The organism is Enterobacter cloacae complex sp. SHL021, from assembly GCF_049237765.1.
GTDB classification, from domain to species: domain Bacteria; phylum Pseudomonadota; class Gammaproteobacteria; order Enterobacterales; family Enterobacteriaceae; genus Enterobacter; species Enterobacter cloacae.
In genome coordinates this window covers 1-57,671 of record NZ_JBMKJG010000003.1, presented here as the reverse complement: position 1 = coordinate 57,671, position 57,671 = coordinate 1, and the positions used below count along the sequence as shown (strand labels likewise).

Annotated in this window: 48 protein-coding genes and 1 pseudogene (1 of these 49 running past the window's edge); 19 read left to right on the top strand and 30 right to left on the bottom strand. The window is 53.1% G+C overall.

Annotation, left to right across the window (positions count from 1 at the left end; all coding sequences use genetic code 11):
- The 4 genes from tssK to ACOTZF_RS03855 all read right to left on the bottom strand — a co-directional run.
- Positions 1-800, bottom strand: the 5' portion of a protein-coding gene (tssK, locus tag ACOTZF_RS03870; protein ID WP_129251786.1) for a type VI secretion system baseplate subunit TssK. Its footprint begins 541 nt before the window's first position; the window shows 800 of its 1,341 coding nt (coding positions 1-800); it begins with the start codon at positions 798-800; the stop codon falls past the left edge of the window.
- A 17-nt stretch (positions 801-817) separates the two neighbouring features.
- Positions 818-2,353, bottom strand: coding sequence for a type VI secretion system contractile sheath large subunit (tssC, locus tag ACOTZF_RS03865; protein ID WP_045294366.1), 1,536 nt, complete (start codon positions 2,351-2,353; stop codon positions 818-820).
- 41 nt (positions 2,354-2,394) lie between these two features.
- Positions 2,395-2,886, bottom strand: coding sequence for a type VI secretion system contractile sheath small subunit (gene tssB, locus ACOTZF_RS03860; RefSeq protein WP_038986160.1), 492 nt, complete (start codon positions 2,884-2,886; stop codon positions 2,395-2,397).
- A 584-nt stretch (positions 2,887-3,470) separates the two neighbouring features.
- Positions 3,471-5,087 (bottom strand): peptide ABC transporter substrate-binding protein, encoded by a 1,617-nt coding sequence (locus ACOTZF_RS03855; protein WP_029883682.1) that lies wholly within the window; start codon positions 5,085-5,087, stop codon positions 3,471-3,473.
- A gap of 182 nt (positions 5,088-5,269) precedes the next feature.
- Between ACOTZF_RS03855 and mpaA the strand changes: the two genes are divergently transcribed.
- Positions 5,270-5,983 carry a murein tripeptide amidase MpaA gene (mpaA, locus tag ACOTZF_RS03850; protein ID WP_013096425.1) on the top strand — a complete coding sequence of 238 codons (714 nt, stop codon included), beginning with the start codon at positions 5,270-5,272 and terminating at the stop codon, positions 5,981-5,983.
- On the opposite strand, the gene ycjG is transcribed toward mpaA, so the two are convergent.
- Positions 5,974-6,939, bottom strand: coding sequence for an L-Ala-D/L-Glu epimerase (ycjG, locus tag ACOTZF_RS03845; protein WP_038986163.1), 966 nt, complete (start codon positions 6,937-6,939; stop codon positions 5,974-5,976). The genes mpaA and ycjG overlap by 10 nt on opposite strands.
- A 107-nt stretch (positions 6,940-7,046) precedes the next feature.
- Between ycjG and tpx the strand changes: the two genes are divergently transcribed.
- Together tpx and ACOTZF_RS03835 are read left to right on the top strand one after the other, a co-directional pair.
- On the top strand, positions 7,047-7,553 hold the full coding sequence (gene tpx, locus ACOTZF_RS03840) for a thiol peroxidase (RefSeq protein WP_013096423.1): 507 nt from the start codon (positions 7,047-7,049) through the stop codon (positions 7,551-7,553).
- Between the two features lie 319 nt (positions 7,554-7,872).
- The gene (locus ACOTZF_RS03835; RefSeq protein WP_129251788.1) at positions 7,873-9,081 is read left to right on the top strand and encodes an aldose 1-epimerase family protein; all 1,209 of its coding nucleotides are present in this window, start codon (positions 7,873-7,875) and stop codon (positions 9,079-9,081) included.
- A gap of 36 nt (positions 9,082-9,117) precedes the next feature.
- Here ACOTZF_RS03835 and tyrR read toward each other — a convergent pair whose 3' ends face one another.
- The 3 genes from tyrR to ACOTZF_RS03820 all read right to left on the bottom strand — a co-directional run bounded on the left by tyrR (position 9,118) and on the right by ACOTZF_RS03820 (position 13,219).
- Positions 9,118-10,659, bottom strand: a complete 1,542-nt coding sequence (gene tyrR / locus ACOTZF_RS03830) for a transcriptional regulator TyrR (protein WP_013096421.1) — start codon at positions 10,657-10,659, stop codon at positions 9,118-9,120.
- 113 nt (positions 10,660-10,772) lie between these two features.
- Complete coding sequence (locus ACOTZF_RS03825; protein WP_020689208.1) at positions 10,773-11,825, bottom strand: YcjF family protein; 1,053 nt, start codon at positions 11,823-11,825, stop codon at positions 10,773-10,775.
- The gene (locus ACOTZF_RS03820; protein ID WP_013096419.1) at positions 11,822-13,219 is read right to left on the bottom strand and encodes a YcjX family protein; all 1,398 of its coding nucleotides are present in this window, start codon (positions 13,217-13,219) and stop codon (positions 11,822-11,824) included. The genes ACOTZF_RS03825 and ACOTZF_RS03820 overlap by 4 nt, the downstream gene beginning before the upstream one ends.
- 151 nt (positions 13,220-13,370) lie before the next feature.
- On the opposite strand from ACOTZF_RS03820, the gene ACOTZF_RS03815 reads away from it, so the two are divergent.
- On the top strand, positions 13,371-14,381 hold the full coding sequence (locus ACOTZF_RS03815; protein WP_114518853.1) for a LacI family DNA-binding transcriptional regulator: 1,011 nt from the start codon (positions 13,371-13,373) through the stop codon (positions 14,379-14,381).
- A 33-nt stretch (positions 14,382-14,414) separates the two neighbouring features.
- On the opposite strand, the gene ACOTZF_RS03810 is transcribed toward ACOTZF_RS03815, so the two are convergent.
- The 15 genes from ACOTZF_RS03810 to pspA all read right to left on the bottom strand — a co-directional run bounded on the left by ACOTZF_RS03810 (position 14,415) and on the right by pspA (position 28,856).
- Positions 14,415-15,329 (bottom strand): OmpG family monomeric porin, encoded by a 915-nt coding sequence (locus ACOTZF_RS03810; RefSeq protein WP_129251790.1) that lies wholly within the window; start codon positions 15,327-15,329, stop codon positions 14,415-14,417.
- Between the two features lie 66 nt (positions 15,330-15,395).
- Positions 15,396-16,478, bottom strand: a complete 1,083-nt coding sequence (locus tag ACOTZF_RS03805; protein ID WP_029883673.1) for an ABC transporter ATP-binding protein — start codon at positions 16,476-16,478, stop codon at positions 15,396-15,398.
- A gap of 2 nt (positions 16,479-16,480) precedes the next feature.
- Positions 16,481-17,158, bottom strand: a complete 678-nt coding sequence (gene pgmB, locus ACOTZF_RS03800; protein ID WP_129318186.1) for a beta-phosphoglucomutase — start codon at positions 17,156-17,158, stop codon at positions 16,481-16,483.
- Entirely contained in the window at positions 17,148-19,427 is a 2,280-nt protein-coding gene (locus ACOTZF_RS03795) for a glycoside hydrolase family 65 protein (RefSeq protein ID WP_129318187.1), read from the bottom strand. The genes pgmB and ACOTZF_RS03795 overlap by 11 nt, the downstream gene beginning before the upstream one ends.
- On the bottom strand, positions 19,421-20,479 hold the full coding sequence (locus ACOTZF_RS03790) for a Gfo/Idh/MocA family protein (RefSeq protein ID WP_129318188.1): 1,059 nt from the start codon (positions 20,477-20,479) through the stop codon (positions 19,421-19,423). The genes ACOTZF_RS03795 and ACOTZF_RS03790 overlap by 7 nt, the downstream gene beginning before the upstream one ends.
- An 11-nt stretch (positions 20,480-20,490) precedes the next feature.
- The gene (locus tag ACOTZF_RS03785; RefSeq protein ID WP_129318190.1) at positions 20,491-21,279 is read right to left on the bottom strand and encodes a sugar phosphate isomerase/epimerase family protein; all 789 of its coding nucleotides are present in this window, start codon (positions 21,277-21,279) and stop codon (positions 20,491-20,493) included.
- A gap of 18 nt (positions 21,280-21,297) precedes the next feature.
- Positions 21,298-22,350 carry a zinc-dependent alcohol dehydrogenase gene (locus ACOTZF_RS03780; protein WP_129251797.1) on the bottom strand — a complete coding sequence of 351 codons (1,053 nt, stop codon included), beginning with the start codon at positions 22,348-22,350 and terminating at the stop codon, positions 21,298-21,300.
- A 28-nt stretch (positions 22,351-22,378) separates the two neighbouring features.
- Entirely contained in the window at positions 22,379-23,221 is an 843-nt protein-coding gene (locus tag ACOTZF_RS03775) for a carbohydrate ABC transporter permease (RefSeq protein WP_129318189.1), read from the bottom strand.
- A complete protein-coding gene (locus tag ACOTZF_RS03770; protein WP_013096409.1) occupies positions 23,208-24,089 on the bottom strand; it encodes a carbohydrate ABC transporter permease in 882 nt (293 codons plus the stop codon). The genes ACOTZF_RS03775 and ACOTZF_RS03770 overlap by 14 nt, the downstream gene beginning before the upstream one ends.
- 23 nt (positions 24,090-24,112) lie before the next feature.
- Complete coding sequence (locus ACOTZF_RS03765; protein WP_013096408.1) at positions 24,113-25,405, bottom strand: ABC transporter substrate-binding protein; 1,293 nt, start codon at positions 25,403-25,405, stop codon at positions 24,113-24,115.
- A 15-nt stretch (positions 25,406-25,420) separates the two neighbouring features.
- On the bottom strand, positions 25,421-27,106 hold the full coding sequence (locus ACOTZF_RS03760; protein WP_129251801.1) for a sugar phosphorylase: 1,686 nt from the start codon (positions 27,104-27,106) through the stop codon (positions 25,421-25,423).
- Between the two features lie 209 nt (positions 27,107-27,315).
- Positions 27,316-27,537, bottom strand: a complete 222-nt coding sequence (pspD, locus tag ACOTZF_RS03755) for a phage shock protein PspD (protein WP_129251803.1) — start codon at positions 27,535-27,537, stop codon at positions 27,316-27,318.
- A 12-nt stretch (positions 27,538-27,549) separates the two neighbouring features.
- A complete protein-coding gene (pspC, locus tag ACOTZF_RS03750; RefSeq protein ID WP_013096405.1) occupies positions 27,550-27,909 on the bottom strand; it encodes an envelope stress response membrane protein PspC in 360 nt (119 codons plus the stop codon).
- The gene (pspB, locus tag ACOTZF_RS03745; RefSeq protein ID WP_013096404.1) at positions 27,909-28,133 is read right to left on the bottom strand and encodes an envelope stress response membrane protein PspB; all 225 of its coding nucleotides are present in this window, start codon (positions 28,131-28,133) and stop codon (positions 27,909-27,911) included. Before pspB ends, pspC begins: the two co-directional genes overlap by 1 nt.
- Positions 28,134-28,187: 54 nt before the next feature.
- A complete protein-coding gene (gene pspA, locus ACOTZF_RS03740) occupies positions 28,188-28,856 on the bottom strand; it encodes a phage shock protein PspA (RefSeq protein ID WP_013096403.1) in 669 nt (222 codons plus the stop codon).
- Between the two features lie 166 nt (positions 28,857-29,022).
- Here pspA and pspF point away from each other — a divergent pair, with 166 nt between their 5' ends.
- Positions 29,023-30,000 carry a phage shock protein operon transcriptional activator gene (pspF, locus tag ACOTZF_RS03735; RefSeq protein WP_023622386.1) on the top strand — a complete coding sequence of 326 codons (978 nt, stop codon included), beginning with the start codon at positions 29,023-29,025 and terminating at the stop codon, positions 29,998-30,000.
- A gap of 56 nt (positions 30,001-30,056) precedes the next feature.
- Here pspF and ACOTZF_RS03730 read toward each other — a convergent pair whose 3' ends face one another.
- The 4 genes from ACOTZF_RS03730 to ACOTZF_RS03715 are packed head-to-tail and all read right to left on the bottom strand — an operon-like array spanning position 30,057 to position 36,209.
- Complete coding sequence (locus ACOTZF_RS03730; protein ID WP_023622385.1) at positions 30,057-31,790, bottom strand: lipase; 1,734 nt, start codon at positions 31,788-31,790, stop codon at positions 30,057-30,059.
- A gap of 27 nt (positions 31,791-31,817) precedes the next feature.
- A complete protein-coding gene (locus ACOTZF_RS03725) occupies positions 31,818-33,176 on the bottom strand; it encodes a TolC family outer membrane protein (protein WP_129251807.1) in 1,359 nt (452 codons plus the stop codon).
- Between the two features lie 2 nt (positions 33,177-33,178).
- Positions 33,179-34,492: an HlyD family type I secretion periplasmic adaptor subunit gene (locus ACOTZF_RS03720; protein ID WP_058660365.1), complete on the bottom strand. Its 1,314-nt coding sequence runs from the start codon at positions 34,490-34,492 to the stop codon at positions 33,179-33,181.
- Complete coding sequence (locus ACOTZF_RS03715) at positions 34,485-36,209, bottom strand: type I secretion system permease/ATPase (protein WP_277815306.1); 1,725 nt, start codon at positions 36,207-36,209, stop codon at positions 34,485-34,487. The genes ACOTZF_RS03720 and ACOTZF_RS03715 overlap by 8 nt, the downstream gene beginning before the upstream one ends.
- Before the next feature lie 471 nt (positions 36,210-36,680).
- Between ACOTZF_RS03715 and ACOTZF_RS03710 the strand changes: the two are divergent.
- The 7 genes and pseudogenes from ACOTZF_RS03710 to ACOTZF_RS03680 form a co-directional block, all read left to right on the top strand.
- Positions 36,681-36,845, top strand: a pseudogene (locus ACOTZF_RS03710) (site-specific integrase); the annotation flags it as partial.
- A gap of 66 nt (positions 36,846-36,911) precedes the next feature.
- Positions 36,912-38,552, top strand: a complete 1,641-nt coding sequence (sapA, locus tag ACOTZF_RS03705) for an ABC transporter substrate-binding protein SapA (RefSeq protein WP_038419595.1) — start codon at positions 36,912-36,914, stop codon at positions 38,550-38,552.
- The gene (sapB, locus tag ACOTZF_RS03700) at positions 38,549-39,514 is read left to right on the top strand and encodes a putrescine export ABC transporter permease SapB (protein WP_013096396.1); all 966 of its coding nucleotides are present in this window, start codon (positions 38,549-38,551) and stop codon (positions 39,512-39,514) included. Before sapA ends, sapB begins: the two co-directional genes overlap by 4 nt.
- Positions 39,501-40,391, top strand: coding sequence for a putrescine export ABC transporter permease SapC (gene sapC / locus ACOTZF_RS03695; RefSeq protein ID WP_013096395.1), 891 nt, complete (start codon positions 39,501-39,503; stop codon positions 40,389-40,391). The genes sapB and sapC overlap by 14 nt, the downstream gene beginning before the upstream one ends.
- Positions 40,391-41,383 carry a peptide ABC transporter ATP-binding protein SapD gene (gene sapD, locus ACOTZF_RS03690; protein ID WP_013096394.1) on the top strand — a complete coding sequence of 331 codons (993 nt, stop codon included), beginning with the start codon at positions 40,391-40,393 and terminating at the stop codon, positions 41,381-41,383. The genes sapC and sapD overlap by 1 nt, the downstream gene beginning before the upstream one ends.
- A gap of 1 nt (position 41,384) precedes the next feature.
- Positions 41,385-42,191, top strand: a complete 807-nt coding sequence (sapF, locus tag ACOTZF_RS03685) for a putrescine export ABC transporter ATP-binding protein SapF (protein ID WP_013096393.1) — start codon at positions 41,385-41,387, stop codon at positions 42,189-42,191.
- 197 nt (positions 42,192-42,388) lie between these two features.
- Positions 42,389-43,303 (top strand): ATP-grasp fold amidoligase family protein, encoded by a 915-nt coding sequence (locus ACOTZF_RS03680; RefSeq protein ID WP_129251812.1) that lies wholly within the window; start codon positions 42,389-42,391, stop codon positions 43,301-43,303.
- A 12-nt stretch (positions 43,304-43,315) separates the two neighbouring features.
- On the opposite strand, the gene ACOTZF_RS03675 is transcribed toward ACOTZF_RS03680, so the two are convergent.
- Together ACOTZF_RS03675 and ACOTZF_RS03670 are read right to left on the bottom strand one after the other, a co-directional pair.
- A complete protein-coding gene (locus ACOTZF_RS03675) occupies positions 43,316-44,383 on the bottom strand; it encodes an ATP-binding protein (RefSeq protein ID WP_129251814.1) in 1,068 nt (355 codons plus the stop codon).
- Positions 44,380-45,084: a response regulator gene (locus ACOTZF_RS03670; protein ID WP_020690953.1), complete on the bottom strand. Its 705-nt coding sequence runs from the start codon at positions 45,082-45,084 to the stop codon at positions 44,380-44,382. The genes ACOTZF_RS03675 and ACOTZF_RS03670 overlap by 4 nt, the downstream gene beginning before the upstream one ends.
- Positions 45,085-45,399: 315 nt before the next feature.
- Between ACOTZF_RS03670 and ACOTZF_RS03665 the strand changes: the two genes are divergently transcribed.
- From ACOTZF_RS03665 to pdeR, 7 genes are all read left to right on the top strand, one after another.
- Positions 45,400-45,786, top strand: a complete 387-nt coding sequence (locus ACOTZF_RS03665; RefSeq protein WP_044158342.1) for a hypothetical protein — start codon at positions 45,400-45,402, stop codon at positions 45,784-45,786.
- Between the two features lie 128 nt (positions 45,787-45,914).
- On the top strand, positions 45,915-46,817 hold the full coding sequence (locus ACOTZF_RS03660) for an ABC transporter six-transmembrane domain-containing protein (protein WP_062934607.1): 903 nt from the start codon (positions 45,915-45,917) through the stop codon (positions 46,815-46,817).
- Between the two features lie 35 nt (positions 46,818-46,852).
- Entirely contained in the window at positions 46,853-49,948 is a 3,096-nt protein-coding gene (locus ACOTZF_RS03655; RefSeq protein WP_129317578.1) for a multidrug efflux RND transporter permease subunit, read from the top strand.
- A 271-nt stretch (positions 49,949-50,219) separates the two neighbouring features.
- Positions 50,220-51,008, top strand: a complete 789-nt coding sequence (gene fabI / locus ACOTZF_RS03650; protein ID WP_013096384.1) for an enoyl-ACP reductase FabI — start codon at positions 50,220-50,222, stop codon at positions 51,006-51,008.
- 154 nt (positions 51,009-51,162) lie between these two features.
- Entirely contained in the window at positions 51,163-52,149 is a 987-nt protein-coding gene (locus ACOTZF_RS03645) for a CMD domain-containing protein (RefSeq protein WP_129251819.1), read from the top strand.
- Between the two features lie 88 nt (positions 52,150-52,237).
- A complete protein-coding gene (locus ACOTZF_RS03640; RefSeq protein WP_047023072.1) occupies positions 52,238-54,172 on the top strand; it encodes an exoribonuclease II in 1,935 nt (644 codons plus the stop codon).
- Between the two features lie 325 nt (positions 54,173-54,497).
- The gene (gene pdeR / locus ACOTZF_RS03635; protein ID WP_013096381.1) at positions 54,498-56,489 is read left to right on the top strand and encodes a cyclic di-GMP phosphodiesterase; all 1,992 of its coding nucleotides are present in this window, start codon (positions 54,498-54,500) and stop codon (positions 56,487-56,489) included.
- Here pdeR and ACOTZF_RS03630 read toward each other — a convergent pair.
- Positions 56,486-57,355 carry a crotonase/enoyl-CoA hydratase family protein gene (locus tag ACOTZF_RS03630; protein ID WP_045903104.1) on the bottom strand — a complete coding sequence of 290 codons (870 nt, stop codon included), beginning with the start codon at positions 57,353-57,355 and terminating at the stop codon, positions 56,486-56,488. The two genes, pdeR and ACOTZF_RS03630, sit on opposite strands and share 4 nt — an antisense overlap.
- Positions 57,356-57,671: the final 316 nt, after the last annotated feature.

The window sequence follows — 57,671 nt, the reverse complement described above, 5'->3', positions numbered from 1 at the left end:
AGTTCCGGATACAGACGCTCCGGCGGGCTTTGCGGGTGGCGCTGAAACTGTCCGAGCACGGGTTCTGCGCTGTTAAGGGCATTGAGCAGCCAAAACAGGGACACATCCGCCACGGCAAAATCGGCCATCCGCTCATTACTTTCCCGGCGCATGGCCATCAGCCGACTCAGGCGTACACGTAGCTGGCTCATCAGCTGTTCCAGCTGGGTCATCAGCCAGCGGCTGCCCTGCAGAGCCAGCAGTGGCGGAAGAAACGTCTCATCCAGTAACCATGCCCCCTGCGAATCCTGCAGCAGGCGGGCAACCGGGCAGGTCAGATAATCGCTGTTGTCCTGACAGGCAAACCGCAGCGTCAGCTCAGGTTTCATGACCGCAATCTGGCGGGTGTCGTCCCCAAAAGCGTTGCGGATATCCCGCCAGCGCTGGCGATAGCGAACAGGGCGTTCGGCCACCGCATCGGGTGTAAGACAGTTGCCGCCATTCGCCCGCAGCAGCGGGAGGGCCAGCACCACCACCGCATCCTGTGATCCACTCTCAAGCGCCAGCACCGGTGGCAGATCGTCAGCATTATCAGTGTCGATAAGCGTCCCGTCAGGGAAACGAATGTGCAGATGACGAGCCTGCAGGCGGCCCAGTTTCAGTGCATCCGGTTCGAAAGTGGCATCAATCACTCCCCAGGGATGGGAGAGACCTAACCGGGCGATGCATTCCGCAGACCAGGCCGCATACGCGGCCTGTTGCTGGAAGTGCTGGGGAGAGACCATCTGGCCCCTGCCCCATAACGGTTGTTCCGTTTTCATTGGCTTCCTGCCTTAACTTACGCTTTCGCCTTCGGCATCTGGCTCACCAGCGACAGGTTCACGTCCATGCCTTCCACCTGGAAGTGCGGCACCGCGAACAGCTTCACGCGGAAGAAGCCCGGGTTGTCCTCAATGTCTTCCACCACCACCTTCGCGTCGCGCAGCGGGTGTGAGGCCTGTAGTTCGTCGCCCGGGTCGGTCATTTCGGTCACCAGACTGCGTACCCATGTATTGAGTTCCAGCTCCAGCAGACGGCGATCTTTCGTCGTACCGATATTTTCGCGCTGAATAAGTTTCAGATAATGCGCAATGCGCGACAGCAGGAAGATATACGGCAGACGGGCATTGATGCGGCTGTTGGCCGTGGCGTCGGCGGTATCGTACAGCGCCGGTTTCTGCGCCGAATTTGCCGAGAAGAAGCAGGCGTAATCACGGTTCTTGTAGTACGACAGCGGTATAAAGCCCAGGTTAGCGAATTCAAACTCGCGGGTTTCCGGGATCATCACCTCTGACGGGATCTTCACCTGGTTGCCGGTACCCAGATCGTACAGGTGGATCGGCAGGTCTTTCACCGCCCCGCCTGCCTGCGGGCCACGAATTTGCACGCACCAGCCGTTATTGATGAAGCTCTTCACCATGTTGGAGGCGAAGGAGAAAGATGCGCTTGTCCACAGGTATTTTTCGTGGTCCGGACCTTTCACCTGCTCAACGTAGTTGAAACTGCGCACCGGCACCGTGTCCGGACCGTAAGGCAGACGCCCCAGCACGCGCGGCATCACCAGGCCGATATAACGGGCATCGTCGGTGTCGCGGAAGGATTTCCATTTGATGTATTCGGCACGGTCGAAGTAGTTACCGATGTCCTTAATCGCGGCCACCTCTTCCATCGATTCCTTGAGGAAGAATTTCGGCCCGACGGCACCGATAAACGGCATATGTGCTGCGGCAGAGACTTTCGAGATATTGCGCAACAGCGCCACGTCCTGCGGGCTTGCGTCAAATTCGTACGCTGAAATAACCGAGCCTATCGGCTCGCCGCCCGGGGTGTCGTATTCGGCGGTATAGGTGTGCCAGTACAGGCCGCTCTGGATAAGTTCCGGCGCATCTTCAAAGTCCTGGCGCAGGTCGTCTTTGGACACATCCAGAATTTCCGTTTTCACGTTCTGGCGGTAGTCGGTGTTGTCCACCAGTTGCTTCAGGCCACGCCACAGGGATTCCACCTTCTGGAATTCTGCATGATGCATCACCGCATCCAGCTGGCGGCTGATTTGGAAATCCAGCTCCGCGATATGGTGGTCAATCAGGGTTTTATCGAGTTTTTCCACTGGCTGGCCGGATTTGCGGATGCAGTCCATAAATACCTGCATTGCCGCTGTCAGGCGCTCACCTGCCGGAGCATCAGACAGTGCGGCATCGTCCAGAAACGCATTGATATCGCCCAGGCTTGTGGCCGGGGTCAGGTTGATTTTGTCGAACAGGGAGGCGTAGACGCTCTCTTTTTCCAGCACAGTGGTCTGCCCCTGCGCGGAGCCATTTTCAGTATTAACAGACATCAGCATTCTCTCGTTTAATCCATTAAAAGACGCGCCCGTTGTTATTTCGGGGCCAGGGTACTCATTTCGTTACGTAATTCCTGAGACAGCGCCGGGTCCTTAAGAATTTTCTCGAGCTCTTTTCTGAAAGTGGCGTTATCCAGCAGATTGGACTTGAGGTCACGTAATAAATTACGCATCGCCAGCATGGCACGAAGTTGGGGAATTTGTCGGGCCACCTGTTCGGGTTCAAAATCTTTCATATCTGAAAAGCGCAGCGTCACATTCTCTTCCGTACGCTCACCCGCCAGCGTATTCGGAACCGTCATGTTGACCTCCGGGTTAAATTCCGAAAGTACACTGTTGAGGTTATTTTTGTTGACGTTGATTTTCTTTCTTTCAGATAATGGTCGGCTCTCTTTACCGTTACTGAAATCACCGACAGTGAGTAATTTAAGGGGTAGCTCAACTTTCTTCTGCGCCCCTCCGGTATGCAATGCAAGTTTTAAATTAATGCGTGCCTTAGGCACTTCGTTCTGGAACGTATCAGCCATAGCAGTCCCTTTCCTTAAGGAATGTTTGTTGAAGTTAACGACGTTTCTGAATAAATCGATATTAGAACAAAACACCACAATAGATCAACTATCTGGAATCAAAGCACAATTTAAGACATTCCTTAAGAATTTTACTCTATAGAAATAAAATATGGTTTGCAGAGTGACTTTTCATAAAGAAATATCAACCACAACTCCGAAAATAGTCAGCATTAATGGCTATTTCTGTGAAAAAAATGAAGATCCATATCCAAACAAAGCAAAGTTATTGATTTAAATCAATACGAGAGAAAATATCTACAGCGCCACCTAATAATATGACCCGCATCTATATTTACACGCTTCCGCAAGACGCGACACCCATTAAAAAGTCCAATAATGGACAGTTTTTTTAACGAAATGCAATATATTCAAAATATGAATATTTCGCTTAATTTAAAAAAACAGAGCAATACCCAGCGCTGTAAAACACAGTATCAATGCAGCGCCATCTTCACGATCTAGAATGAACAGAAAAGCGCTGGCACGTGATATCGGGCCAGCGCAGTATCAGGAGGGGAAATAAATTAGCAGACTCGCGTTTTTCAGTGCTTCACAATATACATCGTACGGCTGTACGCCACGTCTTCAGGATTATTGATCGGATATCCCTTCACCCAGGGTTTAATCAGACGTCCGTTGGTGTACTGGTAGATCGGCGCAATTGGCGCTTTTTCCGTGAGGATCTTCTCCGCACGATTGTAATCCGCATTACGGGCTTCCGCGGTGGTTTCAAGCGTCGCCTGATTGATGATCTTATCGTAAGCCGGGTCGTTAAAGCGGGAGATATTGCCGCTATGAGTTGATGTCAGCAGCGACAGGAAGGTCGATGGCTCGTTGTAGTCCCCGACCCAGGACGCGCGGATCACATCAAAATTCCCTGTGTTTCGGCTATCGATATAGGTTTTCCACTCCTGGTTTTGCAGTTTGACGTCTACCCCCAGGTTCTTCTTCCACATCGAAGCCACCGCAATCGCGATTTTCTGATGGTTCTCTGAAGTGTTATACAGCAGGGTCAGCTTCAGTGGACGCTGAGGGCCATATCCCGCGGCCTGCAGCAAGGTTTTGGCCTGCGCGTTTAGCTCCTGCTGCGACATCTGCTCAAACGGTGATGTCTCTGGCGTGAAACCTGCCGTCACATCAGGCGTGAAATGCCAGGCTGGTTTTTCTCCCGTACCTAACACTTTCTCCGCCATAATCCGGCGATCGATGGTCATACTCAGCGCCAGACGCACGCGGGAATCGGCGGTCGGGCCCTTTTGCGTGTTAAATGCATAGTAATACGTTCCCAGCTGCGGTGGCGTGTATACCTGTCCAGGAATATCCTTGAGCAATTTCTGATAAAGGTTTTTCGGGAACGACTCGGTGATATCAATATCACCTGCCAGGTAGCGTTTGGTGGCGGAAGACTCCTGGTTGATCGGAATAAACGTCACTTTTTGAAGAACAGTTTTCGCGTTATCCCAGTAGTGGGTATTCGGCACAACGACCAGCTTCTCATTCACCACACGATCTTTCAACACATAGGCACCATTGCCCACCAGGGAGCCCGGACGCGTCCACTCTTTACCGCTTTCGACGTTTGCTTTCTGAACCGGATAGAACGCGAAGTTTGCCGTCAGGTTGCTAAACCACGGCAGCGGTTTATCGAGCTGAACGCGTAACGTTCTGGCATCCACCGCCGTTACCCCCAGCGTATCGGGCGCGGCTTTGCCATCAATAATCGCCTGAGCGTTGTTAATGCCTGCCAGAGCAGCAAACCAGGCAAACGGCGAGGTGGTTTTCGGGTCAACCAGACGCTGCCAGCTGTAGACAAAATCCTGCGCCGTGACTGGCGTGCCGTCAGACCATTTTGCATCATCGCGCAGGGTAAATGTCCAGATGCGGTTATCGTTACTCTGCCAGCGCGTCGCCACGCCCGGCGTCAACTCCCCTTTCTCATTCTGATTGACCAGGCCTTCAAACAGATCGCGAATCACCTGAATCTCGGGTAGCCCCACGGCCTTGGCCGGGTCAAGCGACGCGGGCTCGTCTTTGATGTGTCTGACCAGCTCCTGTTTTTGCGCCAGCACCGTCCCCTTTGGCACATCAGCAGCGTAAGAAAATGACGATAGCCCGCAAAGGCACAGTGCAGAAAAAAGCAGCGAAACAGGATGCTTCATGAGATCCCCTTTAGAAATCGGTAATACGCGAATGCGTAATTATTTGTTTCGAAACGGCGAAATGCAAATACCTTAAGCCGGAAAGGTGATATCTGGCAATCTTCGTTCTTCGATGAAACTATTTGATTAAACGTGGGTTTTGCACAACACTGCCAGTAAGCACTTCTTTATCAGGATTTCCTATGGCAGTTACCCGACCAAGAACGGAACGTGGCGCTTTCCCGCCAGGCACCGAACATTATGGCCAGTCTTTCTTAGGTGCACCGCTAATCTGGTTTCCCGCACCGGATGCCGATCGTCATAGCGGCCTGATTATTGCGGGAACGCACGGCGATGAGAACTCCTCGATCGTCACCCTCTCCTGCGCGTTACGCACCCTTGCACCGACACTACGCCGGCATCATGTGATCCTGACCGTCAACCCGGATGGCTGTCAGCTTGGGCTGAGGGCGAATGCGAGAGGGATAGATTTAAACCGCAACTTCCCGGCGGCCAACTGGCGCGCCGGTGAAACGGTATACCGCTGGAACAGCTCGGCTGAAGAGCGTGACGTGGTGTTACTGACGGGAGAAAAACCCGGCTCAGAGCCAGAAACACAGGCGCTCTGCCAGTTAATCCACAAGATCCACCCCGCGTGGGTTGTCTCATTTCACGATCCACTGGCCTGTATTGAAGATCCCCGTCACTCCGCGCTGGGACAGTGGCTTGCCGATGCCTTTGCCCTGCCTCTGGTCAGCAGCGTCGGCTATGAAACACCGGGGTCATTTGGTAGCTGGTGCGCCGATCTGGATTTGCACTGCATCACCGCTGAATTCCCCCCGATATCTTCTGACGAAGCCAGCGAAAAATACCTGAAAGCGATGGTAGATCTTCTGCGCTGGCAGCCTCAGAGATGAAGCACTCCGCTGGTGAAGGTGAGCGCAGGCGAAACGTCAACTGCCAGCCAGGTCGGGCCATCAAGATCGGCAAACCGGACCTGATTCACCAGCGGTAGCGCCGCATTAATCGCCCGGGAAGTACTGAGCATGCATCCCAGCATCAACGTAAACCCCTTCGCCTGTGCCTGCGACGCCAGCGCCAGCGCCTCGGTCAGCCCACCGGTTTTATCGAGTTTGATATTCACCATCTCATAGCAGCCCGCTAAACCGTCGAGACTGTCGCGGGTATGGCAGCTTTCATCGGCGCAGATCGGCAGCGGGTGGATAAAGTTCTTCAATGCCGCATCATCCTGTACGGGAAGCGGTTGCTCCAGCATAGCCACACCCAGATCGGCCAGCAGCTGGCAGCGCGCGGCCAGCCCTTCCGGGTGCCATGACTCGTTGGCGTCGACAATCAGCGTGGCGTCCGGCACCGCCGCGCGAATGGCGACCATGCGTTCACTGATCAAGCGATCGTCGAGTTTCACCTTCAGCAGCGTGGCGCCAGCCTCAAAGAGCGCTTTTGCGCTGGCGGCCATCTGCTCCGGCTCGCCAATCACCACGGTTTGCGCGGTCACCACTTTCTCCGGAAGCGTCACGCCGACCAGCGACGGTAAGGATATCTGCTGCCTCGCCGCCTCAAGACTCCACAACGCACAGTCAATTGCATTACGAGCCGCCCCGGCAGGTAAACGCTGCTGTAACGCCTCACGCGTCAACCCGGTTTGCAGGTCAGGTACCAGGGTCATAATTTGCGCCATCACCGAGGCAAGGCTTTCTCCGTAGCGAGGATACGGCGTGCATTCACCAACCCCTTTAACCCCTTCTTCTTCTATTTCGACCACTACCACGCAGGCTTCACTTCGGCTGCCACGAGAGATCACAAACGGGGAATGCAATGGCCAGGCTTCTTCATAGACCTTAACGCTTCTCATCACTGACTCCTTGCAGCCCGGTAAGGCGAAAAAATTGGTTTGCCGTGTTATCCGCTGATGGCATACACTAGCCTCGACGTTAACTATATGTAAACAGGAAGATATCTATGTCACAACTCGTTCATTTCCAGGGCAACCCGGTTGCTGTAGCAGGTTCCATTCCTCAGGCTGGCAGCAAAGCGCAGGCTTTTACTCTGGTGGCTAAAGATCTGTCTGACGTCACACTGAGCCAGTTTGCTGGCAAACGCAAAGTACTGAACATTTTCCCAAGCATTGATACCGGCGTCTGTGCCGCATCCGTGCGCAAATTCAACCAGTTGGCCACTGAAATGGACAACACCGTGGTGCTGTGCGTTTCAGCAGACCTGCCATTCGCGCAGTCCCGTTTCTGCGGTGCTGAAGGTCTGAGCAACGTCATTACCCTTTCCACTCTGCGCAGCCCGGATTTCCTGGAAAAATACGGCGTTGGCATTGCTGAAGGCCCACTGAAAGGCCTAGCGGCGCGTGCCGTGCTGGTAATCGATGAAAACGATAACGTCGTGTTCAGCGAACTGGTAAACGAGATCACCACCGAACCTGACTACACCGCTGCGCTGGAATCACTGAAAGCCTGATTATTTACAGGCATTTTATAAAGCTTAGCAATGTAATGAAATAAAAGGTTTATTTAAGAATAGACCTTGCGTTCCAAACCTCGCCGATGCGGGGTTTTTTATTATCTCAACTGCTGAATCGTTAAAGCAAAAATGTTCTAAAATCACATATATCATGAAATAAAAACGTTCCATTCTCACCATAACGAGATCTCTCACGCATAATAAAGGTTTAAAAACCGCAATTTCTCCGCCAGTGAAGCCCGTCACATTTCCCTTCTCGCCTAAACATTAGATTTGCTTACGTAATAAAAAATCGTTTCAGCAAAAGGGATTAAATATGAAGATTAAACTGGCTTTTACGGTTCTTGCGGTACTGATATCTGGACATGCCGCCGCTAAAACCTGGGTGCTGACAAGCGCTGAAAGCGGCGTGGAGAAAGGAAACTGGAAAATTTCCAGCTCTGAGCTGAAGTTTCAGGGACAGCCTTTCAGCATCGAGCAAAAAGTCCTGCATGGTGGCAAGCAGGAAGGCAGCAAGGTAATCGTTATCAGCAGCAAAAATGGTCTGACAATTACCCTCAGCCCGACGCGTGGGATGAATCTGCTGCATGTCGAAGGCTTTGGTACCCGAATGGGGTGGGATTCGCCTGTCAAAGAGGTGGTGAATCCGGCCTATATCAATCTGGAAAGTCGAAACGGACTTGGCTGGCTGGAAGGTTTCAACGAAATGATGGTTCGTTGCGGCTATGAATGGACAGGCCACCCGGTCACGGCTGACGGTCAGATTTATACCCTGCACGGCAAGGCGGGAAATACGCCTGCGTCGCAGGTGGAAGTCGATGTTGCTGATGCCGCACCGCATGAAATTCGCATTCGCGGATTAATCAAAGAGAGCACGTTTAAAAAAGCAGATCTGCAGACGATGACCGAACTGCGTTACGTACCAGGCAGCAACCAGTTCAGCCTGCATGATGTTCTGACTAACCATGCTGATTATCCTCATGATTATCAGATTATCTATCACAGCAACTTTGGTACGCCAATCCTCGAAGAAGGTGCCCGCTTCCTTGCGCCGGCCGCCAGCATTGGTCCTTTCAATGACTATGCCAAAGCGGGTCTGGATAACTGGCAAACCTACGCTGGCCCCACTCAGGGCTTTGATGAAATGGTCTTCAATATCAAACCGCTCGCGGATAATAATCATGAAACCCTGGCGGCAGTGGTCAATAAAGCGGGAGACAAAGGTGCGTCAATTCAGTTCGACACGCGGCAGTTGCCTGTCCTGACCTTATGGAAAAATACCGATACGCTCAAACAGGGCTATGTCACGGGTATTGAGCCGGGAACCAGCTACGCCTATCCCGTTACCATTGAACGCGAGCAGAAACGCGTTAAGCAGCTACAACCTGGCGCCAGCACGCAATTCGACCTGACCTATACCCTGCTTCACAGCAAGGAACAGGTGAAAGAGGTTGAACAGAAAATTGCGGGGATTCAGGGAGAGACAAAAGTCGAGGTAGTTACCACGCCTCTGGCGAAAGAGTAAGTGCAAAAAAAAGCCTCTTTACAGAGGCTTTTATCGTTATTCGTCACCCTTCTTGTGGTTGAGTCCATATTCACGAAGCTTATTCGCAATCGCGGTATGGGATACCCCCAGGCGTTTTGCCAGCTTACGCGTGCTTGGGTAGCTGCGATAAAGCTGTGTCAGCACGGAACGCTCGAAACGGCTCGTAATATCATCCAGCGAGCCTTCCATCGCCTCTTCGCCCACCGATACCGTACCAGCATCGTAATCCGGTAACAGGATATCCTGTGGACGCAACTCGTACCCTTCCAGCTGCGTCAGCGCACGATAAACGGCGTTTTTCAGCTGACGAATATTCCCCGGCCAGCCGTAGCGCGTCAGCACCGTACCCAGATCGGCTGACAGTTTCGGACGCGGAACCCCCTGCTCGTCGGCGAAGCGTGCCACAAACAGCTCCGTCAGCGGAATGATATCTTGTGGACAATCGCGCAGCGGCGGAATGTTTAGCGTCAACACGTTCAGTCGATAGTAGAGATCTTCCCGGAACATCCCTTTCTGTACCAGCTCAACGAGGTTTTTCTGGGTGGCACAAATTACGCGCACATCCACGTGAACTTCGTGATCCTCCCCTACGCGACGGAAGGTCCCATCGTTCAGGAAGCGCAGCAGTTTGGCCTGCATGCGCGGCGACATTTCGCCAATTTCGTCCAGCAGCACGGAGCCGCCGTTCGCCTGCTCGAAGAAGCCTTTTTTGCCTTCCGGGGCGTGACCAAACAGCTCGCTTTCGACCGCATCCTCAGGAATAGAGGCACAGTTCAGCGCCAGATACGGTTTTGCCGCGCGTGGGCTGGCAAGATGCACGGCGTGGGCCAGCAGATCCTTCCCGGTCCCGGTATCGCCGGTAATCAGCAGCGGCGCGGTCAGGCTGGCGAGCTTACGGGCCTGATCGACCACATGACGCATTTTCGGGCTGACGGCAATGATCTGGCTGAACGCTCCCACATCCTGGCTGGAGAGATTTTGCAGCTGACGGCCCATCCGCACGGTAGAGCGCAGCATGATAACGGCCCCGGTCAGAACGCGAGTGTCGTTCTCTCCTTTCAGGTACACCGGCGTAATCTCCATCAGGAAATTTTGCCCGTTGATCACCACATGCTCGCTATGCGTATTTTGCGGGTTGCTGTCCAGCCAGCGCTGGAAATTAAACCCCGGGATCAGCTGCGCGGCATGGTGATGGGTGAGCTTGTCCTGGCTCTGGGCGAACAGCTGGCAGCTCGCATGGTTTACCCGCTCAACTTTGCTTTTCAAATCCAGTGACAGGAAAGGCTCTGGCATGGCTTCAAGCAAGGCGCTCAGGGCGAGGTGCTCACGCTCAGACGGCATCCAGGGAATGGTGCGTACATCCGTAACGCCAGCGATACGGCGGATTTCAGCCATCAGGCTGCTAAAAGTATTAAATTCAATTTCGGCAAAATTGAGGTAAATTCGCCCGACAGGATCAATCTCAATGCCACGTAAATCAATGCTACGTAAAACAAGGAGATCGAGTAACTCGCGGGTCAGACCGAGACGGTCTTCACAGAAGACTTCAAGACGCATGGGAAATTCACCGTTTTAAGCCAATAACCTTAAAATGATATGTCAGAACACGGTGATGCGGAAGATGGCTGTCAAGAAAGATTGACAGCCAGCACGATAAGTAAACAAACCGGTTACTGAACCGGTTTTTTATTGAGCGTCTCTTTGAGCTGCCCAATCAATTCACGACGAAAATCGCCCAGGCGCGGTTTATCTCCGTCGATCCACGGCAGTGGTCGGCAGACTTCCATCGCTTTAATGCCCAGACGTGCGGTTAACAGCCCTGCCCCAATTCCCTGCGCGGCACGCGCTGAGAGACGGGCCGCCAGATCCTGCGACATCCAGTCCATGCCGACTTCGCGCACCAGCTCACTGGCACCTGCAAAGGCGATGTTCAGCAACACCAATTTAAAGAGCCGCAGCCGGCTGTAGTAGCCAAGCTCAATACCGTAAAGACTGGCGATACGGTTTATCAGGCGCAGGTTACGCCAGGCGATGAACGCCATATCCACCAGCGCCAGCGGACTGACCGCGATCATCAGCGTTGATTCCGCCGCAGAGCGGCTAATCTCGCGCCGCGCCTGAGCATCCAGCACAGGCTGCACCATATGCGAGTAGAGCGTCACCACCTCCCGGTCATTTTGCGTTTCGTGAATGGCGGCATACCAGCGCTGCAGTGCCGGGTGCGACTGATCAATCCCCGCCTGCGCCGCCAGCTTTTCGCAGAATGCCCGGCCCTTTCCGGTACCGTGGCTGTGCAGCAGATCGCGTGCCTCATCCCGTTCATGCGCACGCTGCCTCAGACGCCACAGTCGACGCCACTCGGTGACAACCGACCCTACGCCAGCCCCCACGATCAACGCCCCCGCAGCACAACCGCCCAGCGCCACCCAGTCCTGGGTTTGCCAGGCGTTGATACCCCATTGCACGCCTTGTCCCACCACGCTTACGCCGAAGAGCGCCAGCCCGGCCGTGACCATCTTACGCCACAGGCTACGTTTCGGACGTAAAGCCGCCTCAACGACCGCTTCCGCCTGGCCCTCCTCAACGGACGGCTCGTCAGTCAGGGCCGGCGCAAAATGTTCTGCCTGCTCGCCGCTGAACGTCTGCGCCGTTTTAAAGGCCTCCTGCTGCGCCTGCTCAAGCGTCCCGGTAAAATCAATGCGGGGTTTTAACGGTTCCGTCATCGCAATTTATCTCCAATCAAAAACTCCAGCGCCGCATCCAGACGAATGTGCGGTAATGGCTGATCGACGGTCATGACCTGTGGGCGGAAGGCTTCAAACTGGAAGCCCTGACTCTGCCAGAATGCCTGCCCCGGAAGGCGTGCAGGCACTTCGCCCGGATACACGGTCAGCGGTTCGCCGTCGCTGAGGCGATTCCCGCGCAGGGCCGGGATTTTCTCGCCGTTAAGATCAATCAGCCCACTTTGCGTCGCCTGTACGGAAGCCAGCCCAAGACAATCCATGCTGATCCCTTCGAACGCCGCATTTTGCCAGGCGTCCTGCACCAGTTGCTGCAACAGCGACACCATGTTGGCATGCTGATCAACCGTTACGTGATCGGCTTTGGTGGCCGCAAACAGCAGTTTGTCGATCACCGGGGAAAAGAGGCGGCGAAACAGCGTACGCTGTCCGTAGTGAAAACTTTGCATCAGTTGCGTCAGCGCCAGGCGCATATCGTTGAAAGCCTGCGGCCCGCTGTTGAGCGGTTGCAGGCAGTCCACCAGTACAATCTGACGATCGAAACGTAAAAAGTGGTTTTTATAAAAACCTTTCACCACTTTTTCACAGTAGTAGTTGTAGCGCTCGCGCAGCATCCCGGCGTTGGTGTGCTTGTCTGCCTGCGCCAGCTTTGCCTCTCCCACGCCATCCACGTCGGGCCACGGGAAGAACTGCAGCGCAGGCGCACCCGCCAGGTCGCCCGGCAAAACAAACCGTCCTGGCTGGATGAAGTGCAGCCCTTCCTGTTTGCACTGATGCAGATAATCCGTCCAGGCTTCGGCAATCGCCGCCAGGCGGTTCTCATCTGCGGGTGCCAGCGGATCTAATCCTGCGCATAACTGCCGCCATTTTGCCGACCACTCCGCGCGGTGACCCTGTAACAAACCGGTCATTTGTCGCGACCAGCTGAGATAATCCTGCGCCAGCATGGGTAAATCGAGCAGCCATTCGCCCGGGTAATCCACAATCTCCAGATAGAGCGTGGAGGTATCCTTGAAGTGGCGCATCAATGATTCATTGGAACGAAAACGCAGCGCGAGACGGATTTCACTCACCCCTCTCGTGGGTGTCGGCCACGCGGGTGGGTCACCGTAAAGCTGTGCCAGCCCTTCATCATAGGTAAAGCGAGGGATACCGAAATCGCGCTGGGGAACGCGCTTAACGCCCAGCAGACGCTCTTCCCGCACCGCACTGAGCAGCGGCAGGCGTGCCCCGGCGTGCAGGTTCAGCAGCTGGTTAACCATCGCCGTGATAAACGCCGTTTTGCCACTGCGGCTAAGCCCGGTGACCGCCAGACGCAAATGGCGATCGACGCCGCGGTTCACCAGAGAGTTGAGTTCGTTTTTAAGTCGCTTCATCGCCGTCCTTCGTCGCTGGAAGCCTGGAATGACTTGCTTCAGAATACAGTAAATGGGGGCAGATCGTTGATTATCAATTCATAATTATTGCTATTGCCGTTTTTTCTCCAGTAAGATGAACGACATTGCCGTCCCGGAGTGAGTAAGGTGTATGTCACCCACCATCTATGATATTGCGCGCGTTGCTGGTGTTTCTAAATCAACCGTGTCCAGAGTGTTGAATAAACAAACCAATATTTCTCCTGAAGCGCGGGAGAAAGTGCTGAAGGCGATTGAAGAGCTAAATTATCAACCAAATAAACTTGCCCGTGCTCTGACCTCATCTGGCTTTGACGCCATTATGGTGATTTCCACCCGCTCAACAAAAACCACTGCCGGTAATCCTTTTTTCTCCGACGTATTGCACGCCATAACCGCCAAGGCGGAACAGGAAGGATTTGATGTTATTTTGCAAACGTCAAAGAGCAGTGAAGATGACCTGCTAAAATGCGAAAGCAAAATAAAGCAGAAAATGATTAAAGGGGTCATTATGCTGAGTTCGCCAGCCAATGAATCCTTTTTCTCACGGCTCGATATGTACGGTGTGCCGGTGGTCGTAATCGGTAAAGTTGAAGGCGACTTTCAGAATATTTACTCCGTCGATACCGACAATTTTCATGACAGCGAGATGCTGACCGACACGTTTATTAAAAACGGGCGGAAAAAAATTGCCTGTCTGCATGCGCCACTCGATTATCACGTGTCTATTGATCGTCTCGCGGGTTATAAAGCCAGCCTGGAAAAGGCGAATATTGCTGTTAACCCGGACTGGATCATTGATGGCGGTTATACCCATGAGAGCGCACTTTCAGCGGCCATTACGTTGTTGTCTTCTTCCACCCCACCGGATGCGGTATTCGCCACCGACAGCATGAAATTGCTGAGTCTTTATCGCGCTGCGGATGAGTTAAATTTGATGCTACCTGAGCAGGTTGCCGTGGCGGGTTACAGCGACCCGATGCTCTCCCTGATTCTGACGCCTGCGCCAGCTGGTTTTGATATTCCCACACGCAAGCTGGGCGAAGAGAGCTGCGACCTGCTTTTCAGGCGTATCTCCGGTAAACCCGCCCCACATAAAGTGCTGATTGAGACCCACTTTTCGTTCGCTGATTCTCTTCGCTAAACCAGGGGCTGATAGCCCCTGGTGAATAGCCGATCAGAAGGCGTAATTCACGCCCACGCCCGCATAGTGGAATCGATCGCTTTCGCCTTCATCGTGGTTTTCCCATTCATAGGCATACTCCAGCGTCATTGAAAGACCGTTATTGAAATCGTAGGCATAAAGCAGACCCAGACGGTTGAAATCATGCCCTTCACGCTCAGGATCGTCTTGCCAGTCCCAGTTTGACCAGCGGTCGAGCCCCAGGCGGGTATACGGCGTCAGCGTGGTATTGCCTAATGAAATGGGTAAATAGGCGCGGATCTCCTGCGTTGAAAACTCACCGTTATTACGTGAACTGTCCATATTAAAACCGCGCTCTAAATAGTAATTCACTTTTGCCGCGAAGGTTTCATTAATGGTCCAGGTAAAGCCCGTTTCTGTTTCAACGCGACTGTCGGCATAACCCGTTTTTTCCAGGTCGTTGGCAAACTGATACATGGCAAACCAGCCGCCGAAACGCCAGTCATCGCTTAACTTAATATCCCAGTCTGGTTGTATTTTGTAGCGCTGCATATTCGCGCTACCGTCTTTCGCGCCGTGTTCATCTTTGAAATGATAACCGTAATTACGGAAGCCGCCGGTCAGGCCGAGGGTAAAATCATCGGTTCCAATAAAACGATAGCGCAGCTCGAATTCGGGACGATCAAAATAGGTCCCGCGGGTCATACTGCTGTAATCAACGGGGCCTTCCTGATACATGGCAAGGGAAATCGTCCACGCATCCCATGTGGCGTTAAACCACACCGAGGGTTCATATAATCCGTCTTTATCATCCCCTTGACCTTCGACGTTTTCAATTTCATACATAGCACCTATATTAAAATTCCAGTGTGGTGCCGGTTCTGAGGCGTGTGCGTAGCTAGCCCCTGCGCATAGAATAAGCGCAGCACTTCTTAGTAGAGTACTCATTAAAATATTCCTTTATAATGGACAAACAAAAAAACCGGAAATTAATATTTCCGGCGAACATTTTTATTATCTGATTGCCGCTTCTGTTTCCGCGTCAAAAAAATGACACTTATTCATATCGAACTGAATGCCGATATTATCCCCTGCAGCATAATCAGTGGCAGCCCCTGCCCGGACGACCAGTTCGTGGCCCCCGACGGTGGCATACAGCATAAATTCAGCACCGGTCAGTTCGGCAACGCTGATTTTGGCGGCAATCGCCTCGCCGCTGGCTTGCGAGGTGAAAATATCCTCCGGTCTGATGCCAAAGACCACGGCTTTACGTTGATACCCCTGAGCGTTAAGTACCGAGAGCATATCTTCGGGGATCTCCAGACGCAGCGTTTCCGTCACGAAGTAGCGTTCATTGATCGCCCCCCGAATAAAGTTCATTGCTGGCGAACCAATGAAACCTGCCACAAACATATTTGCCGGTTCGTTATAGACCTGCTTCGGTGCGCCCACCTGCTGAATGTATCCATCTTTCAGGATCACAATGCGGGTTGCCATCGTCATGGCTTCGGTCTGATCGTGCGTCACATAAATCATGGTGGTATTCAGCTTTTGATGCAGCTTGCTGATTTCGGCACGCATTTGAACACGCAGTTTAGCGTCAAGGTTAGAGAGCGGTTCATCCATCAGGAAGACGCCCGCTTCACGCACAATCGCCCTGCCTAATGCCACGCGCTGGCGTTGGCCACCCGACAACGCACCGGGCTTACGCTTGAGGTAATCGCGCAGCCCAAGAATCTGAGCGGCCCAGTTAACACGCTCTTCAATGACAGCGGGCGCGATCTTCTGCATCTTCAGCCCAAATGCCATGTTGTCGTACACCGTCATATGGGGATACAGCGCATAATTCTGAAAGACCATCGCAATATCCCGGGACTTGGCCGGGACATCATTCATACGCACGCCGTCAATCACCAGTTCACCGGCGCTGATCTCCTCCAGCCCGGCAATCATGCGCAGCGTCGTCGATTTACCGCAGCCCGATGGCCCGACGAAAACGATAAATTCTTTATCCTCAATGTCGAGGTTGAAATCTTTGACCACATGGACCTGGTTGTCATAGATTTTTTGGATATGTTTTAGCGATAGTTGCGCCATTCTTAATTCCTTATCAGTACCGTCCGGGAAGCCCAGAAATCTGTCAGGCATTTCCAGGTCAGCTCCCGCGTTGATTGAAGTTGCAGTCCCGCATGGTTGAGGCCTGCCCCTATTCCCACCGACAGCATCCCTGCGGCGTTGATCGCCTCAACGCCGGAGGCGGCATCCTCAATCCCGATGGCCTCCTCCGGGCGGATGTTAAGACCCGCGCAGGCGGCAAGGAAGATTTCCGGGTCCGGTTTGGAGCGGGCAATGCGGGACGCATCGGCACAGAAATCAAACGCCCTGTGGATCCCCAGCGCCTGCAAAATGCCGGGAGCGTTAAGTGAAACAGATGCCAGCCCAATTTTGACGTTTGCCGCGCGTATGTCGGCCAGCACCTCACGAATGCCCGGGAGCAGTGACGCTTGCGTAAGCGAAGCCAGCGACTGGACATAGAGCGCGTTTTTTTTACACGCAAGCGCCAGGCGCTGCTGTTCGTCGAACGCGTCTTCTTTGCCACCGTGACGCAGGATCCGCTGCAGGGAATCCATGCGGCTAATCCCTTTCAGCGTTTCATTGAAGGCTTCATCAATGGTGATCCCGACCTCCTTCGCGACGGCGCGCCAGGCCAGGAAATGCAGATGAGCGGTGTCGGTGATCACCCCATCCAGATCGAATACAACGGCATTAAGGTTCATCTCTCCCCTCCGTGGTAGCGGTCCCAGTAACAGACGTAAGAAAATCCTTGCAGGACAAGACCTGCCGTCCCGAAAGCTGGAGGGTTTTACCCCAGAGCGTTAGCGTGACGGGAGCAGAACTGGTCACCGTAAGTGCCTCTTTCGTCACGATGAAGTGCAGCTGCGCATTCTGCCAACGCAGCGGAAACGCCAGCCTTTGCCAGTGCGCAGGTATCCTGGGTGCCAGATGTAACTCCCCGTCCACGATCTGCAGCCCGGCAAATCCCTGAATAACACCTGACCAGATCGCACCTGTCGCGGCAGCATGAATACCGTCATCACTGCTGTGCGGATCGTCGCCCAGATCGATGGCAATGCCATCACGCCAGAAGGCGTAAGCCCCTTCTGTATCACCACAGCGCGCGTTCACAATGCCGTGGATGGCTTTGCTCAGAGACGAGTCATGAATTGTGCGCGGCTCATAGAATGCCAGGTTGGCCGCGCACTGCTGCGGCGTAAAGCGTTCCGGCAACAGGTAATTAAGCATTACCACATCGGCCTGTTTGAGGATCTGCATCTCGTTAACTTCAGCGCGCGAGTAATCCAGCAGAATGGTCTGCTTGCCCGCTTTGGCTTTATAGCGGCTCAGATCGATCGCCGGTTTGGACATGAAGGTGTCATCCTGCGGTATGACCCCGTCGGCGTTAGCCTCGGGCAGCCATAAGCGCGCCAGGAACCGTTGCGCATTTTCCGTAAAACGCGCATCTTCACGCTCAAACATCGACATAAACCGGCAGGCACTGGCGACGTTGTGCCACGCCAGATAGTTGGTGTAGGCGTTGTTATTTACGTGCTCCGTGTATTCATCCGGCCCGATCACATCATGGATCTCCAGACGGTCGCCAACTTCCGTCGCGCGTCCCATCCAGAACAACGCGGTTTCCATGAGCAGCGTCAGGCCTTCATTGCACATAAAGGCATCATCGTGCGTTGCCTGCCAGTAGGCGACAACGGCCCACGCGATATCCGCCACGATATGATGTTCAGCCAGCGCGGAGGCCACTTTCTGACGAACGCCCGTGCGGATGTTGATCGCTGCGAATTCCGGCGTCTCTTCCTGACCGCTCGCGGCACTCTCCCAGGGGAACAAGGCGCCAGGCCAGCCGTTACGGCGTGCTTTTTCCCGCGCCCCCGGCAGGTTAAGCCAGCGGTAGCGCAGCAGACGACGGGCAACATCTGGTCGGGTAAAGAGATGGAAAGGCAGCAGGAAAATTTCGGTGTCCCAGAACACGTGGCCTTTATAGCCCTCCCCGGTCAGGCCCTTGGCCGCAATACTGCTCCGTTCATCATGGGCAGGCGTCATGGCCGTGAGGTGCCAGACCGCGTAATCCAGCGCCAGCTGATCCTGATGTTCGGTCGACGTGACGTCCACCCGGCAGTCATGCCAGACCTTTTTCCAGGCGCACGCCGCGCTTTCGAGTAACGCGGCATACCCTCTTGTCGCGCAGGTTTTGAGCTCAGCCAGAGCATTGCGGGCAAACGTATCCTGTGAAAGCGCTTTATCGCTGCGATGCGTCACCCAGACCAGCTTCTCAAGCGTGACAGTGTCACCCTGAGCGACCTTCACGGCGTGATGAACCGTGATACGCTGGTTTTTCGCGGTAAAGCAGCTGTCGCTGGTGGTTGAGAGACGACAGCATGCCGATATCACCACATCCGCAGCGCGATCCTGCGTTTCATACACGCCCTGCATGTAGTATTGGTCAAAGACTCTGACCGAGATTTCATCCAGATGCTGACGGCCGCTGTTGGTTTGCGTCGCATCAATCCCCGTGCTCAGCATAACGTCTGATGAGGCATCCAGCGGAGTGACGGAGAGCTGCATTGCCACCAACGGCAGTTGATCCAGTGAGACAAAACGGCGGCTTTCCACACGGTAGCACTTTCCGTCTGGCGAGCGCCACACTACGCGACGACGCAGTTCGCCATTGGCAAAATCCAGCTCCCGCTGCCAGTCAATAATCTCCCCTGACAGCAAGGTGAAATTGATGCCGTCCAGTTCGATATCCATGCCGATGATGTCAGGCACGTTGATCAGTTCGTTGGTCTCATTACGACCAGCACGATGATAAAGCCCGGCAAGATACATTCCCCGGGTCTGCTGCGTGTAGTTTTCCTCATGCGCCGCACGTATGCCCATATAGCCGTTGCCGCAGGCCATGATTGACGCGTATTTATTGAGGCTATGAGGGCAAAAACCCGGATCGTTTAATACAGACAGGTTCAGCATAACGTTACGCTTTCCCCTTTTTCTGCCGCCTCGTACAGTGCGGCGACCAGTTGCTGGATCACCAGACCTTGTTCGGCATCGGCAATCATAACCGGCTCTCCCATGACATGACGGACAAACGCATCCATGCTGCGTAAATGCCGCTGATCGTCTGCCTCTTCGCGCAGGGTTAGGGTCTGCAAAACTCCGCCCTCATCGGTGTAAATGTGGGCCGGGAACAGCGTTGCCCCCGCTTTTTCACCGCAAAAGGCGACATTCATGATGGACTGCTCACGGATATTGAGGGCAAAGGAGGTATCCAGACGCAGAATGCCGCCATTGCAAAATTCAATCGTCCCGAACAGGGCATCTTCAACGGTAAACTGTACAGGATCCCATTCACCAAACTGGCCACTGTTTTTGCGGTTTCCCAGTTTTTGAAAGCTGTGGGCCGTCACGCGTTTTACCGCCGGGAAACCCAGTACATACATCGCGGCGTCGAGCATATGGATCCCAATATCAATCAGCGGCCCGCCCCCCTGCAGTGCTTTATTGGTGAAAACGCCCCAGCCGGGAACGCCGCAGCGGCGCAATGCCTGCGCCGTGGTGAAGTAGATTTCACCCAATGTCCCGTTTATTACCGCCTCACGCAGCAGTTGCGTATCACGTGCAAAGCGGTGGTGAAAATCATAGGCCAGCACTTTTCCCGCCGTTCGGGCCGCCACACGCATCCGGTCGGCTTCATGTGGCGTCATGGCTGGGGGTTTTTCGCACATTACATGGCAACCGGCTTCCAGGGCTGCCATCGCATGTTCAAAATGAAAACGGTTGGGCGAACAGACGCTCACCACATCCGGTTTGACCGCCTGCAGCATTTCATTCACGTCCTGCCATGCCGACGGAATGGCATGGCGTTCAGCAAACGCCTGAGCCTGTTCAGGATGGCTGTCCATGACAGCCACCATCTGAACATCACTGCGCGTGGAGTAATACGAGGCATGCACTTTGTCCGCGACCTGCCCGGCACCAATAATGGCGACACGCAGAGGCGAAGGTGTTAAGGCACTCATCACGCTGGTCATCCTTAGCATTCACGCAGATAAGTGAGAGAATCCTGATAGGCCTTCGCAGGGTCGTCAGCGCGAACGCGGCACTCGTAAACAACGTAACCCTGGTAACAATCGGCACGCAGCTGGTCGAACAGAGCGGCAAAATCAAGAGAGCCGCTTCCCGGCTGATAGCGATGGTTATCGGCAATATGCACATGGCCCAGCAGGTCACGGTTCTGGTGCAGCGCTTCCGTCAGCGAGTCTTCTTCAATATTCATATGATAGAAATCGCCGATAATCTGCACATGTTTCAGCCCATTCTCTTCGATGTAACGACGTGCATCCGCGAGGGTGTTGATCATGTGATCCTGATAGCGGTTCAGCGGCTCCAGGTAAACGGTGGTGCCGGTGCGCGCCGCCACCTCATCCAGCTGGCGCAGCGAGGCGCTCACCGCCTTGCGGTCTCCTTCAAGGCTACGCGGCGACGTCATCGGCGGCAGGCGGAAGGTAAACATCCCCCAGGCGGCAGGAACCACGATTCCTTTACCGCCCACCTCTGCTAATGCTTCAAGGATGCGTTCGATCTGCGTTAATCCGTTCAGGCGACGCTCTTCGATGAAGTCACCAATCCAGCCATCGTACCCGCCGCAGGCCGTGGTAACCGGCAGCCCTGTAGCCTTAATGGCCGCTTTAACCTCTTCAAGGTTCTCCACCAGCAGCTTGCCGTCTATCTCATACCCATCAAAGCCCATGGCCTTGATGTATTGATATTTTTCCAGGATATTTGTCGGGAAAAAGGCCTGGTTTTGCGTTGCGATTTTCATTTTCATGCTCTCCATAGCTCAGAACGTGACGCCCATTTTGATACTCAGTTCAGGATGCTGATCGACATAGGTCATGTAGCTCTCAGCGCTGGTGGTAAACGTTACGACCGGGTCGATTAAATCTTCGCAATTGAGATAGCCGTTCATCAGCAATTCCCAGCAGGACTCTTCAATACGCTTACGGTTCCAGCGTGGGTAATCAGGATTTGGCTCGCTGCAGGCGCGGGAGAAGACAATTTTCGCATTATTGAAATGCGCTTCGCGGCCGAGGTTAAAGCCTTCCGCGAACGGTTTCGCAAAGGCCACGTATGAGATGGTGCCGCCGTACGCGAGTCCGCGCAGCGCAGACTGTAGCGCATCAGCAAAGCCGCTGGTTTCGATAATCACATCCGCGCCCTGCTTGCCGGTCAGTTTTTTGATTTCCAGACCAACATCCGTGCCAATCGGATCCAGACAGTGGTCTGCCCCATGGCGACGGGCAATGTCGCAGCGGTGCGCGATAGGGTCGACACCGATAACGATTGACGCACCGGCTTTCTTTGCCAGCTGGATGGCTATCTGACCAATCGCGCCAAGCCCAACGACGACGACAAAATCCCCTACCCGCACATTGGCATCACGTACGCCGCTCATTGCGAATTGTGCCGGGTCGTAGCAGACCGCATTTTTCCAGGAGGCGCCCTGAGGCATTTTGCGCAGTTTGTAGTTGTTGACGGCATTCACAATGACCGTTTCCTGTAGCGGTCCATAACAGCAAACGCGGTCTCCGACACGGTATTCCGTTACGTCAGCGCCACACTCAATGATGTCCCCGACAATCATGTTCCCCAGCTGGAATTTACCAAACTCGATCCCGCGAGCCGCCCCCTCTTCACGCGGCGTAAACAGCTGCCAGTCAGGGTTAAACTCTTCATCGATAAACGGACTCGCCGCCCTGAAATCCACCACTTCGGTGCCGTGTTTCGGTGCGCCAAAGCGGGCGCGAATTTTCACTTCATGAACGGCAACGGGACGGTCTTCATATTCGACCAGCGCTGCCACACGCGGCGCTGTCGCAACTAACTTCTTCATTACTCACTCCTTGTTAAAATTGGCCGCCTCAGCCCTTAACGCCACCGGCGGTCAAACCACTTTTAATAAAACGTTCAGACAGCGCATACATGATGACCACCGGCAGTGCCGTCACCAGCGATGCCGCCATCATGCGGCCCCAGATGTAATCTGGCGTACTGAAAAGCGTGTTCAGCCCGACCGGCAAGGTGAAGTTGCTGGCGCTGGACAGGAAAATGGAGGCAAACAGATAGTCGTTCCACGCCACCATGAAGCAGTAGACAAAGACCGACACCAGGCCCGAAATCGCCAACGGAACGGTGATGCGAAAGATGATTTGCAGGCGGTTAAGGCCATCCATCATCGCGGCTTCTTCTATTTCGTCCGGGATGGTGTCGAAATAGCTGCGCAGCATAAATACCGCCGTGGGTAACGTCTGAGTCACCATGGTGATAATCAGCGCCAGTTCGGTGTCATAGATGCCGAGCGCGGTGATGATTTTGAACAGCGGCACCACCAGCAGAATCCCTGAAAACATGTAGACGGTGTAGCAGCTGGCGTTGATCGTCGTGCGCCCTTTAAAACGCAGTTTGGATAAGGCGTAAGCCCCCAGCGTGCCGAGAAACACGGCAACGATCGACGAGGTCAGTGACACCACCATGCTGTTACGGAAGTAATCCACAAACGGGAAAATCAGCGGGTTAAAGATGTCGATGTAATGCTGTAACGTCCACTCCTGCGGCAGAATGGTCGGATGCAGCGATATCGCCTCTCTGGCGCTTTTAAAGGAGGTCATCAGCATCACGAAAAATGGGAACAGCGTGATAATCAGGAACGCCGCGAGCCCAAGGTAAAAGCCAATACGACCCAGTACGCGTTTATTTGTTGCCATTGAGATTTACCCTTTTTCTGGTCAGCAGAATGACGGCGAAAATGATCACAAACAGCACCACTGAGATAGCCGCAGCTTTACCCAAATCGTTAAAGGCAAACGCCGTTTTGTAGAGATAGACGCCCAAAATATCGACTTTGGTAGTCAGCAGGTACACGTCCGCAAACATGTAAAACATCCAAATGGTGCGCAGCGTGATGACCGTGGCCAGCACCGGCATAATCGCGGGCAGCGTGACGATGCGAAAACGTTGCCAGCCATTCGCGCCATCCATTTCTGCGGCTTCGTATAACGATTTATCAATCGTTTGTAAGATCGCGAGAAACGAGATAAACGCATACGGGAAGTAGCGCCAGATGGCGAATAGCACCACCAGCACAAAGCTGCTGCCGGGGTTGTCGAACCACAGCGGAGCCTGGTCATACAGATGCAGCAGGTCTACCCCCAGATAGTTCACGATGCCGTAGCCGTTGTTGAACATGTACTTCCAGGCAAACACCAGTGAAATAGACGGCGTGACGTAAGATAAAATCACCAGCGAACGCGCCGTTTTGCGCAGCCGAAACTCCCGGTTAAAGAAGATGGCGACAGCCAGCCCTAGCCCCGTGCTACCTATCACCACCAGGGCCGTATACCAGAAGGTCATCCACAGGGAGTGCCAGAACGCTGCATCACTCAAAATACGGATGTAGTTATCCAGCCCAACAAACACAGCGCTAATGCGCGGGTTGAGCGGCAAGCGTAAGAAACTGATTTCAATGTTGGAAATCATTGGCCAGGCCACAAGGCCCCCCAGCAAAATCAGGCTGGGGGCCAACAGCAGCATGGCGAAAGGCATATCTGAACGACCAGAAAACAACGTCTTCATAATTTCCTTCCGCAGAAGCGCTCCTATCGTTGAGAAACCAGGTCAGTCAGGCGTTTCTGGCTGTTGCTTAACGTGGTGTTGAGGTCTTGCTGACCTACCGTCACGTTATGCACCATCGAACTGATGATGCCGGAACCTGTCACGTCGCCCATGCGGGTAAAGTTTTTGTCGCCCACGGCCCCAAATACCTGCACATTCGGGAACTGTGCGATCAGCTCATACGGCAGTTGACCAAAGGCTTTGATGACCTCGTTGTTTTTCCAGCTCTCGGTATCCACCACCAGTTTGTTCACCGGTAACGCCGCCCCCGGAGACATCATGACCCAGTCCGACGCGTTTTGAGCCTGCTCCATCCATGTCACAAATTTCTCAGCGGCTTTGGTTTCTTCTTCAGTCTGGCCGGTCGTGATCGTCAGCGACGTCACCATGCCGTAAACCGCAGACGATTTTTCCGTTGGAACCACGAAGCCCAGGTTGGCAGGATCCCCTTCTTTAAACACGGCAGGCAGAATGTAGGTGGAGTAAACCGCCATTGGCGCGGAACCGTTCATGAACGCGTCTTTGATCTCCATGACGTCGTTCGAGCCTGGCATCGTGTTCTTCGCCAGTTCTTTATAAAACGCCAGCGCGTTTAACATTTCAGGCGTATCGATCTGGATGTTGCCCTGCGCGTCGAAGACGTTTGCCCCACCTGAAAGGGCAAACTGGGAGAAGGCCTGCTCGGTCATGACGCTTTCAGCGGTTGGAAGCGCGATACCGTAGTGTTTCTTAGCCGGGTCGTTGAGCATCTGACTGGCTTTCAGCAGCTGTTGCCAGTTATGCGGCTCTTTAATACCCGCCGCGGCGAGAACATCTTTGTGGTACCAGACGCCTGACAGCCAGGCGCTAATTGGCACCCCCGTCCACGCGGTGCCGTCTTCCGTGCGAACAACACGGAGAATGCCGTCATAAAACGTCTTTTCACCGACGGCTTTAATGGCTTCGCCAATTGCGTCACGGTCCAGCAACTGCTCTTTATCCATCACTTTTGCATAGTCATGGCTGACCTCAATCACCTCCGGCAGTGCGCCGGTCCGCGCGAGGGTAATGACCTTGGTGTTGTATGCATCCTCTTCCACCGGCACCTGTTTCACCGTGATGGAGGGATTCTCTTTCTCGAATTTCTCAATCAGTTTCGTGATGACGGCCTGACGCTCCTGCTCCACCGACGAATGCATAAACTCGATGGTCACAGAAGATTGTGTGTCGTCCTTGCAGCCTGATAACAGGGCGCACGAAACCAGTGCTGAAATCAGCACAATTCTCGGCATTTTCATTGTTAAGGTCCTTTTTTAGTTTTCTTTAATCCACATAACCTGCCATGGATTTAGGGTCAACGTCGTATCGTTAATATTGTCCCCGGTTATTAAATCTTTTCCTGTCTGACTATTTGAAGGGACGTGCTGAATATCATTACTGAAATTAAAGAGTGCTGTAATTCGCTCGCCGTTATCGGCAACGCGAACTATTTTCAAAACATGCTCCCCGGATGTTTCAAAGCGCGCCTGACTGTCCGGGTGGAACGCTTTTTCCTGACGGCGTAACGAAATTAACGCACTCAATCCAGAATAAACTTTATGACGAAGGCTATTAATATCGTCGAGTTTATGATCAATTTCACCGGACTGATATTTCTTTCGGTTTATTGCTCTATTATACCCTAACCGCTCCACACCCTCATAATCATTACGGGAGCCAATAATACTCTGAATATAGATTGCAGGCACCCCCGGGAAACTCAACAGAACGGCATGAGCCAGAATAAAACGGGCTATGCGCAGAGTGTCTTCATCCTTCTTAGCACTTAATGCATCCAGATAGGTTACATTGATTTCATACGGGCTGCGCGTACCGTCAGGGTTATTTTTCCAGTTAACCAGCGCACCTTCCTGCTGGAGTGTTTCCACCAGCGACAGAATTTCCGATTCCGGTAAAATTCCGCGTAACGGATTAAGTCCGATCCCGTCATGCGAGGCCAAAAAGTTAAACCAGGTGGTTTGCTTTGACGGCAGTTCCAGCGATGAGGCCCACTGACAAAGTGCCCGTACATCCTGACGATGAACGGCATGCAGAACCAGTGGTGGCAAGGAGAACTGATACACCATCTGGGCTTCATTCTTGCCGTCACCAAAGTAAGAAACGTTGTCTTTATGCGGGACATTGGTCTCAGTGATGATCACCGTACCCGGTGCCACAGCGTCCGTAATGGCGCGGAAGAGTTGAATCAAACGGTGCGTTTGTTCAAGATGGATGCAGCTTGTTCCAGGGATCTTCCACATAAAACCGACCGCATCAAGTCGGATATAGCGCGCCCCTTCCATCAGGTAATGGAGAAGCACATCCACCATTGCAATCAACACCTCAGGAGAGGCGAAATTGAGGTCAATCTGATCATCGCTGAAGGTCGTCCACAGATGCCGAACGCTTCCGTCATCAAGTGTAAAAGGTGTCAGGAGAGGCAATGCGCGAGGCCGTGTCACAGCAGATAAATCAGTTTGCGGATCCACGGAAATAAAGAAATCTTCATAGCCCGGTTTTTGCGCAAGATAATGAGCGAACCATTGGCTTTTCGCAGACATATGGTTGCAAACAAAATCGAACATTAAACTGGCATATTGTTTTAATTCAGCAACGTCTTGCCATGTTCCCGTTTCAGGCGCAACGTCATGGTAATCGATAACGGAAAAACCATCATCAGAGGACCACGGGTAAAAAGGTAAAAGATGCACATGAGAAAATGAACGAGAAAGCCATCTGTTATAAAAACGGGTAAAAACAGGCAGCGCTTTCTCCCCTTTATTGTAGAACTGATCGGCATAGGTTATCAGGACGATATCTTTTTCATCCCAACCGGCTTTACGCTTTTCGGTAATAACAGCAGCAGCTCTGGAGATTTTCCCTGACAGTGTTTCACGGTGCGCCTCAGAAAACGATTCGCCGTAAACAAGATTGATTAAATTTTTAATTTTATCGTTCACTTTATTTTTCCATGGTAGCGGTCCCACGAAACGCAATCTACTCCCATGAAAAATATCTGTCAACGGACCTGAGGGGGTAAAAACGTCTTCTCAAGGCAACTCAGCGCAGTAATGTGAGCTGCCGCAAAGAAAGACAGAAAAGGAAGAAAACGAAGAGAAATGCCAGCAGCCCTCCTCTCATCAGAGAAAGACTGCGGTATACATGGAGATCAGGATAAGTATCGACGGGAAAAACGTTTGGCCAGTTTTTGCAGCAGCGGCTCCAGCGCCACGGCCAATAACAGTCTTACCGGCTTACGGGCAACAGATTTTATTGCCCAGCCAGCCACGCCTGCCGGACCATAACGTAACGCCGTCAGCAGGACCAGTTTACCTGCGATTTTCAGGCCGGGTTTTACCTTCTGACCGGCCAGTTGCCAGTTTTTGTTCATCTATGTTCTCTCTTAAAGCTGACGAAAACGACTTCTCAGCGTAAAGGTATCAGACGTGACGTAACGTTCCATTTCGCGCAACCGCTTTTCACCTGCGGCGAGTTCAGCATCCACCTGGTTCAGAATGTCACTACTGCTCGGTGCGCCTTCTGCAGCCAGTTCACCTTCCGGCATGGGGTCGAGCACAAACGACAATACGATGTACGCCACCAGAGTGATAAACGCAAGACCGAAGAAAATCGATAACACCGTTACCACGCGCACCAGCTTAACCGGTACATCCAGATAGTGGGCAAGCCCCGCACAGACGCCGCGAACCATGCCCTGCTGTGGGATCCGCCACAGCTTTTTATTCAGATTCAGTCCTGACATTAACGCTCCCTCCAGTTCGGGTGTTCCGCATCCAGGATAGCTTCCAGCGCCTGAATACGTTCACGCATCTTATTCGCCTGATCGGACAGCTGTACCAGACGTTGTTGCTCGCTCTGGGAAAGGGCGTCCCGTGAAGAACGGTTGCTGTAGTGCAGCCATAACCAAATCGGCAGCACGAACAGCACGAAAATGGTCAGGGGAATAGCGAGAAAAAGCGCGCTCATGTGTACTCCTTGTCGTACGATGCGTGGCGGCACGCTCAGGTGCCGCATGAATTATTATTGATTGTCTTGCTTCATTTTGGCTTTCAGGGCCGCCAGCTGCTCGCTGATTTCATCGTCGGCTTTCAGATCGGCGAACTGCTGATCGAGCGATTTTTGCTTACCGATGCTGTGGCTTTCCGCTTCCGCTTCCATCTGATCGATACGACGTTCGAAGGATTCAAAACGCGCCATTGCTTCATCAAGCTTACCGCTGTCCAGCTGACGGCGTACATCGCGGGAAGAGTTTGCCGCCTGATGACGCAGCGTAAGTGCCTGCTGACGCGCACGGGTTTCGCTCAGCTTGTTCTCAAGCTCGCCAATCTCTTTCTTCATACGGGTGAGCGTGTCGTCCACCAGCGTAACTTCATGTTCCAGCGCGGTAACCATATCCGCCAGTTTCTGTTTTTCAATCAATGCGGCACGGGCCAGATCTTCTTTATCTTTACGCAGCGCCAGTTCGGCTTTTTCCTGCCATTCATTAAGCTGGGCGGTAGCCTGCTCAATACGGCGGGTTAACTGCTTTTTCTCAGCCAGCGCACGGGCGGAGGTAGAACGCACTTCAACCAGCGTATCTTCCATTTCCTGAATCATCAGACGCACCAGCTTTTGCGGATCTTCCGCTTTCTCAAGCAGCGAGTTGATGTTGGCGTTCACGATGTCGGCAAAACGAGAAAAAATACCCATAATTCAATCCTCACATTTCTGTTATCGGGCGATGCCCTGCTGTACAGATAATACAATTCCCGTGCCAACTTTTTATCTTATTGATTTCACTGAATGTGATTGATTTTCGATCACAGTGGAACTAAGCTCACCTGGTGAATCTCGCTAAGGAGTGGTTAATTTCATCATGGCTGAATATAAAGACAATTTACTCGGTGAGGCTAACAGCTTTCTCGAAGTACTGGAGCAGGTTTCACGCCTCGCCCCTCTCAACAAACCGGTGCTGATTATCGGCGAACGCGGCACGGGCAAGGAGCTGATCGCCAACCGACTCCACTATTTGTCCGGGCGCTGGGATGGTCCTTTTATTTCGCTTAACTGCGCCGCGCTGAATGAGAACCTGCTGGATACCGAGCTGTTCGGCCATGAAGCGGGAGCCTTTACCGGGGCGCAAAAGCGCCACCCTGGCCGTTTCGAGCGTGCTGACGGCGGCACCCTGTTCCTTGACGAGCTGGCCACCGCGCCAATGCTGGTTCAGGAAAAATTGTTGCGCGTCATTGAATATGGCGAGCTGGAACGCGTCGGCGGCAGCCAGCCGCTACAGGTTAACGTGCGTCTGGTCTGTGCGACAAATGCCAACCTGCCGGAAATGGTGGCTGAGGATAAATTTCGCGCCGACCTGCTCGACCGCCTGGCTTTTGACGTCGTCCAGCTTCCGCCGCTGCGTGAACGGCGCAGCGATATTATGCTGCTGGCGGAACAGTTTGCCATTCAGATGTGCCGTGAGCTGGGTCTGCCGCTCTTTCCGGGCTTTAGCGATAATGCCCGGGAGACGCTGCTCAACTACCCCTGGCCGGGGAATATTCGCGAGCTGAAGAACGTCGTCGAACGCTCTGTCTACCGTCACGGCAGCAGCGACACAGAACTGGACAACATTATTCTCGATCCTTTTCAGCGTAACGCGCCATCTGTTACCGCCCCGGCGAGTTCGAACGATGGGCCCTCACTCCCGCTCGATCTGCGCCAGTTTCAGCATAAGCAGGAACAACAGCTACTGGAGCAGAGCCTGAGGATGGCGAAATATAACCAGAAAGGGGCAGCTGAACTGTTGGGGCTGACCTACCACCAGTTAAGAGCATTGCTCAAAAAGCACCAGATGCGCTGACGGGCAGAGCCATTCTGACGGGATTTATCCCCGCGAGGTTCCCGCGGGGATAAGAGTCATGCTACCGCAATATGCATCTGCGAAAGCATATCGGTATTCACACCGACCAGCGTGACGCTGCTGTCGCCGTAGGTGAGTAAGGCATTATCACCTTCAAACGACAGATGGTTGAGATAGCTGTCATTATCGGCAATGTTCTGGTTAGCCATAAAGATCAGGCTGTCGCTGGCGGAGAGGTTATAGACCGTGTCATGACCAAAATCACCGTAGAAGAGAAGCGTGTTTTCGCTGCCGTTAAGGTGGATGGCGTCGTCGGCATACCCGGAAACCACATTGTTATTGTTCCCGTTTACGCTGATCTCACTGTCATTGGCTCCTGAATAGAACCAGCTGTCATTACTGGCGGTCGAGATAGTGAAGCTGTTCTCTGTATCGGCATAATAGCTTTTCGCATACGCGATTGAGCCACTGTCACCTTCTAAGCCATAATCCGTGACCTGCCATGTCGCGTTCTGGTTGATGTTAATACCAAACAGGCTGAACAAGGTGTGGTCTGCGTTAACGTAATGGATATCTTCCGCCCGTGTAATATCGCCGGTGGAATATTTAAAGTACAGCGTCCCTTCTGCATCGTGGCTAAACGTAAAATCGGCAATATGACATTCCGTTACGTAGGTGTTAGTCCCTGCGCCGCCATAAATAACGTTGTAGCCGCTGTGATCTTTAAAACTGTCATCTCCGCCACCACCGCAGAGATAATCGTTACCCTTCCCGCCTTGTAATAAATCATTTGTTTCGGTACCAATAATAAATGTCGACCCCACATGCGTTACGGATTTATTGAGATCCGAAACCCAGGTCGTGGAACGGTATGCTTCAGAAAGATTAGAAACAATGATATTGGAATTTTGATGGGTGAAATCATAGATTTCAGAATCCATAATTCGTAATGCACCGTCCGTATAGCCCTGACCGGAGTGCCCGGCCCAGGACGCCATATTCGCGATCGAAAAGATCTTACAATCGTTGGTCAGGCCGGCATAGTAATCATTAAAGGAGACGATGTTGTTGGTGCAGGTTTCAAGCGGCGTGTCGTGGTTAAATAAACTGTCCAGCGTCAAGCTGTGACCCGTTAACACACGAAATACCGGATCGTTCTCATAACCAATATTAAGCACTTTGTCATCGGCCAGGTTTTGAGTCGGAGAGGCGAATGCGACATAGCTAGCGTCCTCAAAGAAACCACCCCACTGGCCCTGTGCGGACAGGGTTGCCATGCTGTTAACAGCCAGTCCGCCAAGACTATGTCCGGTAATGATGATGTCATTACCGGTCAGGCCATTTGCCGTGGCAAACGCGGCCACCGAACTCATGAGGTTTTTATACGCGTTGAGAACATAGTTATCCGCATAGCCGTCGACCAGTGCAGATAATACGTCGCTGACGGTATCCATCGCGGTATTGATGGTATGCTGAAGTGAAGGCGCGCTGGCGTAAGTGCCCGTCCCCCAGAAGCTAATGCCTATATTGACCAGCTTGCCATTGGCGTCATATTTTCCCATAACATTGCATTCGGCGCTGGTTTCAAGAAGACTTTCGCCATAAAAAGCACCATAGGGATTAGTACAGCCGCTGTAGTTAAGCGTGGTCCCGTCTAATACTTTCCAGCCATTTTCTTCTGTATAGGTATAATCAGCATACGTGGCTGCACCAAAATTGATACTTTCAATGGTCAGTGCATCCTTAATAAGCTGCGTGTTTTTCTCGCCCTGATAATCGAATACAGGCATAGTCGTCCCTCTGTTTATTATCAACAATCATTGAGCAAAATACGAATCAAGTAACATAACGTTATCATTGTTTATTTCGCCCGTCTGCGCGAGCAAACTGACCCATGCCTTAATGACAGCATGTTTTTCTGCAGTAAGCTCAACTTTGGTTTTATAGAAAGATTGTTCTGCATTTAATAAATCGATATTCATGCGCTGACCAGCCTGAATGCTTTTTTTCGTCGCTTCAATCTGACGCCTGGCGGCGTCCACCGCGGAAGCATAGGCAGCAAGGCGCTCTGACGCATGGAGGCATTTATTTAAGGATTTTTTAATTTCGCTGTAGGTCGCCAGCCGCTGTGCATCGTGAAGATATTTTGCCTGCTCATAGCGGGCCGCCGCCTGACGCAGGGACGCTGAAACGCCGCCCCCGGAAAAGAGATCCATGCTGACGCGCAGGCCTATGCTGTCGGTACGATATTTCTGATGAATGGTATTGTCGTTGCTTGAATCGTTCTCCGAATGCATCGCGTAAAGCTGTACCCGGGGAAGCGCGCCAGCGCGGCTGCGTTCAATTTCATAGCGTTTTTCTTCCACGCTATGTCCGGCAGAAAGGATATCGGGATTATGTGCGGCCGCCTTTTGTTCCCAGTATCGATAGTCTCCTGATGCCAGCGGCAGCTTAAGCGGCTTTTCACCGAGTATCGGCAGCGCTGCCGTCTGCAAGAGATCCACGCCCACGATCGCTGATAACGCAACGTTAGCCGTATCCAGCGTATCGCGCGCCTCCACCTCATCCGCAATCGCCAGGCTGAGCGCAGAGGCGGTCTCGGTGACATCCGTTACTGCGCCCTCACCGGCCTCGAACTGTCGCTGAGCCTGCTTTTTCTGCTCTTCCAGCCCCTGACGATGCAGAGCCGCAAGCTGAAGCCGTTGATGCGCCTCGGTAAGATCCAGCCAGGCGGTAATGAAGCGGTTTTGCAGATCAATCAAACTGCTTCGGTAGCGTTCATCAGACTGCATTTTTTTGATAATGCCGATGCGATACCCCGCATAGGCATCGTAATCAAACAGCGGCTGAACAACGGTAACCGATCCCGAATAACTGTCATATTGTTGATGTTGTACCACCTCAGAACGCTCCCCCAACAAATTTGTCTGCTGGTACTGCTGCCGCTGCCAGTTACGCGGTGCGCGTTGATAGCTAACGCTGACTTTTGGCAGTAACCCGGCGCGACCGATGGGGATGTACTCTTCTCCGGCAAGCTGATCCTTCACGGCAGCGCGGTATTGCGGATCGTTGTCCAGCGCCATGAACCAGCCCTGAGTCAGTGTCAGCGCACCTGCTGAAAAGGACGTCATCAGCGTGAGCAGATACACAACAGGTATGAATTTTGCGTTAAGCATCTTTACTCCTCGATGAACGACCGCGATGCACGATCCACAATGGGTTTCAGCAGATAGCTCAACAGCGAGCGCTCTCCGGCTTTAATAAAGACCTCTACTGGCATACCCGGTTTAACCTCCTCGCTCTTCAGCTTTTTCATCCCCTCCGGCGTAACGGCGATCTGAATCTTGTAGTACGGCTGCTGGGTGGTGGGATCGGTCTGGCGATCCGCTGATACCAGCGATACCCGGGCCGGGATTTTCGGCGTGCTTTGCTGGTTGAAGGCGGTAAACATCAGGGTAACGGGCATGCCCTTATGGACTTTATCGATCAGGGCGACGTCAATTTGTGAGTCGATAATCAGGGGGGAGGCCTGCGGGACAATTTCCAGTAGCTGCTCGCCCGCGCTCACCACCGCGCTGTCGCTGGCAAGCGCGAGGTTCATTACCACACCATCCTGCGGTGCGACAACGCGGGTCAGGGAGAGATCGACACCGGAGAGCGTCAGCTGTTTTTTGCTCTCGCTGACCTGCAGGCGAAGCTGGTCAATTTGCGTTTCAATATCTTTCCGGTTATCAATCAACCGCTGCTGCATGCCGCGTTTGAGCTGGGCGATCTGATTCCCTAACTCTACGATTTTGCTGCGGGTTTCACCCACCTCGCCCGCCAGAGACGCCGATTGCACCTGGATATCGAGATAGCGGTTACGGGGGAAATAGCCCTCTTCCATTAGTGGTTTCAGGTCTTTGAGTTGACGATTTAACAGTGCGAGCCCTTGCGCTTTCGTCTCGCAGGTTCTGGCAAGCGAATCGCGCTGGCGAGCCAGCCCTGCAATGGCCTGAGCGTCGTTTTCCTGAGCATTTTTCAGCGCCTCCTGCCGGGCATGCATAAGCTGGCGTTGCTGAGCCACTATGGGCTTGATCGCATCCCGCAGGGCTTCGTCTTCTGTCTCAGGGGGCAAGGTCAGCGTTTGCATGCCCGCCAGCTCAGACTGAAGGCGGCTTTCAGCAATGAGCGACGTCAGATAATGCTGGCGCGCAGCGGAGAGTTGGGCGAGCGTCGATTGCTGGCTGAGCAGCACCAGCAGGTCGCCTTTATGTACCGTCTGCCCCTCTTTGACGGCGATGCTTGTCACCACACCGCCTGTGGGTGCCTGAACGGCCTTACGGTAGCCGTCCACCACCACGGTTCCGGTGGAAACAACACCTTTATCCAGCGGCGCAAATGCCGCCCAGAGCAAGAAAGATCCCAGACCTGCCAGCAACACTACCCAGCCAAGGCGGACAAACGGAACGACGTCAACAAGGGGCGTCTTCTGCGCATCGCTATTATGCATGGACTCTTCCTTGTTCAGCAGGGACGCTGTCTGTCTTATTTACCGGGCGAGCTGACTGCTGTAAGAGTTGTGCCGTTGGGCCATAAAGCTTGGTTTTTCCGCCTTCGAGGACGAGCAGATGGCTGGTCAGCGGCAATATTCCCGGACGATGAGAAATGATGACGACGCTTTTTTTCTGCTGCCGGAGCTGCCGGATAACCTGCTGCAAAGCCTGCTCACCCGATTCATCGAGGTGAGCGTTGGGCTCATCAAGGATCACCAGTGCCGGATTGCCGTACAGCGCCCGGGCCAGGCCAATGCGCTGTTTTTGCCCACCCGACAGGGCCATACCCTGCTCGCCAGTCAGGGTGTTATACCCGTCAGGCATACGCAAAATCATGTCGTGGATCCCGGCCATCTTTGCCGTGGCGATCAGTTGCGTTGAATCAATCTCACCAAACTGGGCAATATTCTCAGCGAGGGTTCCCGTGAAAAGCGTAACGTCCTGCGGCAAGTAGCCGATTCCGGGACCCGGCTTCTGCTTCTGCCACTGGTAAATATCTGCCCCATCCAGCCTGACATCCCCCTCTCCGGCAGGCCAGACACCGCACAACACTCTGGCGAGACAGGATTTCCCCGATGCACTGGCTCCCACAATTCCCAGCACCTCACCCGGGTTTACCCGCAGAGTGATGTTTTGCAGTATGGGTTGCCGGGGGGTTCCCGGAGGGAAAACGGTGACATTCTCCACCGTGAGCACTCCCTGCGCAGCCGGCAGGCGTATGCACTCCTGCGCCGGGGGAAAGTCTCCCGTCAGACGAACCACGCGTTCCCATGCCAGACGAGCTGACCGGTAGCCTTTCGCCACGCTGATGAGTTGTTCCACCGGTGACAGCGCTCTTCCGAGCAAAATTGAGCCCGCGATCATCATGCCCGGCGAGATGTCTCCCAGAATCGCCAGCCAGCAGCCCAGCCCCAACATCAGGGACTGAAGCGCCATGCGTACGGTTTTGGTGACGGCAGACATCAATACAGCGCGTTCACTGGCCGCACTCTGGCAATAAAGGAATTGTTGGTGTCCACGCCACCAGCGCGCCTTAACGTTGTCAGTCATCCCCAGGGCATGCAGCGTCTCAGCAGATTGTAAGGAGCTGTTAGCCTGATGATTTGAGATCAAGGCATACCCCCCCGCTTCATTCAAAAGCTGACGCGTCGTTTTTTCGTTAACAAACGCCAGGGCCAGCAGCAGACATGCGCCTGAAAGCGAGAACACCCCGAGCCAGGTGTTAAAAAGGAAAATAACGCCGAGGTAAACGGGAAACCAAATGGAATCAAAAACCGCAAATAACGCCGGGCCGGTAACAAACTGGCGTATAACGGTGAGGTCGCTGATAGCCTGCCCGGCATTCGGGCTGTGCTTAACGAGATTACTTTCACATGCAGCGGTATAGAGTGCAGGCGAAAGCGCATTATCAAATTGATTACCCAATCGGATGATGACGATGCCACGCGCGTAATCAAGGAGTGCCATGACGGCAAACATAAATAACACCAGCAGCGTCAACATAAAAAGCGTTGTGGTATTCCCGGATGACAGCGCACGGTCGTAAACCTGCAACATATAAATAGATGGTGCCAGCATCAGTATATTTATGACCGATGAGAAAAACGCAATCGTCACGAATATGCGCGTGCGAACGCGTGCAAAATTCTTAATTAGCCCCAAAGGTTCAATCATCCCTAACTCTCTGATGTTTTAGTCACTTCCCATGCCACGAGAAAGGCGTGAGACGTCCATGATGAAAAAGATTTAACAATCAATATAAAAAAAACAGACCATCAGGCGCCAGAACTGATAGGTATACCTAACAGAAAACTGTAATTTTCTTAGATGTTATGATGATTCATATTATTCTTTTTTTCTTTCGCCCTGCCAAATTGCAGGAACAGAGGGTCAGTATATAAATCAACATTACGCGTAACGCAACCATTAATTAAGCAAGTATACGTTTAGTGAATATTTCTTATTGTAATACATCGACTCAATAATAATTCACGCCATCGCATCATGCTTGCACAGGATAAACAGCGCGCACTTTATTATCGGGTTTTATTGCCCACCCAATATCGCATCGCGAGGTAACGGGAAGATGTCTGTCGTGAGTTCCATCAGCCAATCACGCACGCAGTTGCTAACCGCATACGGTCTGTCGGGGCGAATCCTTCGTTTATAGCGAGTCAGACAGGGCATGAAAATGCTAAGATGGTTTATGAGGTATATTCAAAGTGGAGAGTCGGTATGAATGCCGATCAGGTTGGTATGCTGAATGAGCGACTGCAAACGCTACTGCCCCCAGGATGCCCTCAGGGATAAACGACACTGGATAATTTCGTTTAATATTAGTAAGATAGCCACTTAACATATCATACCTTAAAAATTATGCGTCTGGTTTTATCGTCCTTTTTTGCACTCAGTCTGTTCAGTAGCCAGGCCTTTGCTGCCCCCGAGCCAACTGAGCAGCCTGATATTCGTGACAGTGGCTTCGTCTACTGCGTCAGCGGACAGGTTGATACCTTCAACCCACAAAAAGCGGGCAGCGGCCTGATTGTGGATACTCTCGCCGCTCAGCTTTACGACCGTCTGCTTGATGTTGATCCGTACACCTACCGTCTGGTGCCGGAGCTGGCGGAAAGCTGGGAGGTGCTGGACAACGGCGCAACTTACCGTTTCCGTCTGCGTGATGACGTTGCGTTTCAGCATACGCCGTGGTTTACCCCCACGCGCAAGCTGAATGCAGACGATGTGGTCTTTACGTTCCAGCGTATCTTCAACCGCCATCACCCCTGGCATAACGTCAACGGGGGGAACTTCCCCTATTTCGACAGCCTGCAGTTTGCCGACACCGTTAAAAGCGTGCGCAAACTGGATAACCGGACGGTTGAATTTTCCCTGACGCGCCCGGATGCCTCTTTCCTCTGGCATCTGGCGACCCACTATGCGTCCGTCATGTCCGCTGAGTACGCGGCAAAGCTGAACAAGCAGGATCGTCAGGAGCTGCTTGACCGCCAGCCGGTCGGCACCGGTCCGTTCCAGCTGGCCGAATACCGCGCCGGGCAATATATTCGCCTGCAGCGCCACGAACACTTCTGGCGCGGCACGCCGCTGATGCCGCAGGTTGTGGTCGACCTCGGGTCTGGCGGTACGGGGCGGCTCTCAAAGCTGCTGACCGGCGAATGTGACGTGCTGGCCTGGCCTGCCGCCAGCCAGCTCACTATTTTACGCGACGATCCGCGCCTGCGCCTGACGCTGCGCCCGGGTATGAACATTGCTTATCTTGCTTTTAACACCGATAAGCCACCGCTGAATAACCCGGCAGTTCGTCATGCACTGGCGCTGGCCATTAACAACCAGCGTTTGATGCAGTCCATTTATTACGGCACCGCGGAAACCGCCGCCTCTATTTTACCGCGCGCCTCGTGGGCGTATGACGGTGAAGCCAAAATCACGGAATACAATCCGGCAAAAGCACGCGAACAGCTTAAAGCGTTGGGTGCTGAAAACCTGACGCTGCAGCTCTGGGTACCGACCAGCTCTCAGGCATGGAACCCTAGCCCGCTGAAAACCGCCGAGCTGCTGCAGGCTGATATGGCGCAGGTGGGTGTAAAAGTGATCATCGTTCCGGTTGAAGGGCGTTTCCAGGAAGCGCGCCTGATGGATATGAACCATGACCTCACGCTGACGGGCTGGGCGACTGACAGTAACGACCCGGACAGTTTCTTCCGTCCGTTGTTAAGCTGCGCGGCAATAAACTCACAGACCAACTACGCTCACTGGTGCAACCGCGAGTTTGACGCCGTTCTGCAAAAAGCGCTGGCGTCACAACAGCTCTCGTCACGCATTGATGCCTATGATGAAGCGCAAAAGATCCTCGCCAAGGAACTGCCTGTGCTGCCGCTGGCCTCTTCCCTGCGTCTGCAGGCCTATCGTTACGATATTAAAGGCCTGGTACTGAGCCCGTTTGGCAACGCCTCCTTCGCCGGGGTCGACCGTGAAAAAGAACAAGAGGTGAAAAAACCATGATCATTTTTACCTTGCGTCGACTCCTGTTACTGCTGGTGACGCTTTTTTTACTGACCTTCGTGGGCTTCAGCCTGAGCTACTTTACGCCGCACGCCCCGCTTCAGGGATCGTCGCTTTGGGATGCCTGGCTGTTCTGGTTCAACGGCCTGCTGCACTGGGATTTTGGCGTCTCCAGTATCAACGGACAGCTTATCTCTGAGCAGTTGAAAGACGTGTTCCCGGCCACAATGGAGCTCTGTATTCTGGCCTTCGGCTTTGCCCTGATGGTGGGCATTCCGGTGGGCATGCTCGCGGGGATTTATCGCAATAAATGGCAGGATAAATTTATCAGCGCCCTCGCCCTGCTCGGCTTTTCTATCCCGGTCTTCTGGCTGGCGCTGTTGCTGACGCTGTTCTTCTCTCTGACGATGGGCTGGCTGCCGGTTTCAGGCCGCTTTGACCTCCTCTACACGGTTAAATCGGTGACCGGTTTCGCCATTATTGATGCATGGCTTTCTGACTCCGTCTGGCGTCACGAAATGATCGTCAGCGCCCTGCGTCATATGGTGTTGCCGGTGCTAACGCTTGCGGTGGCACCAACAACCGAAGTGATCCGCCTGATGCGCCTGAGCACCATGGAAGTGTTTGATCAGAACTACGTTAAAGCTGCGGCCACGCGCGGGCTCTCACGCCTGACTATCTTGCGTCGTCACGTACTGCATAACGCGCTCCCGCCGGTTATTCCGCGCCTTGGGCTGCAGTTTTCGACCATGCTGACCCTGGCGATGATCACCGAGATGGTCTTTAGCTGGCCGGGTCTGGGCCGGTGGCTCATTAACGCCATTCGTCAGCAGGATTACGCCGCCATTTCAGCAGGCGTCATGGTGATTGGTTCGCTGGTGATTATTGTTAACGTGATTTCCGATATTTTGGGTGCAATGGCCAACCCGTTGAAGCATAAGGAATGGTATGCCTTACGATAGTGTATACAGTGAAAAGCGCACGCCCGGTGCGCTACGTACCGTGTGGCGTAAATTCTATGGTGACACCACGGCAATGATCGGCCTGTACGGCTGTGCCGGTCTGGTCTTGCTGTGCGTATTTGGATCGTGGTTTGCGCCGTACGGTATCGACCAGCAGTTCCTCGGCTATCAACTGTTGCCCCCGTCGTGGTCACGCTATGGGGAGGTTTCCTTCTTCCTGGGCACCGACGATCTGGGCCGTGATGTGCTGAGCCGCCTGCTGAGCGGTGCCGCCCCAACGGTGGGTGGTGCGTTTGTGGTGACGCTTGCCGCCACAGTTTGCGGTCTGGCGCTGGGCATTTTTGCTGGCTCCACCCACGGTCTGCGCTCGGCGGTGCTGAATCACATTCTGGACACCCTGCTCTCTATCCCATCGCTGCTGCTGGCGATCATTGTGGTGGCCTTTGCCGGGCCGCACCTGATGCATGCCATGTTTGCCGTGTGGCTGGCTATCCTGCCCCGTATCGTTCGCTCTGTGTACAGCATGGTGCATGACGAACTGGAGAAAGAGTATGTTGTTGCTGCCCGTCTGGACGGTGCCACCACGCTGAATATTCTCTGGTTTGCCGTCCTGCCGAATATCGCAGCCGGGCTGGTCACCGAGATCACCCGCGCTCTGTCGATGGCGATACTGGATATCGCTGCGCTGGGTTTCCTCGATTTGGGTGCCCAACTGCCGTCACCGGAATGGGGTGCGATGCTGGGCGATGCGCTGGAGCTTATCTACGTCGCCCCGTGGACAGTTATGTTACCGGGTGCGGCCATTATGGTCAGCGTGTTGCTGATTAACCTGCTGGGCGACGGTATTCGCCGCGCAATTAATGCGGGGGTGCAATAATGCCGCTTCTTGATATCCGCAACCTCACCATCGAGTTTAAAACCGGTGAGGGCTGGGTTAAGGCTGTCGATCGAATCAGCATTACGCTTGCTGAAGGTGAAATTCGCGGGCTGGTGGGCGAATCCGGCTCGGGGAAAAGCCTCATCGCCAAAGCCATTTGTGGTGTAGCGAAGGACAACTGGCGCGTCACCGCCGACCGCATGCGTTTTGATGATATCGACCTGCTGCGCCTCTCTCCGCGCGAGCGTCGCAAGCTGGTCGGCCATAACGTCTCGATGATTTTCCAGGAGCCACAATCCTGCCTTGACCCGTCCGAGCGCGTAGGTAAGCAGCTGATGCAAAATATCCCCGGCTGGACCTATAAAGGCCGCTGGTGGCAGCGTTTCGGCTGGCGCAAACGCCGCGCCATTGAGCTGCTGCACCGCGTCGGGATCAAAGATCATAAAGACGCAATGCGCAGTTTCCCCTACGAACTCACCGACGGTGAATGCCAGAAAGTGATGATCGCCATCGCGCTGGCCAATCAGCCGCGTCTGTTGATTGCGGATGAACCAACGAACGCGATGGAGCCGACCACGCAGGCGCAGATATTCCGTCTGCTGACGCGGCTGAATCAGAATAACAACACCACCATTTTGCTGATCAGTCACGACCTGCAAATGCTCAGCAAATGGGCGGATAAAATTGATGTGATGTACTGTGGGCAAACGGTGGAAACCGCCCCCAGTGAAGATCTGATCACCACGCCGCACCACCCCTATACGCAGGCGCTGATTCGTGCGATCCCGGATTTTGGCAGCGCCATGCCGCACAAGAGCCGTCTGAACACGCTGCCGGGTGCGATCCCGCTTCTGGAATCATTGCCGATAGGCTGTCGTCTTGGGCCACGTTGCCCGTATGCTCAGCGTAAATGTATTGAAACGCCGCGTCTGACGGGGGCGAAAAACCATCTTTACGCCTGTCATTTCCCGCTGAACATGGAGAGAGAGTGAAATGGTCGAAACCTTACTGGAAGTACGCAACCTGAGTAAGACCTTTCGCTACCGCACCGGGCTGTTCCATCGCCAGACCGTGGAAGCGGTGAAACCGCTGAGCTTTACGCTGCGCGAAAAGCAGACGCTGGCGATTATTGGCGAGAATGGTTCCGGCAAATCCACGCTGGCTAAAATGCTGGCGGGCATGGTTGAGCCAAGCGGCGGTGAAGTGCTGATTGACGATCATCCGCTGGCATTCGGCGATTACTCCTTCCGCAGCCAGCGCATCCGTATGATCTTCCAGGATCCCTCCACCTCGCTCAATCCGCGCCAGCGCATTTCGCAGATCCTGGATTTCCCGCTGCGGCTGAATACCGATCTGGAGCCTGACGCTCGCCGTAAACGTATCTTTGAAACCCTGCGTATGGTCGGACTACTGCCCGATCATGAGAGTTACTACCCGCATATGCTGGCTCCGGGACAGAAGCAGCGTCTGGGGCTGGCGCGCGCCCTGATTTTGCGCCCGAAGGTGATTATTGCTGACGAAGCCCTCGCCTCACTGGATATGTCGATGCGTTCCCAGTTAATTAACCTGATGCTGGAACTGCAGGAAAAACAGGGGATCTCTTATATCTACGTCACCCAACATCTTGGCATGATGAAACACATCAGCGACCAGGTGATGGTCATGCATCAGGGGGAAGTTGTCGAGCGCGGCAGCACGGCGGATGTGCTGGCCTCCCCACTCCACGATTTAACAAAACGCCTGATTGCCGGACATTTTGGTGAAGCGCTAACTGCTGATGCATGGAGAAAGGATCGGTAACCGCCCGTCAGGCGTCTCCCGCGACAGCGAATATTTCGACTCAGAACTTCAAAGGATTAAACAGGACGTTTAATCCTTTTATTTTGTGTTGCACATCGCCATTCGTTTTATAAGCGGCTCTCCATTTTTCCTCCATACTCCAGGCAATAAGAATCAATCCTTCTCCTTCAGAATATGCAGATATTTCGGAGGAAAGAATGAACAAAACCACATATTATTTAAAACACCTTGAGTATCTGCTCAGGAAGTGTCGGTCTTATTTAATATCAGACATTAACTTTCATCTGTCCCGTCTCAAAGCAACCCACGGCGACACATTTGATATAAAATCACCTGCTACCCTGAACGAAAAAATTTGTCATCGTCTGGTCTATGACCATAATGCGCACTATACGATGCTGGCGGATAAACTCGCTGTGCGGGAATATGTCCTGTCGAGAACGCAACGTCTAAAAATCGTTCCATTGATTGGCGTATACCGTCGCGTTGAGCACATCGACATGACGAAACTGCCGCATAAATTTGTGTTAAAGTGCAACCATGACAGTGGAAGCGCGATCATATGCACAAACAAAGCTGAATTTGACCTTAAAAAATCGCAAAACAAACTCCGGCTGGCATTAAAGAGAAATCTATATTACACCACACGGGAATGGCAATATAAAAACATCCCTCCTGTTATTCTGTGCGAGAAGTATATCGATCTCTTTAATGACGCGGACAAAAACACAACACCCGAGATGTTGAGGATTCATTGTTTCCACGGTGTCGCGCAGTTTGTGGAAGCTGATTTCACCGATGAAAACGGCAATGGTTTTATCAACGTTTACGATCGCCACTGGCAGTTGCAGCCTTTCCAGATGGAATATCCCAACACTCCGCAGGACATATCCAAGCCTGCCTCTTATCAGGAAGCGCTGCTGGCGGCGCAAGAGCTGGCCCTGGGGATTGACTATTGCCGTGTCGATCTCATGCTCACCCGGGACGAGATCTACTTCAGTGAGATAACGTTAAGCCCGAAACGGGGCAAACTGACTATCACGCCGCCGGAATGGGATGCCAGGTTAGGTGAAATGTGGCAAATGACGCCCGTCGCAAACAGGCTCATTTGAGCCTGTACGCAGTTACGACGCGATCGGCCAGGTTAATTTGAAGAGGGAGTGGTTTTGCTTCGTCAATACATAGGTGACATCGCCACCGTGCGCAGACATGATGGCTTTGACCACCGACAGCCCTAAACCACACCCTTCAGGATTCAATTGTCTGGCCCCTTTATCCCGCTGAAAGGGCTGGAAGAGAAAATCATGAAATTCGCGCGGAATGCCCGGCCCTTCGTCCTGAATCAGAATGTAATTTTCTCTGCCAAACACGCCATTTTTTACGATGAGTTTACGTGATGTCGAATAATGCAGCGCATTGTCGAACAGCACGGTTAAGCACTGATTAATCCGTAGCGGATCGCAGAGACACCGCTGGGCTTTAAGTTCGGTACGAAGAGTAAATTGCTTACGCTCAAACTCGGGTCTGAAGGTTTCCAGCGCCGTTTCGAGGGTTTCCTTCAGATCGATTTCACTCTTGTATAACGTATAGCCGGCACCGCCGTCTGAGCTGACAACCCGGAGATCTTCTATCAGCCGCGCCAACCCTTCGGTTTGTTTAAGCAGGTTATTAAACAGAACGGGTTCCGGCGTAAAAACACCGTCGACGAGCCCCTGAAGCCGCCCGCGTAAAATCGTGACGGGCGTTCTCAGTTCATGCGCAATCGCCGCATTCCAGGATTTACGTTGACTGTCCAGCGTCTGTAATTTTTCAGCCATTTCGTTGAAGTCGTTGACGAGATGATTTATCTCGCCAAGCCGGGAACTGGCGCACCAGGCCCTGGCATCCAGCTCGCCCTGCGAGATGCGTTTCAGGCTTGTGGCTACCGCGTTTAATGGCGTGAGGATGCGCGATGACAGCTTTACGGTTAAAAAGAGGGAAATCATCACACTGATTGCAGAGACCGTCACGATCCACACCCAGTCCCACATCGTCATATTTTCATCGTTACCGGCCGCTACGCCGCCCGGAAGGTAATCGAGTACGAAGCTGTAAAACAGCCAGGACCCCAGGATAGCGATGGCGATAATCATCAACGCCAGCGTTAACATGTAGGTCAGAATCTGGCGGCTCAGAACAGATTCTCTGTTCATTTCTTTTCTCCCAGCCGATAGCCCATTCCTCTAATGCTTTCTGGCACACCATGAAGACCTGCAAGCTCCAGTTTTTTACGCAGTTTGCTCATGTGGCTGTCGACCGTTCTGTCTAAGGTATCGCCTTCCGGCAGGCAGGCGTTAAGTAATTCCTCACGGGAGCAGACCTTTCTTGGGTTCCTGACCAGGTAAGTCAGCAATTTAAATTCTGTGGTGGTCAATACCGGGCAAACCACCTCTTCCCCCACCGTAACTTCTATATAGAAATCATCCGGGTAGACTGTGATGAAGGGCGTCCTGAGCGGCATTGCAGCCACCTGTTGAACGTGAGCCTTCGTCCTGCGCAGTACGGCTTCGACTCGCGCGACAACTTCAGAGGGATTGAAAGGCTTGATCACGTAGTCGTCAGCGCCCAGGCGCAATCCCATCAGTTTATCAACATCCTGATCGAGGGCGGTGACCATAATAACAGGCACCGTACTCTCCCGGCGCAGCGTGGTAAGAACGCTCCAACCATCAAATACCGGCAACTGGATATCCAGCAAAATGAGATCCGGTTTATGCAGACGCGTCAGGTTTATCGCCTGCTCACCGTCAGTTGCCCTTAACGTTTTCATCCCAGCCCGCTGCAGGTAGCTCATCAGTATATCGGCGATTTCATCTTCATCTTCGGCGACAAGGATTAAATTATTTTTGTACATTTTATCTCCACAGGAACTGAAAGCGTCTCTATTATGTTGAGAAAATACGCTATACGTCATTTTATAAAAGTCTAAGACCCACGCACGACAAAAAAGTGCCGTTGCGCGACGACTTTTTATAAACATTTCTGCCACAACCGAACCCCCTTAGGTTATTGTCTCCACACTTCCTCCACATTTCGGAAATAAATACTCCATATACAGACGTAATCTTTTTATTCAGAAAAAAAAGCGACCAAAGAGAATAAACCGTTGAACTTCTCTCACGCACCCCGGTCTATCAATTGCTTTCATTAATACCCGAAGACACTCACCATGAATATTAATAGATATGTCTCACCTGCTAACATTGGCACGTCATGTTTGTTTCTTATTGTATCGTGGGGATTATTGCATCTTTGGATGATCCTGATACATGAAGTCGATGAAAAAGTAGCGGCAACCATTATCTCCTCACCTGTTATTTATGGTTGTATCGCAGCGACATCGTTTTTTCTTGCGATTCAACATAAAGGAGGCGGATTGACGGAACTCCTTGTCATGGCCCTGTGCCTGGCATTGATTTTTATCTACCTGATCATCATTTTCAGTATTTTGTTAAACATCGCACCTGATATTGCCGATCTGGTGTTTTACTGCGAATGTTTTCTCATTATATTTTTTGTTGGCTCACCCATTTATCTCATGTTAAGGATGATTTAAGTTTACTGTCTCCATATAACCTCCACAAATCGCACATCAGTACTAAACATGCGCTGTATAAAGTAACGGTTAATGGATAAATTCCTGACGGAATTCCCCTGCTCTCTGGCATTAATAACTCGAAAAATATGATCCTTAAAAAAACTCATCGTCCTCCGGTCGTTTCCGGGGTTGTTGGCTCACTCAAGGCACTTGCCGTGCGGCACCGCAAGAAGCTGTTTATTACCTTCTTTCTGGTTATTGCTGAAAATGTGACCTTTTTACTCTATCCCGTACTTGCGGGGATCGCGATAAATGCCATTCTCGCCGGGGATACCGTGAGCGCTGCACTGTATGGGCTAATGGTCCTGTTTATCTGGTGCATTGGTGCCGCCAGGCGCAGCGTGGACACGCGCACCTTCGCACGGATTTACGCCGGGCTTGCGGTCTCTGTGGTGCTGGCTCAGCGAAAATACCAGCTTAATCATTCGACAATCGCGGCGAGAGTTACCTTATCGCGTGAATTCGTGGATTTCTTTGAAATGCATCTGCCCATGCTCATTACCTCAATGAGTTCGCTTTTTGGTGCAGCCATTATGCTGCTGATCATTGAATTCTGGGCTGGCATCGTCTGCGCCATCATCGTCTTAATCCTGATGGGATTTGTTTCCGGTTTCACCCATAAGAATGAATTGCTGTTCAGACGCCTCAATAACCGCCTCGAGAAAGAGGTGGATTATGTACATAAAGCGGGTTCTGCGACCCTCAAACGTCATTATTCTACGCTTGCACACTTGCGTATTGCGCTCTCTGACCGCGAAGCGTGGGGATATTTACTGATTGGTTCGCTGATCGCCCTGCTTTTTACGCTGACCATTATCCTGATGACCCACTCGACGGGTATTACGGCGGGTCATATCTACTCCGTGATGACCTATATGTGGATGTTTGCGACAAGCCTGGATGACGCCCCGCAACTCCTTGAGAAATTTTCACAGCTCAGGGACATCGGTAAACGGGTATCGACCGATGACGAGGCACTGCACCCGTAATGCGTTTCACTGTTAGTTGACTGGAAGTAATCCTCATGCCGCATTTTTTTATTGATCGTCCTGTTTTCGCCTGGGTCGTCGCGCTTTTTATTGTTTTGACGGGCGTGTTGTCTATCCCCCGGCTGCCGGTTGCGCAATATCCGGCCGTTGCACCGCCGGGTATTATCATTACTGTCTCGTATCCCGGCGCCAGCCCTGATGTAATGAATACATCGGTCGTCTCTCTTATCGAACGTGAAATATCCGGCGTGGATAATTTGCTCTATTTTGAATCCTCGAGTGACACCACCGGTTCAGCCTCAATTACGGTGACGTTTAAGCCAGGCACAGATATTAAACTGGCTCAGATGGATCTCCAGAATCAGATAAAAATTGTCGAGCCGCGTCTACCTCAGTCGGTCCGGCAAAACGGCATTAACGTCGAGGCGGCGAACGCCGGTTTTCTGATGATGGTGGGGTTAAAATCCACCTCCGGGAAATTTCAGGAAGCGGATTTGAGCGATTATTTTGCCAGAAATATTAGCGATGAGCTTCGCCGCGTGCCGGGGGTTGGCAAAGTCCAGCTTTTTGGTGGTGAGAAAGCGCTACGTATCTGGCTCGATCCGATGAAGCTTCACAGCTATGGGCTGTCGGTGAGCGATGTACTTACGGCAGTCAGCCAGCAGAACACCATTGTTTCCCCCGGCAGAACGGGCGATGAACCGGCAACAGAAGGCCAGGGAGTGACTTATCCGATTACGGTCAAAGGACAACTTTCTTCGGTCGAGGCATTTAGCCATATTACCCTTAAATCCGATACCACAGGGGCCCGCCTGCAGTTGTCGGACGTTGCCCGCATTGAATCCGGCCTGCAAAGCTATGCGTACGGTATTCGCGAAAACGGCGTCCCGGCGACGGCAGCCGCAATCCAGCTGTCACCGGGAGCGAATGCCATCAGTACCGCCTCAGGCGTGCGGGCGCGCATTGATGAGCTCTCTCACGTGCTTCCGGAGGGAATGACCTTCACCGTCCCTTTTGATACGGCGCCCTTCGTAAAGCTTTCAATTATGAAGGTGGTACAGACGTTTGTTGAAGCGATGGTGCTGGTGTTTCTGGTCATGCTGCTTTTTCTGCACAAGATACGCTGCACGCTTATTCCGGCGATTGTCGCCCCCGTGGCGCTCCTGGGCACCTTTACGATCATGCTGCTCAGCGGTTATTCCATCAACATCCTGACCATGTTCGGCATGGTGCTGGCAATCGGTATCATCGTTGATGATGCCATCGTCGTGGTTGAAAACGTCGAAAGACTGATGGAAGAAAAAGCGCTTTCACCGCGCGAAGCCACGCGGCAGGCCATGCAGGAAATTACCCCAGCCATCGCGGGTATCACGCTTGTGCTCACGGCGGTGTTTATCCCGATGGGCTTTGCTGAGGGATCGGTGGGGATCATCTATCGACAATTCTGTATTTCAATGGCCATTTCCATTTTGTTATCGGCCTTTCTGGCGCTGACGCTGACACCCGCTCTTTGTGCCACGTTACTCAAGCCCCATGAGGCGAACAAGAGAGGGGCCGGGAAATTTGCGACCTGGTTTAACGCGCATTTTCACGCCCTCACGGCGGTATATGCCTCCAGCCTGGGCGCCGTATTAAAACGAACGGGCCGCATGCTGCTGCTGTATGTTGCCCTTTGCGCTGCCCTGTTTGCTGGCCTGTCGTCTTTGCCCTCCTCGTTTCTGCCGGATGAAGATCAGGGCTACTTTATGTCATCCCTGCAACTGCCGTCTGATGCGACCATGCAGCGTACCCTTAAAGTGGTTGAAAAATTTGAAGAGGAAATCGCATCGCGACCGGCGATTGAGAGCAACATTATGATCCTGGGCTTTGGCTTTTCAGGTTCTGGCCCCAACTCGGCCATGGCCTTTACCACGCTTAAGGACTCGAAAAACCGTCAGGGGATCACCGCCCAGGATGAAGCAAACGCTATCCAGTCGCGCATAGAGAGCGTTTCTGATGCCGTGACGATGAGCCTGCTCCCTCCGGCGATTTCGGATATGGGGACCTCATCCGGATTTACTTACTATCTGCAGGACCGAGCAGGACTGGGATATCAGGCTCTAAAAAAGGCTGCGGATGACCTTGTTCAGCAGGCAAATCAACGGCCTGAACTGAATGATGTCTACATAGATGGCCTGCCGGATGGCACCAGCCTGGCGATTCAGATCGACCGGGAAAAAGCCGAGTCCATGGGCGTCTCGTTTGACGAAATTAATCAAACCCTGTCTGTGACCACGGGCTCCAGTTACGTTAATGACTATACCAATAACGGCCGCGTTCAACAGGTGATTGTTCAGGCCGATGCGCCCTACCGCATGCAGCCCGAACAATTGTTAGCCTTATCGGTAAAAAATCGGACGGGACAAATGGTGCCGGTCTCTACGTTTGCCACCCTTTCATGGAACGTTGCGCCCCAGCAGTTGAACCGCTATCAGGGTTATCCTGCGATACGTATTACGGGGAGTGCCGCCTCGGGTGAATCCAGCGGTGCGGCAATGAAAATCATGGAAGCGCTGGCAAGAGAGATGCCTGCGGGTATCGTAGGGGAATGGGCCGGGAGTTCATTGCAGGAGAAAGCGTCTGAGTCACAGCTTCCCGGCCTTATTGTGCTGTCAATCCTCGTTGTGTTTATGGTTCTTGCCGCGCTCTATGAGAGCTGGTCTATACCCTTCGCGGTTATGCTGGTCGTGCCATTGGGTCTTATTGGCGCGGTAGCGGCCGTACACATTGCCGGCATGACAAATGATGTTTTCTTCAAGGTGGGGATGATCACCCTGATCGGGCTGTCTGCAAAAAACGCCATTCTGATTGTCGAGTTTGCCAGGCAGCTGCAGCGGGAGGGGGAAACAATCGTGGCAGCAACGCTACAGGCTGCCCGGCAACGCTTGCGCCCTATTCTGATGACCTCACTGGCCTTTACGCTAGGGGTTGTCCCGTTAATGTTGGCCCGTGGCGCAAGTGACAGCACGCAGCATGCCATTGGCACCGGGGTTTTCGGCGGTATGATTAGCGGTACATTTCTCGCCATTTTCTTCGTCCCGGTTTTCTTTATTGTCGTCGCGCGTTTCATCGAGCACGCCAGAAAAAGGTGAAACGCTTTACGGGATCACGCTTCGACGCTGGTTGGATGAGGTGAACCTGACGCCGGGTGATATACTGGACGAATGCCGAAATTTTCACAGCCGCGTTTCCCATATCAGCCCCTTACGCGCGTTCATTCCCGGGAGATTCGCGAGAAATAGCGTGACACAAGGGGCAGTGAGTGGGCTATAATTTCGAGCTGATTTCGAATAATTTTGAAATACTGCCTGTAACGCTATGAATTACAAGGCAAAATAAGCAATGAATATAAGGATTAAAGCTATGGGTTTTCTTTCCGGTAAGCGCATTCTGGTAACCGGCGTTGCCAGCAAACTGTCCATCGCATACGGCATCGCACAGGCAATGCATCGCGAAGGCGCTGAGCTGGCGTTCACCTACCAGAACGACAAGCTGAAAGGCCGTGTTGAAGAATTTGCCGCGCAGCTGGGTTCCAGCATTGTTCTGGAATGTGACGTTGCACAAGATGAAAGCATCGATGGCATGTTTGCTGAACTGGCAAAATCGTGGGACAAATTCGACGGTTTCGTTCACTCCATCGGCTTCGCACCTGGCGACCAGCTGGACGGTGACTACGTGAACGCGGTAACCCGCGATGGCTTTAAAATCGCTCACGACATCAGCTCTTACAGCTTTGTTGCGATGGCGAAATCTTGCCGTGCCATGCTGAACCCGGGCTCCGCCCTGCTGACCCTGTCCTACCTGGGCGCAGAGCGCGCAATCCCTAACTACAACGTGATGGGTCTGGCTAAAGCGTCTCTGGAAGCAAACGTCCGCTACATGGCGAACGCAATGGGCCCTGAAGGTGTGCGCGTTAACGCCATCTCTGCAGGTCCAATCCGCACCCTGGCGGCTTCCGGTATCAAAGATTTCCGTAAAATGCTGGCACACTGCGAAGCGGTTACCCCGATTCGTCGTACCGTTACCATTGAAGATGTGGGTAACTCTGCAGCATTCCTGTGCTCTGACCTTTCCGCGGGTATCTCCGGCGAAGTGGTTCACGTTGACGGCGGCTTCAACATCGCTGCAATGAACGAGCTGGAAATTAAATAAGTTTGTGACTCTCTTCCCGCCCGGGAAGAGAGTTTTTCCCGCCCCGCCCTCTCTCGTTATTCCGTTCTGCTATTTGTTATCACCTAACAATATTTTTCCCCTCATCCGCCTTACGCCAGGATATTGATCGCCATTTTGAGATCAAGGAACGCCCATGGAACAACGCCGTTTTTCCGGCAAAGGCCACTGGTACCACGAAACCCAGTCAAACCACGCGCAGACGGATGTCCTGCCTCTGGTGCCCGAAGCCGCTAACGTCGACGATCGTTTTTTGCTCGATTTAGCCTTACCGGATGAGATTGTTACTGCCTGTGCTGGCTGGCTTACTCCTGCCCGGGCGTTATGTCACCGGCTGTTTCCACTCGATATCGCCGTCAACCGTCTGCATACGCTGAGTGCCTACGACAGGCTGAGCACCGCGCTGACGGTGGCGCAGGCCTGCGGGGTTCAAAGGCTCTGTAACCACTACGCCGCCCTTCTCGCCCCCCTTCCCGGCCCGGACTCCTCTCGCGAAAGTAACCGCCGTCTGGCCCAGATCACGCAGTATGCCCGCCAGCTTGCCAGCTCACCGGATGTCATCGATGATAAAGCGCAGAACCAGCTTGATGAGGTGGGCCTGACAACGTATGACATTGTGCTCATCAGCCAGATTATTGGCTTCATCGGTTTTCAGGCCCGCGTGGTAGCGGTATTTCAGGCGCTACTGGGCCACCCCGTACGCTGGTTGCCGGGACACCATATTCAACCGCACACACTGCCCGCCAGGCCCGGCGCCTGGATCGCTCTACTGCCTGTCGTGGAACTGCGCTATGCCAGTGCGCATCAACTTGAGTCGCTTTCACGCTGGCAAGCCGAGCCCGCCCTTCAGGCGCTGACGCCTGTGCTCTGCCACGAACCCACGTTGCTCGATCTGACGGGAGAAATCCTGAACCATTGCCGCGATGAAGACCGGGCCGCGTCGCCGGCGCTCTTAGCGGCAGTGGAGTTGTTGACACGTTCACCGGACCGTTTCAGTGCAGCACAGTTTAACCCGCTCACGGAGGAAGGTCTTCCCGCTGGCCGGGCGATTGCACTGCTTACGCGAAGCGCGTTAGACGGCTGGCTGGAGCGTTTGAAAGTGGCGCTTGGCAAAGCGGAATAACCATACTATTTACCCAAAGAGCGCTTGCTGTGGCAGTGAGAATCGCGTAAAACTGTCAGCCGCTCAATGGCTACGAAAATAGAACATTATGTTTCAGGACAACCCGCTGCTAGCGCAGCTTAAACAGCAACTGCATTCCCAGACGCCGCGTGCAGAAGGGGTCGTAAAAGCCACGGAAAAAGGCTTTGGTTTCCTTGAAGTCGACGCGCAGAAAAGCTACTTCATTCCGCCACCGCAGATGAAGAAAGTGATGCACGGCGACCGCGTCATGGCGGTTATTCATACCGAAAAAGAGCGTGAATCTGCCGAGCCGGAAGAACTGATCGAGCCGTTCCTGACCCGTTTTGTGGGCAAGGTGCAGAGAAAAGACGATCGTCTCTCCATCGTGCCGGATCATCCTCTGCTGAAAGACGCCATCCCCTGCCGTGCCGCTCGCGGCGTTGAGCATGATTTTAAAGAAGGTGACTGGGCCGTTGCCGAAATGCGCCGTCATCCACTGAAAGGCGATCGCGGCTTCTATGCGGAACTGACCCAGTTCATCACGTTCGGTGATGACCATTTTGTACCGTGGTGGGTTACGCTTGCGCGCCATAATCTTGAGAAAGAAGCCCCGAACGGCGTCGCCACCGAGATGCAGGACGAAGGTCTGGAGCGTCGCGATCTGACTGCCCTGGAGTTTGTTACTATCGACAGCGCCAGTACGCAAGATATGGATGACGCCTTGTATGCTGAAGAACTTGCTGACGGCAAACTGCTGTTAACCGTTGCCATTGCCGATCCTACCGCCTGGATTGCTGAAGGCAGCAAGCTGGACGATATCGCGAAAATCCGTGCGTTCACCAACTATCTGCCGGGCTTTAACATCCCGATGCTGCCTCGTGAACTCTCCGACGATCTCTGTTCGCTGCGGCCGAACGAAGTGCGTCCTGTGCTCGCCTGCCGCATGACCATTGCTGCGGACGGCACAATTGAAGACGATATCGAATTCTTCGCGGCCACCATTGAATCTAAAGCCAAGCTGGCTTACGACGACGTCTCTGACTGGCTGGAGAACACGGGCAGCTGGCAACCAGCCTCTGAGGCCGTTGCCGCACAGATTCGTCTGCTGCACCGCATCTGTCTGAGCCGCAGCGAGTGGCGTCAAACCCATGCGCTGGTGTTCAAGGATCGTCCGGACTATCGCTTTGTTCTGGGCGAAAAAGGTGAAGTGCTGGATATCGTGGCCGAACCACGACGTATTGCGAACCGCATCGTCGAAGAAGCGATGATTTCCGCCAATATTTGTGCCGCACGTGTGCTGCGCGACAAGCTCGGCTTCGGCATTTATAACGTTCATACCGGGTTTGATCCGGCGAACACCGAAGCGCTGGCCGCCTTACTGAAAAACCATGATGTGCATGTTGACCCGGAAGAAGTGCTGACCTTGCAGGGCTTCTGCAAGCTGCGCCGCGAGCTGGACGCACAGCCTTCTGGTTTCCTCGACAGCCGTATTCGTCGCTTCCAGTCTTTTGCCGAGATCAGCACAGAGCCTGGTCCACACTTCGGCCTCGGTCTTGAAGCCTACGCCACCTGGACATCTCCAATTCGTAAGTATGGCGATATGGTTAACCATCGCCTGCTGAAAGCGATCATTAAGGGCGAATCAATTGCGCGTCCTCAGGATGACACTACCCTGCAGATGGCAGATCGTCGGCGCCTGAACCGCATGGCGGAACGTGACGTAGGTGACTGGCTGTACGCCCGCTTCCTGCAGGACAAAGCCGGCACAGACACTCGCTTCGCTGCAGAAATCATTGATATCAGCCGTGGGGGGATGCGCGTACGTCTGGTGGATAATGGGGCGGTGGCCTTTATTCCTGCGCCGTTCCTGCATACCGTTCGCGATGAACTGGTCTGTAGCCAGGAAAACGGGACTGTGCAAATCAAAGGTGAAACGGTTTACAAGGTCACCGACGTGATTGACGTAACTATCGCCGAAGTCCGCATGGAAACCCGCAGCATCATCGCGCGCCCTGCCGCCTGATAAGCTGTTCAATTGTCGGCCCTTTCCTTGCCGGACGGGCCGACAATTTTTTCTTTTACGCCACGCTGCAAATTCTTCATTTTTTCTTACTATTTTCAGACTTCCCCCGCCCAAATTCGCCAGAATTATCTACAGTAAAAGAGTGCCGTTATATTCGGTTACGTGAATTTTTATTTGCTAAGTATCCTTTTTTACCTGACTCGTTTTATTATAAGAAACCCGGGAAAAAACAATAAGTTCACATCGGTCTGGCCGTGGTCTCACCTCGAAAAAGCCGATTGCAACGGAATAAATTGTGCGCTAACAGGTAGCTGCAGGAGAAAACATGATGGACGATCTGGAGCAGAATTTGCTGTTTCGTTACATGGGAACTCACAGCCCCTGGTGGCGACTGACAGCAGACAGCAATGCTCTGCACCTTTCTACCAGCGAAAATGCTGATGTCACTCAGGTGGTGGCGCTGGATGATGAACAGGCCGAACTTATTCGCCAGTTAACCGTCATTACGTCCAGTATCTCTATGACGCTCTCGTTGTACGGCGAAGATGTTCCTGTTCACCTTGTCGGACGCAAAATCACCCGTAATGAGTGGGCCGGAACAGCCTCTGCGTGGAACGATACGCCTTCCGTAGCCCGGGACCTGGCTCAGGGGCTGTCCTTTGCGGAACAAGTGGTTTCGGAAGCCAACTCCGTTATCGTAATCCTCGATCAGAACGGCAATATTCAGCGGTTTAACCGCCTGAGCGAGGAGTACACCGGCCTGAAAGAACAAGAAGTTATCGGCCAGAACGTGTTCAAGCTGTTTATGAGCCGCAGTGAAGCGGCAGCCTCTAAGCGCAACATCACCGGCTTCTTTCGCAACGGCAGCTCTTACGAAGTCGAGCGCTGGATCAAAACGCGAAAAGGACAACGGTTGTTTCTGTTCAGAAACAAATTTGTCCACAGCGGTAGCGGTAAAAATGAAATTTTTCTTATCTGTTCCGGCACCGATATTACGGAGGAGCGCCGCGCCCAGGAGCGCCTGCGGGTGCTGGCCAATACCGACACCATCACCGGGTTGCCGAACCGCAACGCGATCCACGAACTGATTTCAGATGCCATCGACAGCCGCGGTGAGACGCAGGTTGGCGTGGTGTATCTCGATCTCGATAACTTCAAAAAGGTGAACGACGCCTACGGGCACATGTTTGGCGATCAGTTATTACAGGCGGTCGCGCTGGCCATTCTGAGCTGTCTGGAAGAAGGCCAGGTGCTTGCGCGACTCGGCGGCGATGAATTTATTGTCATGGCCACCAATACCTCTCAGGGTTCTCTGGAAGCGATGGCATCACGCATTCTGACCCGTCTGCGCCAGCCGTTCAGAATCGGTTTGATTGAAATTTATACCGGTTGCTCGTTAGGTATCGCCCTCGCCCCGCAGCACGGTAACGATCGGGAAAGCGTCATCCGCAATGCCGATACCGCCATGTACACCGCAAAAGAGAACGGCCGGGGTAAGTTCTGCGTCTTCTCGCCGGAAATGAACCAGCGCGTGTTTGAGTATCTGTGGCTGGATACCAACCTGCGCAAAGCGCTGGATAACGATCAGCTGCTGATCCACTACCAGCCCAAAGTCACCTGGCGCGGTGAAGTCAGAAGCCTTGAAGCGCTGGTGCGCTGGCAATCACCAGAACGTGGGTTGATTCCTCCGCTGGAGTTTATCTCGTATGCTGAGGAGTCAGGGCTGATTGTGCCGCTTGGCCGCTGGGTCATGCTTGATGTGGTTCGCCAGGTGGCGAAATGGCGCGACAAAGGCATTAACCTACGCGTGGCGGTGAACGTTTCGGCCCGTCAGCTGGCAGATCAAACCATTTTCAGCGACTTAAAACAGGCCCTGAAGGATCTGGATTTTGAATACTGCCCTATCGACGTAGAGTTAACGGAAAGCTGCCTCATTGAAAACGAAGAGCTGGCGCTGTCGGTGATCCAGCAGTTCAGCCAGCTTGGTGCGCAAATCCATCTGGACGATTTTGGTACCGGCTACTCGTCTTTGTCGCAGCTGGCACGCTTCCCCATCGATGCGATAAAACTCGATCAGTCATTTGTCCGGGATATTCATAAACAGTCTATTTCCCAGTCGCTGGTGCGGGCCATCGTCGCGGTGGCGCAGGCACTGAATTTGCAGGTCATTGCCGAAGGTGTGGAGAACGCAAAAGAAGACGCCTTTCTGACTAAGAACGGCGTCAACGAACGGCAGGGTTTTCTCTTTGCTAAGCCCATGCCCGCTGCCGCATTCGAGCGATGGCTAAAGCGATATCAGGCGCGTAAACAGCACTAACTGGCTTTGCGTAAACCCGCCGCCTGGTGGCGGTTTTGCAGCATGACCAGACGCTCCATATAAGCGATATCTTTTGGTTCCAGGCAGAACGCGGCGTCAACCCAATCTTCCGTGATATCCATCAGCTCACTGCGAGGCAGCTGCAGCACGCGGGTACGGGCGCGTAACATCGCCTTTACGCCGTTCATCTTCGGCCGCAGCGTGTCAATGAACGTTCTGACGGAGACGTAACTTTGTCCGGGTTCGAACAGGACATCCACTAACCCATGCTGTTCATACCATTCTGCCGTATGAGACTCCCCTTTGTAGATGAGCTCCTCCGCCAGCTTCATGCCTGAGCGGCGAGCAACCAGCGAGTACCCCCCCATGCCGGGGAAAAGGTTGAAGGCGATCTCAGGGAAGCCTAAGCGGGCATCGCGCTGGGACAGCACAAAGTGGTGCGCCAGCGCGGCTTCGAATCCGCCCCCTAACGCACTGCCTTCGACCATCGCCAGGGTAATAGCCCCCGTATCAAACCCCCGTGACGCCGCATGAACGCAGTCCACGCAGGCTCGGGCATAGGCTCTTAACGCCTCGCGACGTCCGTTTTGGATACATTCGACAAAGAACTGTAAATCACCTCCCGCATTGTACATCTCGGGTACCAGCGAACCGGTAACCCAAAAATCGACCGCAAACCCGGACTGGCGAACAAGCCAGGAGAGGTTCATGATCTCTTCGATTAACGCATGGTTGAAGCAAGGTCGTGGCTGCGCCCGCAACATCATCCAGACTGTGCGGCGCTCCTCCTCATAATACCCGGACAACTGAGTGAAACGTTCAGTATCGGTAAACAGTGTGCAGGTAGTCTGATTGATAACTGTCATAGTCTAATTCCTCATATAAAAAAGCGCCTTGCGCGCAGTTTTAGACTAATCCACTCATTCATCACGCTGCATGCGGGGGAATAAATTTATTACTTTCATTTATGTAATTTAGTTATTGCATTTTTTCCCTTCTCTTTTGAATCCATTTTCTGCATCATTGAAAATATTAACTTTTCGTACCCGGGATGAGATTATGTCTAACATTGATGCGCAGGCTGTAGCCTGATGAATCCCCTAATGATTTTGGTAAAAATCATTAAGTTAAGGTGGATACACATCTTGTCATATGATCAAATGGTTTCGCGAAAAATCAATA

What these genes read in the sequence shown, in the direction of transcription:
- ACOTZF_RS03715 (WP_277815306.1), bottom strand. Translation starts at nt 36,209, where the DNA reads ATGATTGAACCTTTGGGGCTAATTAAGAATTTTGCACGCGTTCGCACG.
- ACOTZF_RS03640 (WP_047023072.1), top strand. Translation starts at nt 52,238, where the DNA reads ATGTTTCAGGACAACCCGCTGCTAGCGCAGCTTAAACAGCAACTGCAT.
- ACOTZF_RS03810 (WP_129251790.1), bottom strand. Translation starts at nt 15,329, where the DNA reads ATGAGTACTCTACTAAGAAGTGCTGCGCTTATTCTATGCGCAGGGGCT.
- tyrR (WP_013096421.1), bottom strand. Translation starts at nt 10,659, where the DNA reads ATGCGTCTTGAAGTCTTCTGTGAAGACCGTCTCGGTCTGACCCGCGAG.
- ACOTZF_RS03665 (WP_044158342.1), top strand. Translation starts at nt 45,400, where the DNA reads ATGAATATTAATAGATATGTCTCACCTGCTAACATTGGCACGTCATGT.
- pspA (WP_013096403.1), bottom strand. Translation starts at nt 28,856, where the DNA reads ATGGGTATTTTTTCTCGTTTTGCCGACATCGTGAACGCCAACATCAAC.
- ACOTZF_RS03725 (WP_129251807.1), bottom strand. Translation starts at nt 33,176, where the DNA reads ATGCTTAACGCAAAATTCATACCTGTTGTGTATCTGCTCACGCTGATG.
- mpaA (WP_013096425.1), top strand. Translation starts at nt 5,270, where the DNA reads ATGGCAGTTACCCGACCAAGAACGGAACGTGGCGCTTTCCCGCCAGGC.
- pspD (WP_129251803.1), bottom strand. Translation starts at nt 27,537, where the DNA reads ATGAACAAAAACTGGCAACTGGCCGGTCAGAAGGTAAAACCCGGCCTG.
- ACOTZF_RS03770 (WP_013096409.1), bottom strand. Translation starts at nt 24,089, where the DNA reads ATGAAGACGTTGTTTTCTGGTCGTTCAGATATGCCTTTCGCCATGCTG.
- ACOTZF_RS03660 (WP_062934607.1), top strand. Translation starts at nt 45,915, where the DNA reads ATGATCCTTAAAAAAACTCATCGTCCTCCGGTCGTTTCCGGGGTTGTT.
- sapF (WP_013096393.1), top strand. Translation starts at nt 41,385, where the DNA reads ATGGTCGAAACCTTACTGGAAGTACGCAACCTGAGTAAGACCTTTCGC.
- ACOTZF_RS03675 (WP_129251814.1), bottom strand. Translation starts at nt 44,383, where the DNA reads ATGAACAGAGAATCTGTTCTGAGCCGCCAGATTCTGACCTACATGTTA.
- ACOTZF_RS03655 (WP_129317578.1), top strand. Translation starts at nt 46,853, where the DNA reads ATGCCGCATTTTTTTATTGATCGTCCTGTTTTCGCCTGGGTCGTCGCG.
- ACOTZF_RS03775 (WP_129318189.1), bottom strand. Translation starts at nt 23,221, where the DNA reads ATGGCAACAAATAAACGCGTACTGGGTCGTATTGGCTTTTACCTTGGG.
- pspC (WP_013096405.1), bottom strand. Translation starts at nt 27,909, where the DNA reads ATGTCAGGACTGAATCTGAATAAAAAGCTGTGGCGGATCCCACAGCAG.
- ACOTZF_RS03645 (WP_129251819.1), top strand. Translation starts at nt 51,163, where the DNA reads ATGGAACAACGCCGTTTTTCCGGCAAAGGCCACTGGTACCACGAAACC.
- sapC (WP_013096395.1), top strand. Translation starts at nt 39,501, where the DNA reads ATGCCTTACGATAGTGTATACAGTGAAAAGCGCACGCCCGGTGCGCTA.
- ACOTZF_RS03785 (WP_129318190.1), bottom strand. Translation starts at nt 21,279, where the DNA reads ATGAAAATCGCAACGCAAAACCAGGCCTTTTTCCCGACAAATATCCTG.
- ACOTZF_RS03825 (WP_020689208.1), bottom strand. Translation starts at nt 11,825, where the DNA reads ATGACGGAACCGTTAAAACCCCGCATTGATTTTACCGGGACGCTTGAG.
- ACOTZF_RS03680 (WP_129251812.1), top strand. Translation starts at nt 42,389, where the DNA reads ATGAACAAAACCACATATTATTTAAAACACCTTGAGTATCTGCTCAGG.
- sapD (WP_013096394.1), top strand. Translation starts at nt 40,391, where the DNA reads ATGCCGCTTCTTGATATCCGCAACCTCACCATCGAGTTTAAAACCGGT.
- ACOTZF_RS03730 (WP_023622385.1), bottom strand. Translation starts at nt 31,790, where the DNA reads ATGCCTGTATTCGATTATCAGGGCGAGAAAAACACGCAGCTTATTAAG.
- tssC (WP_045294366.1), bottom strand. Translation starts at nt 2,353, where the DNA reads ATGTCTGTTAATACTGAAAATGGCTCCGCGCAGGGGCAGACCACTGTG.
- ACOTZF_RS03765 (WP_013096408.1), bottom strand. Translation starts at nt 25,405, where the DNA reads ATGAAAATGCCGAGAATTGTGCTGATTTCAGCACTGGTTTCGTGCGCC.
- pspF (WP_023622386.1), top strand. Translation starts at nt 29,023, where the DNA reads ATGGCTGAATATAAAGACAATTTACTCGGTGAGGCTAACAGCTTTCTC.
- ycjG (WP_038986163.1), bottom strand. Translation starts at nt 6,939, where the DNA reads ATGAGAAGCGTTAAGGTCTATGAAGAAGCCTGGCCATTGCATTCCCCG.
- fabI (WP_013096384.1), top strand. Translation starts at nt 50,220, where the DNA reads ATGGGTTTTCTTTCCGGTAAGCGCATTCTGGTAACCGGCGTTGCCAGC.
- ACOTZF_RS03780 (WP_129251797.1), bottom strand. Translation starts at nt 22,350, where the DNA reads ATGAAGAAGTTAGTTGCGACAGCGCCGCGTGTGGCAGCGCTGGTCGAA.
- sapA (WP_038419595.1), top strand. Translation starts at nt 36,912, where the DNA reads ATGCGTCTGGTTTTATCGTCCTTTTTTGCACTCAGTCTGTTCAGTAGC.
- pgmB (WP_129318186.1), bottom strand. Translation starts at nt 17,158, where the DNA reads ATGAACCTTAATGCCGTTGTATTCGATCTGGATGGGGTGATCACCGAC.
- pdeR (WP_013096381.1), top strand. Translation starts at nt 54,498, where the DNA reads ATGATGGACGATCTGGAGCAGAATTTGCTGTTTCGTTACATGGGAACT.
- ACOTZF_RS03630 (WP_045903104.1), bottom strand. Translation starts at nt 57,355, where the DNA reads ATGACAGTTATCAATCAGACTACCTGCACACTGTTTACCGATACTGAA.
- sapB (WP_013096396.1), top strand. Translation starts at nt 38,549, where the DNA reads ATGATCATTTTTACCTTGCGTCGACTCCTGTTACTGCTGGTGACGCTT.
- ACOTZF_RS03795 (WP_129318187.1), bottom strand. Translation starts at nt 19,427, where the DNA reads ATGCTGAACCTGTCTGTATTAAACGATCCGGGTTTTTGCCCTCATAGC.
- ACOTZF_RS03670 (WP_020690953.1), bottom strand. Translation starts at nt 45,084, where the DNA reads ATGTACAAAAATAATTTAATCCTTGTCGCCGAAGATGAAGATGAAATC.
- ACOTZF_RS03720 (WP_058660365.1), bottom strand. Translation starts at nt 34,492, where the DNA reads ATGCATAATAGCGATGCGCAGAAGACGCCCCTTGTTGACGTCGTTCCG.
- ACOTZF_RS03815 (WP_114518853.1), top strand. Translation starts at nt 13,371, where the DNA reads ATGTCACCCACCATCTATGATATTGCGCGCGTTGCTGGTGTTTCTAAA.
- tssB (WP_038986160.1), bottom strand. Translation starts at nt 2,886, where the DNA reads ATGGCTGATACGTTCCAGAACGAAGTGCCTAAGGCACGCATTAATTTA.
- ACOTZF_RS03855 (WP_029883682.1), bottom strand. Translation starts at nt 5,087, where the DNA reads ATGAAGCATCCTGTTTCGCTGCTTTTTTCTGCACTGTGCCTTTGCGGG.
- tpx (WP_013096423.1), top strand. Translation starts at nt 7,047, where the DNA reads ATGTCACAACTCGTTCATTTCCAGGGCAACCCGGTTGCTGTAGCAGGT.
- ACOTZF_RS03820 (WP_013096419.1), bottom strand. Translation starts at nt 13,219, where the DNA reads ATGAAGCGACTTAAAAACGAACTCAACTCTCTGGTGAACCGCGGCGTC.
- pspB (WP_013096404.1), bottom strand. Translation starts at nt 28,133, where the DNA reads ATGAGCGCGCTTTTTCTCGCTATTCCCCTGACCATTTTCGTGCTGTTC.
- ACOTZF_RS03805 (WP_029883673.1), bottom strand. Translation starts at nt 16,478, where the DNA reads ATGGCGCAACTATCGCTAAAACATATCCAAAAAATCTATGACAACCAG.
- ACOTZF_RS03835 (WP_129251788.1), top strand. Translation starts at nt 7,873, where the DNA reads ATGAAGATTAAACTGGCTTTTACGGTTCTTGCGGTACTGATATCTGGA.